Source organism: Bacillus thermozeamaize (assembly GCA_002159075.1).
Taxonomy (GTDB): domain Bacteria; phylum Bacillota; class Bacilli; order ZCTH02-B2; family ZCTH02-B2; genus Bacillus_BB; species Bacillus_BB thermozeamaize.
Window position 1 is genome coordinate 1 of sequence record LZRT01000107.1, and the last position, 55,343, is coordinate 55,343.

Below are 55,343 nucleotides of genomic sequence, written 5' to 3' on the forward strand. Positions count from 1 at the left end.
AGGATGCAAGCTTCCGCCCGAAGGCTTCCGCTTGCCTCCCCGCTCGACTTGCATGTATTAGGCGCGCCGCCAGCGTTCGTCCTGAGCCAGGATCAAACTCTCCATGAAAAAAGTTCAACTCTGACTCATCAGGTTCGCTTCATTGTGCAGTTTTCAAGGAACATCGCTTTGTTGCTGCTGTTCGTTTATCTTTCTGTCGTCCGCCGCTCACTGGTTTCCTTCGTGAGCGCGACTCTTTTAATATATCATGTCTGTTGTGTCTTTGTCAAGATGTTTTTCTCGTTTTTTTCTTGCTTGCGGTTGCTCTTTGGTTCACCTTTTTATGCCGGTGAACAAAGCAAGATATAATATAGCAGGTTTGATCCCATGATGCAAGTGGCATTTCCTTTCATCCAAACGGATGATGCAAAAAAGGGAGCTGTCCCGCTCCCGCCGTAACCAGCCATATTCCTCGGCTTGCAGTATCTCGCTCACGTGAAAGAGGATCTGCCGCAGCGCCGCATCCGGTCACTGTGCGCTCATCGGTTTGACAATTTTCTCATCAAAGTTCAGCGGCACATTCAACTGATTGACCGGCGTGCCATCCTTGGCGCTTTTCTCATATAGGATCAACATGCCATGCGGACTGGAAGGAGGCTGTTCCAGTTGAATCTGGAGCTCAAAAGGACTCCACTCCGGCGCTCCCTTTTCCGTCTTCCCTGTCCCTTCCGCCAGGATATTATGTCCATCCTCTATCGTGTAGTGAAAATTCCCTTCGTAGACACGCGCCTCACCTGCAACCTTGAAGGACATGCCGATGACGTCGCTTGCCTGTGGCTGAGTCACGCGAAATGCCTCGTTTTCCAGGGGATTGTTCTGATCGCCCTCTTTCACCTGACCGGTTTGATCCTCTCGTTTTGCCGCGTCATCTGAGGAAGTCGATTCCGTGTCGCCCGTATTGGGCACCTCAGCAGGCGCCTGTCCCTGTCCCGTGTCTTGCGGGGCGCCGGCCGTTCCGCAAGCACTGAGGACGAGGATCAACCACGCGACCACACCCACGGTGACCAGGCACTTTCTGTAGAACCACTTTTTTTGCACGGCTCCAACCTCCTTTTCGAAGCGAGCGCTCCCGTTCCCAATTCGCCAGCGATTTTTCCTTGTCCTTGCCATTCGCCCGCGTGAACCGATCAGGTTCGTTCTTTCATCAGCGGAAAGAGAAGCACATCGCGAATGGAAGGCGCGTCGGCCAAAAGCATCACCAGCCGATCAATGCCAATCCCTAGGCCACCTGTCGGCGGCATCCCGTATTCCAGCGCGCGGATAAAATCCTCATCCATCTCATGCGCCTCTTCATTTCCTCGGGCGCGTTCCTTGAGCTGATCCTCAAAACGCTTCCGCTGCTCGATGGGGTCGTTCAATTCGCTGAATGCATTGGCATGTTCGCGGCCGACAATATACAGTTCAAAGCGTTCGGTAAAGCGGGGATCTGCCGGATTTTTCTTGGCCAACGGGGAAATTTCGACCGGATGGCCATAGACAAATGTCGGTTGAATCAGCTTGTCCTCCACAAATTCTTCAAAAAACAGGTTGACCACATGGCCGAAGCCCATATGATCATCCACGCTCAGCCCATGCTGAACCGCCAGCCGCCGCGCCTCTTCATCACTCATCGGCTGCGTGAAGTCGATGGACAGCGTTTCGCGGATCAGTTCCACCATGGAAACGCGGCGCCACGGGGGAGCCAGCTCGACCTGTTGCCCTTGATAGGTGATTTGCGTCGTGCCCTTGACCTCCCTGGCCACCTTGGAAATCATCTCTTCCGTCAGCGTCATCATGTCGTGGTAATCGGTATAGGCGGCATACAACTCCAGCATCGTGAACTCCGGGTTGTGACGGGTAGAGATGCCTTCATTCCGGTATACCCTGCCGATTTCATACACTTTCTCCAGTCCGCCGACAATCAAACGCTTGAGATGCAGCTCAATGGCTATCCGCATATACAAGGTCATGTCCAGGGCGTTATGGTGCGTGATAAAGGGGCGCGCCGCCGCTCCTCCGGCAACGGTATGCATCGTCGGCGTCTCCACTTCCAAATAGCCTTGTTCATCCAGATACCTGCGAATGCCCTGAATCACCTTGCTGCGGATGAGAAACGTGTCCTTGACTTCAGGGTTGACAATCAGGTCGACGTATCGTTCCCGGTACCGCTGTTCAACATCTTTCAGCCCGTGATACTTGTCCGGAAGGGGCAGAAGCGATTTGGTCAAAAAAACCAAACGCCTGACCAGAACCGTCGTCTCACCGCGGTTGGTCTTGAAGAGCTCGCCTTCCACGCCGATCAGATCGCCGATATCCAACATCTGAAAAATGCGGTATTCCTGTTCCGACACCTCATCGGAGCGGACATAAATCTGCAGCCGGCCGGTCAGATCCTGGATATGGGCAAATCCAGCCTTGCCGTGCAGGCGCTTGGTCATCAGACGGCCGGCCATCCGCACCTGCACAGCCAGCTCCGCCAGCGCCTCCTTATCCAACTCGCCGTAAGCGTTGAGGATCTCCTGCGCATGATGCGTCGGCTGAAAGCGAACGCCGTAAGGGTCCACCCCCATCTCTCTGTATTGCTCCAGTTTCTGATGGCGCGATTGGATGATTTCGCTTTGCTCCAATATCTCTTGCGACATAATGATGCAGTCCCTTCTTCTTCAGTCCTTTACCGAATCTTGCCGATCACGTCCACGTCAACGTGTGATTCTATGTCAGCGTGTGATCTCTAAGATCTTGTACCGTATCACCCCGGCAGGCACCTGTACCTCGATGGTATCGCCAATCTTCTTCCCAAGCAAGGCCTGGCCAACCGGAGATTCATTGGAAATCCGGTTCTTCTCCGGATCCGACTCCGCCGAGCCGACGATGGTATACTCCACTTCCTCGTCAAACTCCAGATCCTGAAGGCGGACCTTGGAACCGATGCTCACCACATCCGTTGAAACATCCTCGTTTTGAATGACACGGGCATTACGCAGCATTTTTTCCAATGTGATGATCCGTCCCTCAATGAAGGCCTGTTCATTTTTGGCATCTTCGTATTCGGAATTTTCGCTGAGATCCCCATAGCCGATCGCCACCTTGATCCGTTCCGCCACCTCGGCCCGTTTGACGGATTTCAGATGTTCCAACTCTTCCTCTAACTTTTTCATGCCGTCAGGTGTCAACAGAATTTCTTTCTCAGCCACAGTACATTTCCCCTTTTATCGTATGTTTTTTCACTTCATTTTTCACGAAAAAAGATGCTTTATGTCAGGTGAGAGATTTGCCGAAAACCGCGTTGCATCGTGATTCGTGGTTGAATCGTTATTGTTGAATCGTTATTCATATACGTATTCATATACGCCTTATGAGAAAGTAATGCCTCTATTTGGTTGAATACCTGAAATCTTTCGTATCGTTAAAAGTCATATGTGTGGATATTATATTGAGGCAAACGGAGACTGTCAATAAACCGGGCTGCTTTGGCTCAGTTTTGCGCCATGGACGACCTGGCTGCCCAGCCGGCATCCTTGTACCTGACCACCCCTTCCCGGCCAAGAAAAGAAAGCGCCTCTCTAGCCGCCTGCCGGACCGGCTCGCACAGCCACGCCGCCAGATCCAACAGGGGAACGAGGACAAAGGGTCTTTCAAAAAGGCGCGGATGCGGGATGATCAGGCGGTGAGACCGCACCTTTTGCCCGCCGTACAACAGTATATCCAGGTCAAGCGTTCGCGGCCCCCACCGAATCGTCCGCTGCCGCCGGTGCAACTGTTCAACCTGTAACAGATAATCCAGCAAACGATCCGGGTCAAGGCCCGTTTCTACACAGACCACTGCATTGAGAAAAGGAGGTTGCGGGCGGTAGCCGACGGGTTCCGTTTCATACAGGGCGGAACATCCCAGAATGCGCAAAACGTTTTCTTTCGAGAGCATGCGTAACGCCGATCGCAGGTTCTCTTCCCGATCTCCCAGATTGGAACCCATCCCGATAAAAGCCTTTGTCAAAGACGTCCGCGGCTGTGTCAAAGAGCGGTTCAATCGGAGGCCTCCCTTGTAATTTCAACGCCAACATGCTGAAAATGACCGGGTATCGGCGGGGACGGCTTCATGATCCGCACCGTGACCTTGTGAATCCGGAATCGCTTGAGCAGCCGCGCCGCAGTCTCTTCCGCCAGCGATTCCAACAGTTGACGCGACGGCCCATGAAACACCCTGGCTACCTCATCATACACCTCAGCATAGTTCACTGTATCAGCCAGCCGGTCGCTTTGACCTGCCGGGTTGAGGTCAAGATACAGCCATACATCGACGACAAATCGCTGCCCGAGACGCCTTTCCTCTTCGTATACACCATGATACCCGTAAAAGGTCATGCCCTGAATCACGATTTTGTCCATCCCCGTCCCTCCGGCATCCCCACTTGACTGGCTCGGTCCTCACGACCGCAGCATGGCATCCATCATCCTGCATACGCGCACCATTTCCTTCACATCATGCACCCGGACAATCTGGCACCCCTTGGCAATGGCCAATGCCACGGTGGCCGCCGTGCCTTCCAACCGGTCATCCACAGGCAGCTGCAAGGTGTTGCCGATCATCGATTTGCGGGAAGTGCCAATGAGTACAGGATATCCCAATGCCACCAATTCATCCAGACGGCGCATCGTCTCCAGATTATGCTCCAAATGTTTGCCGAATCCGATCCCGGGATCCAATATGATCTGTTCTTCCTTGACTCCCGCTTGCTTGGCTATCTCAAGGGAGACGCGCAGATCCTGGATGATCTCGCCCATCACATCACGATAAGCGACCCGGTCGGCAGGCCGATTGTGCATCAGGATCACCGGCACGCCGGCCTCGGCAGCCACCCGAGCCATCGCCGGGTCGCGCCGAAAACCCCAGATGTCGTTGATCACATCGGCGCCGGCAGCAATGGCTCTGGTTGCGACTTCTGATTTATACGTGTCGATGGATATCGGAACGTCAAGACGCGCCTTCAGTTTTCGGATCACCGGTTCCACCCTTCTGATCTCTTCCTCAGCCGAGATCGGGGTATGTCCCGGACGGGTAGACTCTCCTCCGACATCAATCAGATCGGCGCCGTCATCCACCATGGCCTGGGCGTGTTCGACCGCTTTGTCGGGGTCGATCCATTTGCCTCCATCCGAAAAGGAATCAGGGGTCACGTTTAAAATGCCCATGACCAACGTTTTTTTTCCGCAGTCCAGCTCCCAGCCCTTCCCGCGAATCCGCTGCGCCCCGCGGCTGCGATCCAATCCCCGCAGCACCCATTCCAATTCTTCGGCCACTTTTTTCAGACCGAAGGGCTGCGCTTTCAGTTTCCTCGTCAGACGATCAAATTGCTTGCGGGTACCCATCAGAAGAAGATCAGACGTCTCCTTCGTCAACATGGAAACCTCTTTATGCAAAACCGCTTCGCCGCCCAGCGCAAGCATTTCCTGTTTGAGCACGTTGGCCGCTTTTAACGAAACCTGATGAACCTTAATATGTAAGAACTCTCCCTTTGGCATCATCAGACGGATTCCGGCATGATCCGCGCCCAACGCGAGCATTTCTTCTTCCAGCCTGGCGGGATGGTCAAACTGCATCAAATAGGGTTGGTGTGTCCACACCACGATGGGTTCACTCCTTCTGGAGAAAGGCGTTTCCAGGCTTGTCTTGTCCATGGCAACACCGAAGCCGTGGTCAGATGACCACGGCTGCCGTTCCGAAGCACATGTCCAAGCCTCTTCCCTGCAGTATGTTATACGCAAACTTAACCGGGTTGTCAATGTTCACGGATCAGCCGCTCCAAAACGTCTCTCCCGAGAACATAACGCTCGTTGCAAAAATGGCAGACCACTTCTGCCTCTCCCCGTTCCTCGAGGATGGATGCCAGTTCCTTTGGGCCAAGCCCCTGGAGCATCTCTTGCACTCGCTGCTCTGAACAAGTGCAGGCAAAATGGAGCGGAATTACTTCATGCACCCGGGGCTTTCCCTCTGAACCCGCCACTTTCTCGATCAGCTGCTCGACACGGATGCCGTCTGCCACGAGCGCGGACACGGCGGGCAGCCGGTTGAGGTGCTGAATCACCCGATCCATGAGTTGCTCATCGGCCCCCGGCATCCGCTGGAGAATCCACCCGCCGGCTGCCTGAACCGACAGATCCGGGTTCACCAGCACGCCCACGCCGACGGCAGAGGGCGTCTGTTCAGAGACGGTAAAATAATAAGTGAAGTCCTCCCCCAGTTCCCCCGAGACAAGCGGCACACTCCCGCGGTAGGGTTCTCCAATGCCAAGATCTTTCACCACATAGAGAAAGCCGGCACCGATGGCCTTGGCCACATCCAGTTTTCCCTGGGCATTGGCTGGCAGATCGACAAACGGGTTGTGCACATAACCCCGCGCATGCCCAGACGCGTCCGCATCCGCCACAATGTGCCGCAAGGGGCCATCTCCCTTGATCTGTACGGTCACTTTGCCCTCGCCTTTTAGCATCAGGCCCATCATCGCAGTGATCGTCACGGCCCGGCCGAGGGCAGCGGTGGCAACCGGCCATAACTGATGGCGTCTCTGCAGTTCGTTGACCAGCGAAGTGGAAACGGCCGCAAAGATCCGAATTTGGCCGTCATAGGCAGTGCCTCTGGCAAGTTGATCGCCATGCATACTGAAGTCTCCTTAAGAAAAGATTTCATTTTAGGAATGATGCCGGTTCCGCTGTAAAATCAGGTATAGCCCTTCCAAAGTCAACAGCGGATTGACAAGATCAATCGTCTCCGATTCTCCCGCCACCCATTCGGCCAATCCTCCCGTTGCCACCACCGTGATCCGGCGAGTGGACGGCTGTTTTCCCGGCATCTCATGCATCGCTTCCATTTCTTCCATTTCCTTCTTCATCCGCTGGACGATTCCATCCACTTGTCCGACAAAGCCATACAAAATCCCGGACTGCATGGATGTGATCGTGTTTTTTCCGATGACCCGGCCCGGGTTGACCATTTCCACGCGGGGAAGCTTGGCCGTATGCGAATACAGGGCTTCTGTTGAAATCTGGATCCCGGGGGCAATCGCGCCGCCGAGGTACTCCCCTTGCGAATTGACGGCACAGAAAGTGGTGGCGGTGCCGAAGTCCACGATAATCAAGGGGGGCCCATACAACGCAATCGCCGCCACCGCATTGACAATCCGGTCTGCGCCCACTTCTCGCGGATTCTCTGTCTTGACATTGAGACCGGTACGGACCCCCGGGCCGACAATCAGGGGGTGAAGCTTCAGGTATTTTTGGCACATCCTGGCCAGCGGCTGCACCAAAGGCGGAACCACTGAAGAAATGATGGCGCCGGTGATTTGTTCCAGCGAGAGCCCCACATCCTGCAAATACCATTTCAGCAGCATGCCGTATTCGTCTTCCGTCTTCCGGCGATCGGTTGCGGCCCGCCAGGCGTGCAACAGTTGGCCATCTTGGTAAATGCCCAGGACGATGTTGCTGTTTCCCACGTCAATGACAAGATCCATCCAAGTGCCCTCCTTTCCGGTTCCCGACAAACATGCAAATACGTCAAAACCCTGCCGTCAGGCAGGGGATTTCGTCGCACCCAATCCAGGATCAGGTTCGATCATGGCGCCATATTACGTGGATGAACCGCCTTTGTCGTCCGGACGTTCCAAGGAAGCGGACGGATGCTCCTTGTCGCCGTTTGAAGGCGTCCCATTGGCGGCAGGTGGGGAGTCCGTGGACTTGCCCTGAATTTGCAGTCTGACCTCTTTTTTGTCCGGAAGGCGTCCTGTCTTGATCAGGGCGTGAATCTCCGTCTCATCCAGCGTCTCCTTCTCAAGCAAGGTCTGCGCCAAAAGCTCCAGCTTGTCACGGTGTTCCGTCAACAGTTGTTTGCAACGTTCATAACAGGTCTGGATAATATGGCGAATTTCCTGGTCGATTTCATAAGCGACCTTGTCACTGTAGTTCCGTTCGCGGGCGAAATCCCGGCCGAGAAACACCTCTCCCTGTCCGCGGCCAAACTGCATTGGCCCCAATTTCTCACTCATCCCGAATTCGGTCACCATGCGCCGGGCGATCTCCGTCGCACGCTCAAAATCATTGTGCGCCCCCGTGCTGACATCACCAAAGACGAGCTCTTCCGCCACCCGTCCCCCCAGAAGGCCGGTGATCCGTTCCATTAATTCGGTCTTGCGCATAAAAAAGCGATCCTCTTTCGGCAGCATCACCGTGTAGCCGCCCGCGCTGCCACGCGGGATAATGGTCACTTTGTGGACGGTATCGGCGTTTTCCAGGTAGATGCCGACAATGGCATGCCCTGCCTCATGGTAGGCCACCAGCTTGCGTTCCGTTTCGCTGATCACCCGGCTCCGCTTCTCGGGTCCGGCAATCACCCGATCGATGGCCTCATCAATTTCTCCCATGTTGATCTGCTTCTTGTTCTTCCGCGCTGCCAGCAGCGCCGCCTCATTCAGTACATTTTCCAGATCTGCCCCGGTGAAACCGGTCGTCCTGCGGGCAAGAACGTGCAAATCCACATCTTCACCAAGCGGTTTGTTGCGTGCATGAACCTTCAGAATCGCTTCCCGGCCCTTGAGATCCGGACGATCGACCGTAATCTGCCGGTCGAAGCGTCCCGGGCGGAGCAAGGCCGGATCGAGAATGTCCGGACGGTTGGTGGCGGCGATGATGATGATTCCCTCATGGGCGCTGAACCCGTCCATCTCCACCAGCAGCTGGTTCAGCGTCTGCTCCCGCTCGTCATGGCCGCCTCCCAGCCCGGCGCCGCGCTGCCGCCCGACGGCGTCAATTTCATCAATAAAAATAATACATGGCGCGTTCTTCTTCGCGTTCTCAAACAAATCACGAACACGCGAAGCCCCCACGCCGACGAACATTTCCACAAAATCGGAACCGCTGATGGAAAAAAAGGGCACACCGGCCTCACCGGCCACTGCACGAGCCAACAGCGTTTTTCCGGTTCCTGGTGGTCCGACCAGCAGCACGCCTTTGGGAATCCGCGCACCGAGACTGGAAAATTTCCGCGGATCCTTCAGAAAGGCCACGATCTCTTCCAGTTCCGCCTTCTCTTCATCAGCGCCGGCCACATCGTTGAACGTGACCTTCTTCTTCTCATCATGATACATCCGGGCACGGCTTTTGCCGAAATTCATCACCCGGTTCCCGCCGCCCTGCGCCTGATTCATCAGGAAAAACAACAGGACAATCAGGATCAAAAACGGAACAAAAGAAGTCAGGAGTGACATCCAGATGGAGGGCCCTTCTTCCGGAGAGTAGACCTGCTTGGGAACTTCGGCCGCCTCAATCTGCTGGATCACCATGTCACTAAAGGGGGCCTGCGTGACAAAGGTGGTCGTGCTATTCCCTACAAACCGCCCTTCGATCCGGTAAGTCAGACCTTCCGGCCGAATATGAACCTCGGCAATTTTGCCGTCCGCGAGCGCTGTGCGAAATTCTGTATATGTAATCGTCTTCGTCGTTGTACCGGAGGTGTTGAACGCTTCAAAGATCCCGATGACGACGAGAAATAGCAGAAGATAAATAATAATGCTCTTGGCAAAGCGGTTCATGCACGCCCTCCTCTCAAAAAGCCAACATTTATTTTATCATAACTTGGAAAGCCGCTACAACTCATTCCCCGTTACGGTACACCTCCGGCCGCAAGACACCGATGTACGGGAGGTTCCGATACCGCTCTGCATAGTCCAGACCATAACCCACGAGAAATTCGTTCGGCATCGTAAATCCGCAATAATCCGGCTGCAGATCCACCGTGCGACCTTCCGGCTTATCGAGCAGGGCGACCACTTTGACAGACAAGGCATTTCTTCGGTGCAGCAAATCCAGTAGGTATCGCAAAGTCAAACCGGAATCCACCACATCCTCGACCACCAGGACATGACGGCCATCGACAGGGTGATCCAGATCCTTGACAATCTTGACGACACCGGATGACTTCGTCGAGGCTCCATAACTGGAAACCGCCATAAAATCGATTTCACAGGGGATGGTCAGGCGTTTAACGAGATCGGCCATGAACAAAACGGCCCCTTTCAACACGCCAATCACCAGCGGGTTATGATCCCGGTAATCGGCGTTAATCTGCGCAGCCAATTCCCTGACCTTGGCGGCAATCTCTTCCTCCGTCAGCACAACTTTTTGGATATCCTGCTCCATCTTCTCCTCCTTGTTACAGTTACAGCCTGCCCTTTGCTTGGAACGGCTTTTACATGGAACTGTTCGTTTGACCGACAACAGTGACGTAAAGAAACTCCGATGTCTCGGCAGTGACCGCGTAGCGGGCGCTTTGGCGAAGTCCCGGCACCCAAAGCACCTCGCTCCCCCGGGCCAGGAGCGGTGTCATCCTGCGTTGCTCCGGCGGCCACTTGGCTTCGTTCATCAACGCTTTGATCTTTTTCGTAAAAAAAACCGGCTCCTCGCGGCTGTTGTCCACCAGCCTCATCCAGTCCCCCGGTCGCCGATTTCGGATGACCACATCTTTGCCCGGAAACTTCTGCGCATCAAACACCGCCCACGGCGCGTTCAGCCGTTGCTTTTCCGGCGGCTCGACGGCGCGGAAGGCACGCAGCCGCACACCGGCTTCACGAATCAGCACCTCGCCGTTTTCGGCAAAAGCATATGTATAAGCGGGGGTCGTTCGCGGCGGCCGATCTTTTTCAAATCGGAGCCGGTTTCCTGTCCACCTGGCCACCCAGCCCTCCGGAAGATGAAGAGCGGCCTCGGGATGCGGATTTGCCATCAGTTTTTGAAGATCGGCCACATGGACCCGCCGCACTTCTTCCTCTTTCATAAGATATTCTAATATTAGTTTACCAATGCGCCATTGTAAAGCCGGATGCAGTGCCCGAAAAGGCTCCAGGTCAAGTTGCCAGGCGGAACTCCCCTGCGGGTCAGGCATGGCCCGCTGAACCATCTCGCGGAAGGCGGCTTGCGCCTGACGGTGCAGGAACTCCTCTTCCCGCGCCAGCTGTTCTGCCAACCCCGCAAGCCGCTCCTTGATCCGCGGATTATACGTGGCGAGATACGGCAGCAGTTCATGCCGGATCCGGTTGCGGGCAAATTGCAGGGAGCGGTTCGTTTCATCCGTTCGGTAGCGAATCTCCCTGCGGGCAGCATAGCGCTCAATGTCATCCCGAAAAAAGGGCAGCAGCGGCCGGATCAGCCAACGCTCCGCGAGCGGGCGGATGGGTGACATCGCGCCCAGCCCGCCTGTCCCGCTCCCGCGCAACAGGCGCATCAGCACCGTCTCCACCTGATCGTCCGCATGGTGTCCAACAGCCACTTTCTCACAATGATGTTCTCGCGCGGCGCGCAAAAAAAATTGATATCGGAGCTTGCGCCCCGACACTTCAATCCCGATCTGCCGCTCTTTCGCATACCGGGCCACATCCTGCGCCTCGCTGACAAACGGGAGCCCGTACCGCTCCGCCAGTTCCTGGACAAAGCGGGCATCCTCCTCAGCCGCCTGGCCCCGCAAGAGATGGTTCATGTGGGCGATCAAAAGATCGCAATGAAGTTCCGGTTGCAAACGGACCATACAATCCAGCAGGACGCAGGAGTCGATCCCGCCGGAGACCCCCAGCAACACGCGTTCTCCCGGTTCGATCAACCGGTGTTCCCGAATGTGCTTCAACACACGCTGCAGCATCGCGGCTCCCCATGATCTCGTCTTATGGTACCTCAAATTCATCCCTCATTATACCGAAGTGGTGAACCACAATGCAAAACCGCGCTTATCCATGCAAGACTTGCGGCCGGTGGAACCAGCCCTTCTGGCCGGCAGGCCAGGGGATAGTGGCCCACTCCGGCATATGCTGCTCAATTTTGGCCACAATCACCGTCATGTCATCCGGGATTTCCCCATCCTGCTGGCGAACCACATACTCCAGAAGCAGATCGGCAAACTCTTGCGGATCATCGCTTTGGATCTCCCGAATGACCCGTTGCATCCATCTTTCCGCATCCTGAACCGGCTCTGGAACGGTGAACAAGCCATCCGTCATCAAAATCAGCAGATCGCCTGGACGCAACTGCTTGCTGCTGCTTTCCACCTGCAAATCCTGTACGATGCCGAGGGGCAGATTCTCCGAGGAGACGGTCAACACCTGCTTTCCTCGCTTGATATATGTCGGCGTGGAACCCACCTTCAGAAATTTGGCTTGCGCGTCAAACAGATCCAGCATGACCAGATCAATGGTGGCATACATTTCCTCTGTACTGCGCAACCGCAAAACAGAGTTAATCGTCTGAATCGCAAGCTGCTCGTCAAACCCGGAACGCAGCAAATCTTGCAAAAGTTCAATGGCCGCCCTGCTCTCTTGCCGGGCCTTCTCGCCATTGCCCATGCCGTCACTGATGGCCACCACCACTTGACGGTGGCCAATCTCCATGACGCTGTAACTATCGCCGGAAATCAGTCCGCCCCCTTTGGCAGCGCTGGCCATGCCGGCCTTTACTTCATACCGTTTGGCGGAAACAAGCGGAATCGTGCAATATCCGTCTTCATCGACGACAATCTCCCGCTGCCTGACAGCAATCGGCTCCCCAAGCAGGTCGCTGAGCATCGGCGCTACCAGCCGTTCGCATTCTTCTTTGCCAAACGAGCTGTGCTGCGTCACCTCGATATACACATGGCCTTCTTCCAACGAATACACTTCCACATCGCGTATGGAAAGCCCCAACTCCTCCAGCGCGTCCTTGATTTGTTGTTCCTGAACCGACATCTCGGCCGCTTCCCGTTCGATATCCTGGGCAAACCGGACCATCACGTCGGCCAGTCCGCTGAGCTGATCGGCCACCAGCCGGCGGCTGTCCGCAAGCTGCCGCCGCCACGCCAAATCTTTTTGCAAGAGCGGATACTGGCCGCACATCTGGCGGAGCAGCAAATCCGGCTTGATGCAGTGTTGCCGCCAGTTGGGTTCAATCCTGACCATCTGGCCGCCGGATGACTCCACCTGCACCAACATGTCCGTCATCATTTGCACCGACTTGTATGACTGCTCACCCCAACAGCGCTTGCGCTGTGAACAGGCCCCGCAAACGCGGGAGACGATATCGTTCATGAATTCGTTCATCAGATGCTCTTCCTGCTTGGCGCGGGGAATCCGATCCTGCAGGAAGATAGACGAAAGCCGTTCAAAAACGTTTGCAAAACCCCGCACGCGCTCGGCAGTCACCTCCCGGATCCTTTGCACGTATTGTTGCTCTTCCCGGAGATGATCCAGCGTTCCCGGAATGCGGGTGGACAAATTCCGCATCCACGGCCTGGGCGTCAGGAGAAAGAGGCAGAGCGCCGCCACCGTCTCCGTCATATGGTGCAACAGCCGCTCCGGTTCCTCCAGTGACAAGGCGAGAATGGTGGCTCCCAAAAAGACACCCACCGCCGTCGACATCCGTCCCCCGTATTTGAGCATGCCGCCCAACAGCCCCGCAAAAGCCAACATACTGATTTCCAGCATGGTGCCGTTGGCCAGCCCAATCACAAGACCGGTCACCACACCGACAGCCGCCCCCAGACCGCCGCCGGCCGCAAAGGCAAATGCGGCGACCAGCCACTGGGCCAGGATCATCGTCACAGACAGGTCGCCAATCTGCCAGCCCATCGTCCCGGTCGCCACCGAGGCCAACAGGATGACCAGGCAAATCATCTCTTCCTGTTTCAAAGGTTGCCTCTTTCGCTTTGAGAGCAAGGGAATCGTCTGCAGCATCAAGATCGTCAAGACCACGGCCAAAAGCCCCTCAACGGGCGTAAACAGCCCTTCCAAAAGCGTCAGTTTGCCGTGCACAAAATGGCTCACCATTCCCCCGCAGGTCACCGAGACAAAAGCCATGAGCGAGAGGGGAAACCAACCAGCCTGCTTACTCCGCCACACCATTTGCAGAATCAAAAACACAGCCAAACCCGCAACCAGCTCAGTGACCCGTTCCAAGTCGAGCGTGCTGGCTCCAAGCAACATCGCCAGCGCCAGCAAAGGCCAAAGGCGGTGCCACAACGTAAACCCGACGATGAAAAAAGGGATGGCAAATGGCGAAAACTGTTCCAGCATGACGGCCCGAGCAAACAGAAAGGCCGCCACTAAAGCCGGAATTTGCAGACGGTCCCAGAAAAACCGCCGAACTTCCACCATCATCTCCCAGCCTCTCGCAAACCACCTCTGACCGATTGGATACGCCACTCTTCTTAGCATTACATTCACCCTTTCTTTTGAAAACCTTTTTTGGCCCATTCCGTTTCCGTGACACCTATTATAGCCAGATCAATCAGAAAGATTTGTCAAAAGGAGGGGGCAAGCGCAAACCCACCAACCGATCCGTTCAGACAAAAACAGAGCTTCTCCGAGTGAAAACATCGCTTGCTTCAAAAAAACATAAACACGTGTTCGGACGTCTTTTTGTCGAAGGCTCACGGTTTCTACCACATGAAGAAAAAAGAACGACAAAACTTCACAAAAAAAGTTGCGGTCAAGCCAAAAAAATAAGGCCAGATTCGGAAAGAATCTGACCTCTTTGCCTGCATAGGTTATGTATGGTAGCGGCGGAGGGATTCGAACCCACGACCTCACGGGTATGAACCGTACGCTCTAACCAGCTGAGCTACGCCGCCATCATTTGAATGAACAACAAACCGGTTGCCTGAACAGCCGACAACCGGATCTTAACACGTCCATCACGAGCGCGTCAAGGGTTCATCCATGTACGCTCCTCTATCCTTGCAACACAATGGCCTGCTGTTTTGGAAAGTGACTTTACGCGCGCCGACCACCTCGACCGCCCCGCTTGGAATCCTGCCGTTTGAGAGAAGAAAGGCGTTCCTCACTGTCCCTCATGAAACGGCTGATCATCTCCTCCAGCGATGGCGACGATTTCCGATCGCCAGACCTGCGCTCCCTCCGGGGAGGTCTTGAGCCGCCATCTTCCTGCGCACGGCGGATCGACAGGCCGATTTTTCCGTCGCTTGCCACGTTCAAGACCTTGACCGTTACGATGTCGTTCACATTCAGAAAATCACGAATATCCTTTACATAATTATTGGATATTTCTGAAATGTGAACCATCCCTGTCTCTCCTCCCGGCAGCTCGACAAAAGCCCCGAAATGGGTGATGCCAGTCACCCTCCCCTGATATTTGCTGCCAACTTCAACGGCCATGTAATAGTAGTTCCTCCTTGATTCGAAGTGAAAGTTTCCTTCATGCCATTTATATGGAAACTACAAATAACCTATTTTATTATACTCAAACGGAAATGCTCAAGTCAAGTGAAGGAGGCATGCGAAGATGAACGGATCAGTCCTTGGCCGCCGGAATGAACAAGATTTCCCCGGGATAAGTCATAAAGTAGTTTTTACGGGCCAACTTCGCAATATGCTCCGGATCGTTCATTTTTTGCAATTCCTCTTCCAGCCGGTTTTGTTCCTGCCGCAGCATCTTTTGTTCAGCCACCAGTTCCGCCTTCAACGCCTCCTGCCGGCCGATATCCTGCTTCAGCCCGAGCAGGGTCCAGGCGGCCCAGGCCAAAAATGCCATGGTCAACAAACAAGCGAGAAAAAGACGCCTGGTCCGTTTCTGAACCAAACCATTCACCCACCAGTGTACAAAATATGATGCCGTCAAGGCCTTCGCTTTCCCTTAAATACATTCGCGATGCCGGACAGAATTCCTGCCGCCAGGAAAAAGAATTGATGTCCGGCCCGGGCCAGCCCTTTCCCGATGATGAGAAACGGCCGGACGACCAACTGCCGGACGAGCCGGATCAGTCCCAAAACCAGCCATGCGATCAACCGGTATAACCGGCCCAGACAGTAGCGCACGGGACGGGTGAAAAGCGTAAAGTACATCCAGACACCGGCAATCAACCCCAAGAATACATGCCAGCGAAAAATGCCATTGTTGACCAGCTGCAAAAAAGAAACGACCAGCAGAAGGGAAACCACCCAAAACAAACCATCAAACAGAGGCAGCCACCGGGACGACATGCCCCATTGCCGCCTCATCTCGCGCAAACTGTCATAAAAAACCCCCATCAGGCACCCGCACAGACCCATCCCAAAAAACGTGAGCCATTGCTCGCTGAGCGTCATCGGAACAACCTGCTAAACAACCCTTTAGCCTTGCCCCCCATCTCCTGCTGCTCCATGTAAACCAAGTCCAGCACATGCCCTTCGATGAGCACCTCGCCGGAATCCACGTTCAAATTCTTCATATGCAGGTTCTGTCCTCGCACAGCCAAATAGCCCTGATGGGTGTTGAGCAGAAACTCCTCACTGTCAAAGCTTTCCACATCTTTCACGCCGGTAATCCGCATCGCTTTGCGATTGATCACATGCACTTCATGGTTTTCTTTCGGATCGCCGACCATGTCTTCGCCTCCTTCCACCAGATCTCCGTTTACCAGATCATATGGACAAAGAGGCGAAGTTAGAACAACAAGCGCTTGGCCGCGAATCAATTTTCAAGCTCATGCTCAAGGCGTACCTCTTCAAGGAGGGTATACAGCTTGTCGGCTTCCTCTTTTCTCACGTTCTCCTGCACATGTTCCACCCGCACCCGCAGCAACTTCTGGCCAAAGCGGATGACCAATTGATCCCCGCGCTTCACGACGCTGCCTGCCTTGGCCACCTTGCCGTTGATCTCCACCCTCCCCTGGTCGCAGAGCTCCTTGGCCAGGGTACGGCGTTTCACCAGCCGGGAAACCTTCAAATACTTGTCCAGCCGCATCTCACTTCCCATCTTCTTCACTCCCCTCCCGTTTGCCTCGGCCTTCCCTTTCCAGGCGCTTGGCTTCCTCCCACCAGGTGTCCATCTCCTCCAGCCCGGTGTCGGCAAAGGTTCGCCCCTGCTCCCGCAGCCGCCTTTCAATGTGCTGAAACCGGAAACGGAATTTCTTGTTGGCCCGGGACAGGGCGGCCTCCGGATCGACACGATAGAAGCGGCAAAGATTGACAACGGCAAACAGCAGATCGCCCAGCTCCTCTGCCCGGTTCTCGGCAGCCGCCCGTTCCACTTCCTGCAGCTCTTCCTTGACTTTGGCAAGGCAATCGGCCGGATCGGTCCAGTCAAACCCCACTTCGGCCGCGCGACGTTGCAGGATGTCTGCCGCAAGCAGCGCGCTGAGGGTCTTTGGCAAGGAGCCGAGAAGGGACTCCGGTTCCTTCAGCCCCTTTTCCTTCCGTTCCTGCTGCTTCAACCGTTGCCAGTTCACGGCCACCTCCTCGGCCGTCGAAGCCGAACTTTCGCCAAAAACGTGGGGGTGACGGCGGATCAACTTGTCACTCAGTCCCTCGATCACATCATCCATGTGAAAATATCCCGTCTCCGAGGCGATCTGGGCGTGCAACAAAATCTGCAACAACAGATCCCCCAATTCCTCTTCCATCTGTTCCGGATCCTCTGCGTCAATCGCATCTAAAAGTTCCGCCGCCTCCTCGATCAGGTACCGCCGCAGCGACTGGTGCGTCTGCGCCCGATCCCAGGGGCACCCTTGCGGGCCGCGCAAGGTGGCCACGATCTCCAGCAGCCGCTCGTACCGCCGGTTCAGCCACTCCCCCTCCACCGCCGGCAAAACCAACAGACTCAAGTGGCCAAACCGCTCCGCCTCCCGATCCAGTTCGTACAACGGCAGCTGCTCCAGCCTCTCCAACCCCGGCACACCCAGGGCATTGGCCACATAGACAGGGTAGTCATCCGGATAAACCTCCATCAGAGTGAGCTTCACGTCGGAAGCGACGGCGCGATCATACACCTGTGGAATGACGGTCACGAGCTCCGGATTCAACTGCGACCGGGTCAGGCTCGTCCCGTCCAGGATCAGCAGGCCTTCAATCGGATCCAGGTGAAGACGTGCCGACAAGGCATCCAAGAAACTGGGGGCCGGCAACACCTCCAACTGGAAGCCATCCTGCTGCGCTCTCTCCAAAAGCAGCTGCACCGTCTTTTCGGCAACCATGGGATGGCCCGGAACGGCATACACCACCTCCGCTTCCGCGCCCGTCCCGCTTTGGATCGCCGCTTGCAAAGCCGCCAAAAGCCGCTCGGTGATCTCCGGATACACCTCTTCATACCTGGGGGCTCGGTCATAGACCTCATCAAAACTGACGAATGCAATCCCCTCCCGCCGCAAGAAATCCACTACCGGATGATGCGCCGTGCGCAGGAAGAGATGCCGGGCCGTCCGCAGTCTCCGCCAGTTCCCCAGCGGCAGCCCATGCTCATCCCCATATCCCAGACCGACAACGGTCAGTTTGCCAGCAACCATCCTCTCACCCCTTTCAATCTTTCAGCAGGTGCCAGCGCACCAGGTGGGGCACCCACTTACGCAGGCGCGGAACATGCATCAGATCCTGGCTGCGAACGGCGCCGCTTTTTAACAGCAACAGACCGTAAACAGGCGTCCCGACCGCCACACAGAGGAGGGAAAGCCAGGCGGCCGCCCAACGGGGGGACAGGTGTTCGTTCAGCCAGCCATCCATCATCTGGGTCATTCCCCAAAGCAGGGCGCCCATCAAGAGGGCAGCCAGCAGCGGTTTTCCGAGCAGCACCGGCCGGTCCCAGGTAATATGTACGCGCCGCCGGACTTCGCGCTGGTTCAAACTGGCTGCCAGCGCATAGGCGATCACGGTGGCCAACGACGCACCGTTGATCTGCCAGAGGGGAACCAAGATGAGATTGGCCGCCACTTTGAGCACAACGGCCATCAACAGGATCCGGGCGGGAAGCAGCATATGCCCCACACCCTGCAATATTCCCGTACAGGTCATGCTCAGCGTCGAAAACATCACGGTGAAAGCGGCAATGCGCACCGCCAGCGTTCCTTCCTCGTTGCGGAAGAGCATCACATTCACCGGCTCCGCAATCACCGCCAGACCGATTGTGGCCGGAATTCCCAGCCACAACGTGAGTTTAATCGCCAGTTCGGCACGCGATGCGGTCTGCCGCAACAGGCGCCGTTCCTTGGACTCCGCCACTGCCGGCACGATCGACAAAGCGATGGCTGTGGCGAAAAAAGCGGCAAATTGCACCAATGTCGGCCCCCGGTCGTAAACGCCCTTCCAATATGCGGCTGCCTGGCAATTCACGGCGCCGTCACACCAGATCCAGTTCAGAATCGTCTTGATGGTAAAGGCATCCACCAGGTTGAACAAGGGCAAAACCAAAGAGGCCAGCGCAATGGGCAGCGCCGTCGACAAAATCTGGCGCGCCACACGGCCAAAAGATTCCCTGGAACCGCGGCGCCGGCCATCCGGGCGCGGGAAGGCCACAGGTTCCACCCGCCGTTTGTATCCAAGCAAATAGCCATAAGCCGCGATGGCCCCCACAAAGGCGCCCATCACCGCGCCGGAGGCTGCCAGCACCACCGCCCGCTCCGGCGGCATGATCAAGTGCATGGCGAGGAAGGTGACGAGCAAGATGAAACTCACCCGGACCAGCTGTTCGATCACCTGCGAAACAGCGGTCGGCATCATATTCTGGAATCCTTGGAAATAGCCGCGCAACGCCGCCATCCCGGGCACGAGCAATAAGGCAAAGGAGACGCTCCGGATCGGCAGCACCAGCTCCTCGCCGCCGCCCATCCAGGAAGCAATGAGGGGAGCGCCAAAAAACATCCATAAAAAGAAAAAACCGCCCGTCAGCGTCAGGATGACCGTGGACACCCGGTACACCCTGCGGGCACCAGCCAGATCGCCATGCACCAGCCTTTCGGAGACCAGCTTGGAAATCGCCGTCGGAAAGCCGGCGGTGGAGAGGACCAGGAGGATCGTATATAACGGATACACCTGGTTATAAATGTAAAACCCCACAGAACCGGTCATGTTTTCAAAAGGAATCTTGTACACCGTTCCCAACAGCCGGGACAAAAAGGAGGCGACGCCCAAAATGACCGCTCCCCGCAAAAAGGACTGCTGCCTTACTGGTTGCCTCCTGATTTCCAGGCCGCTCTCCCGCCTGCCACCTTCCATATCCTTCACCTTCCAAGCAAATGCAACCGTTCAAATCTTACCCATGTCATTATAAGCTTTTACTTGGCAAAAAACAAAAAGGTGAACGCCAAAAAAAACCCCCTGCAGAAGGGGTCCAAGATTTTCAAATGAGCTTGTATCCGTTCACTCGCAAGCTTGTATCCGTGCACCCGCGCAGCGCTACTGCTCCATTTGCCGGCCGAGAAATCCCGCCGCTGTTTCAGCCAACTTGATTTCCAATTCACCCATCCGCACATTCGTCTCCTGGCTGAGCAGGATGACGGCGCCGATCGGATCCCCACCTGCAATGATCGGAGCCACCACAAAGGCTTGAATCGGCTGCCGGAAATCCTTCACGATATCATATTCACCGGGGGTATTTTCCATCTGTGTGCGGCGGGATTCCATCGCCGTTTCGACCACTTCGCCAACCGGCTTATCCAAGAAGTCTTTCTTGGAACCGCCGGAGACGGCAATCACCGTATCGCGATCCGAGATCAGCGTAATGTGCTTGAGGCTATCATAAAGCGAATCGGCATATTCCCTCGCAAACTCACCCAGCTCACCGATTGGCGAATATTTCTTGAGGATGACTTCTCCATCCCGATCAACAAAAATTTCCAACGGATCCCCTTCACGGATCCGCAATGTTCTGCGGATCTCCTTGGGAATGACCACCCGACCCAAATCATCAATGCGTCGTACGATTCCTGTTGCTTTCATCTAGAGGTGCCTCACTTTCATTAGGGATTGTTGGCGGCATCTTTCTTTAATTCTAGGGATAGTATTCATCCACTGCCATTCATTTATGCACGACATATGGATTCGTTTCATCCGACGAATTTAGGTCCTTGAACACGCCGCCAAATCCCTTGACCAGCGATTCCAGCGTCTTCAGCGCTTCCTGTATGTCAACCCCCTTGACATTCATCTTGATTCCCACCTTGGTTCCTGCCATCAGCCGCACCTGCCTAGGATACTGCGAAACGAACTGGAACAGTTTCTGCCCGTCCAGCCGCTGAACCGCTTCCGGAGAAAACTCCAGCACCCAGTCCTCGCCTTCTTCGCGGATGGTTTGGACGCCATACATCCAGGCGTATACCTTGATGCGCGCAATCGCAAAGAGGCGCTCCACCGGCGGGGGCCAGGCACCGAAACGATCGAGGCACTCATCCATCAACTCCTCCACATCTTCAATCTTCCGGATGGCGGTAAATCGCTTGTACATCTCGATCTTCTGCGAACTGTCAGGGATGTATTCGCTCGGCAGATAGGCATCCACCTGCAGCTCCACCTGGGGCGGCGCCGGTTCCTGCTTCGTCTCCTCTCCCTCCCGCAATTGCTTGATCGCTTCGGAAAGCATCTGGCTGTAAAGATCAAATCCGACGGAGGCAATAAAGCCGTGCTGTTCCGGGCCCAGCAAATTGCCGGCGCCGCGGATGCTCAGATCGCGCATCGCAATCTTGAATCCCGATCCTAAGTCCGTGAACTCCCGGATCGCCTGCAGGCGTTTTTCCGCCTCTTCACTGAGCACCTTATCCGGCAAATAGGTAAAATAGGCGTAGGCGATGCGGCTGGAACGGCCCACCCGTCCGCGCAATTGATACAACTGCGAAAGGCCCATCTTGTCCGCTTCATAAATGATCAAGGTATTGACATTGGGAAAATCGACGCCCGTCTCGATGATCGTGGTGCTGACCAGGACATCGAATTCTCCCTCCATAAAGCGAAACATCGTCTCTTCCAGCTGCCGTTCGGGAAGTTGCCCATGGGCGATCGCCACCCGCGCATCCGGAACCAGGGAAGCGATCTCCTCGGCCATTTTTTCGATCCCTTGAATGCGGTTGTAGAGGAAAAACACCTGCCCGCCCCGCGCCAATTCCCGTTCAATCGCTTCCCGAACCAGGGACGAGCTGTATTCGACCACGTACGTCTGCACCGGAAAGCGGTTTTCCGGCGGGGTTTCAATGATGGAAAGATCACGCACCCCGAGCAGGGACATATGCAGCGTCCGGGGAATCGGCGTCGCCGTCAGGGTCAGCACATCCACATTGGCCTTTAGGCGTTTCAGCTTTTCCTTGTGGCTGACGCCAAACCGCTGCTCCTCGTCCACGATCAAAAGCCCCAGATCGCGAAATTGGATATCTTTTGACAACAGGCGATGCGTACCGATCACGATATCCACTGTGCCGTCCTTCAGTCCTCGTATCACCTTGGCCTGCTCTTGCCGGCTGCGAAAGCGGCTGAGGACCTCGATCCGGACCGGATAACCGGAAAACCTCCCGCGGAAGGTTTCAAAGTGCTGCTGGGCCAAAATGGTCGTGGGAACCAGCACGGCCACCTGCTTGTGATCCATCACCGCCTTGAAAGCGGCGCGAATGGCCACTTCGGTTTTCCCGTAGCCGACATCCCCGCACAACAGCCGATCCATTGGCCGCGGCTGTTCCATATCCCGTTTGATCTCCTCCACAGCCCGCAGCTGATCCGGGGTCTCCTCATAGGGAAACAAGGCTTCAAATTCCCGCTGGTACTCCGTGTCCGGACTGAAAGCATAACCCGGCATCGCCTGCCGCTGGGCATACAGCTTGACCAGATCTTCGGCAATGTCCTTGACCGCCGAACGGACGCGGCTTTTGACGCGGCTCCATTCATTGCCGCCGAGACTGTAGATTTTGGGTTCCTTTTCGTCGGCGCCGATATACTTTTGCACCAGATCAATCTGGTCAATGGGCACGTACAGTTTGTCATTCCCGGCATATTTGATATGCAAGTAATCTTTGTGCACCCCTCCGACGGAAAGGGTTTCGATGCCCATGTAGCGGCCAATCCCGTGATTGACGTGAACGACATAATCGCCCACCTTCAGTTCCTGGTAGCTCTTGATCCGCTCCGCATTGTTCATCACTTTGGGGCGCCGGACCGACCGCTGCAGCTTCGTAAACACTTCCTGTTCGGTGATCACGACCAGACGCATCGTCACCAGCTCAAAACCGCTGTGCAAATTGGCTTCCATGATCGCGGGCTTCGGCGACAGCGCGGGGGTATCCCTGCTCACCCGTGACGCTTCAATCCCTTCATCGGCCAGCACCCTGGCCAAATGACGGCTCCGTTCCTCATTGGAAGCCAGGAACACCACGTGAAAGCGCGCCTTTAGCCACCGCTCCACCTCACTCTTCAACAGCTTCATCTGGCCGTGGAAATTTTGCATCGTTTTGCTCATGAAATGGACCACATTTCCTGGCTGGGCATCGGCCAGCTGCCGCAAAAAGGTGGACAAATAAAGCACGGGCCCCTGAATGCGTTGCCGCAACTCGGCCAGGGAAAAGGAAAGCTTCAGCTGCGGCAAAAGCTTTCCTTCTTCCAGCAGCAGGCTGGCCGCTTCCGCCTCGTCCTTTTCCATTTGGCGGGCGATTTCGAAGATGCGCGAGGGTTCGTCAAAGACCACCAGGGTGTCTTCCGGCATGTAACGGAGCAGGTTTTCGTACCCCGGAAAAATGGCTGAGGTGTATTTCCGGCGGCTGTCAAAAGGTTCTCCCGCTTTGAGCTTTTCCACCTCCAGCTGGACCTGCTGGCTGACCCGTTCCCGTTGTCCCACATCCCCGATGCGCCGGAGATAGGACTGCAAAAACTGCTGGATCTGTTGCGCGCCCCGATGCCGTTCATCAAGGGTGGCCCCCCATTCATCCACCGGCAAGATCCGCAAATGATCCCGATTCTCCAACGAACGCTGGGTCTCCGGATCAAACGCCCGGAGGGAATCTATCTCGACATCAAACCACTCGATCCGTACCGGGTTCTCTTCGTGCAAGGGGAAGACATCGATGATCCCCCCACGCACGCCAAACTGCCCAGGTTCTTCCACCCGCTCCACCCGTTCATAACCCAAATCCACGAGGCGGCCAATCACGCTTTCCATCTTCACTTCCTGGCCCCGCGTGAGCACAAACTGCTTTTCTTTCCATTGTTCGGCGGGAGGCAACAGGCGCCGCCAGCCGCTGTATGGCAGCACCAGCACCTGGGCCTGACCCGTCACCAGCCGATCCATGACATGGATGCGGGCTTTCATCACGCCACGGTCAACCGACAACAATTCCGTCATGACCGTCTCGTTGGCCGGATAAAGCAACACTTCTTCCTCCGGCAGCAATTCAGAAAGATCCTCATGGACCTTCTGCGCCTGCAACATGTTGTACGTGATCACGCAAAGCGGCCGACCCGTTTTTCTTCGCAACGAAGCCAGCAGCAGGGAACGAGAGGAACCGGCCAGGCCTGTTGCCATTTGCTCTTCGATGCCTTTGGCAAATCCTTCCGCCAGCGAATCAATTTCCGGTTGGCTGGAAAAGATGTTTAATATACTTTCCATGGCAAATGTATCCCCTCTCAACAACCGCCCAATGGCAGGTCCGTAAACCACCAGGCGTTTCGTCGCATCAATAATCAAAAAACGACATAAATAATAAAATATTTTAAATAGTATAAACAATTAAAAGCCCTAGCAGGGTTTTCCCTAGGGCATGTTCATGCTTATGAAAATTTATTGGATCAGCGTGTCATACAGCGCCAGTTCCGGATTGGCTTCCAGCGCCTCCTGGCAAACCTCGCAAATCACCATCACCGTAATCTGATCCGATTCCCCTAGAATTATATCCCGCCGCTCCTCCGGGGTCAAGAAATGAAACCCCAATTGATACTCCGGAACATCCTGATCAATCTTCCCCAGCACCTGGTAACAGTGGCGGCAGATATAGGTTAACGGCACGGCCATCGCCTCCAAACAGGGTTGTGTTTATTTGTTATTCTGTTCCTGTCTGGCGGCGATTATACCGTGACATCACCTGATCAAACGGCAGCTTTGTCCAAGCTGTCAGGGCCTCTGTGGCCGTTTGGATCGCCTCTTGGACCACGCGAGACTCTTGTGCGGAAAAAGGCTCAAGGACATAACGGACGACATCCATCTCCCCGGGAGGCCGGCCAATGCCGATTCGCAACCGCTTGAAGGATTCCGTGCCAAGGTGCTGGATGATCGACTTCATGCCGTTATGTCCGCCGGCGCTGCCTTTGAGGCGAAACCGCAATGCCCCCAACGGAAGATCCAAGTCATCGTAAACCACCAGCAACTCTTCCAAAGGCGGTTTATACCAGCGAAAAACAGCGCCCACGGCCTCCCCTGAGAGGTTCATGTAGGTCAAGGGCTTGATCAAGAGAACCTTTTGCCCGTCGACGACGCCTTCACCCAACATGGATTGATGCTTCTCTTTGGTCAGGGGAATCCCCCATTCCTGGCTCAGCGCGTCAATCACCATAAACCCGACGTTGTGCCGGGTGGCCGCATACTTGGGACCGGGATTTCCCAGACCAACGATCCATTTCAAATGCCGTTTCCCCTTTTCCACAGTTTGTTCCAAACGTTCAAGCTGACGACTTCAGCTCAGATCAGCCGTCGCCTCCGTTGCGGCCGGCGACTCCTCCTCTTCACCCTTCCGCACTTCCAAGACGGTCAGGACCAGCTCGTCCGGATCGCTAAGGACCTCTATCCGTTCCGGTACCGGCAGGTCCCTGACGTAGATGACATCGCCGATATCCACCTGTTCAATGGATACCTCCAGCGCTTGCGGCAAATCCTGCGGCAATGCCCGGACCTCCAGCTCCCTGAGTTGTACCTGCAGGACGCCTCCTTGGCGAACCCCTTTCGGCTCCCCGGAAAATTCAAGCGGAAGCACGGTATCCACCGGCTGCCCAGCCTCCACGTGATACAAATCGACATGAAGGATCTCGTCCTGTTTCAGCGGATTTCGCTGGATCTCTTTGGCGATGACCATCTGCGGCTCGCCGCCGCCGATGCTGATCTGAAACAGCGCGTGGGCGCCGTTCTGACGGATGTGTTCCTTCAGCTGCCGCCCATCAATCCAGAGGGTGCGATGTGGAACCGAACGGCCATAATACACAGCGGGTATCCGCCCTTCCCGACGAAGGGCATGGTTGATTGACCTCTTCCCTGGCTCACGCAAATCGGTGGCAATGACTTGCATACTAACCTCACCCTTTCGGATAGATTGACCATCCAAACATGAAGGCAAGTTCTGACGTTAGTATAGCCATTGGAAAGCACAGCCAATCCTTTTGGATCCCCTTTTTTTCAGACCTTTCGTTCCAACGCTGCAGGCGATTCGCCTAAAGGCTCGCCGCCTTTGCTGTCACCCTGACCTTTCCGGTCACCCTGTCCATCCTGTGGTTCCCGCGATGCTCAATCCGCTTGTCCCCTCAAACGCCGGGCATAGCCCTCCTTGTTGAGCTGCCGCTGGCGGGCGATGGCCAGGCTGTCTGGCGGCACATCTTCCGTGATGGTGGAACCGGCGGCCACATAGGCACCGCGGCCAATCCGCACAGGCGCCACCAAATTGGCATTGCAGCCGATAAAGGCTTGATCCTCCACGATGGTGCGGTGTTTTTTCTCGCCATCGTAGTTGACGGTAATCGTGCCGCAGCCGATATTGACCTCCCGGCCGATATCGGCGTCTCCGAGGTAAGCCAGATGGGACGCCTTGGAACCGTGTCCGAGACGGGCATTTTTCAACTCGACGAAATCCCCCACCTTGGCTTTCGGTCCCACTTGCGAATTGGGCCGAATGTAGGCAAACGGTCCCACGGTGCTTTCTTCCAAAATAATGGAATTCATCAACACGGAATGGGAAATTTTCACCCCGTCAGCCACTTGCATATCCAGCAAATCGGCATGGGGACCCACCACACAATCCTGGCCGATGACCGTTTTCCCGCGGAGGAAGGTGCCTGGATAGATGACCGTATCTTGCCCAATCTCCACGCCGGCTTCGATATACGTGTTGCCGGGGTCCAGAATGGTGACGCCGCGGAGCTGATGCTGGCGGTGGATGCGTTGTTGCATGATCCGCTCGGCTTGTGCCAGGGCCACACGATCATTGATCCCCAGCACCTCGTCTGGATCCTCGGCCAGCGCGGTGTAGACCGGCTTTCCTTCCTGCAGGAGAAGCGCGATGGTATCAGGCAGATAATACTCCTGTTGCGCGTTGTGATTGTTCACCTTGGGCAACGTCTGAAACAGGAGCCGGTTGTCAAAACAATAGATTCCCGTATTCACTTCGCGAATGCCGAGTTGCTCTTCCGTGGCGTCTTTGTGCTCAACAATCCGTTCCAGGCGGCCGTCAGGGCGGCGCAGGATCCGCCCATATCCCGCCGGATCCGGCATGACGGCGGTCAACACGGTGGCCGCGGCGCCATGGCGCTCATGCGTATCCAGCAGGCGGCGGAGGGTGTCCGCCCGCAAAAGCGGCGTATCCCCGCAGACGACCAACGTCGTCCCTTCCTTTCCTGCCAGCAGCGGCTCAGCCTGCATCACCGCATGCGCCGTTCCCAGCTGGTTTTCCTGATGCACGTAGCGGCTGCGCAACCCGAGGCGCCGGGTTACCGCCTCGGCACCGTGGCCCACGACCGTGATCAGGTCATCCAGCTGCAGCTCGTGGAGCAGATCCACGACATATTCAATCATCGGTTTCCCGCAAATCTCATGAAGCACTTTGTACTTTTTGGAGCGCATGCGGGTTCCTTTCCCGGCTGCGAGTATAATGCCATATCGCTTCATCGCGTTCCCCCTATTACCCTCTATTTACAGAAATATAGCTGATAAGAAGCAGCTTTTCAAGAAAGGAACGCGCGCAAAAAAAAGGTAAGCGGACATCTGCAACATGCGTACATGCGCTTACCTTGGCTCTCATCGTGATTCGGTTATGCGCCTGCTTCTACCTCATCGTTCATCGCACGGCCACCCGCTGCCCGTTCATAGGCAGCCAGTACGGCATATTGGATCTTCTCCCGCGTGGATGCCGAAATCGGATGGGCGATATCCCTGAACTCACCATCCGGCATCCGTTTGCTGGGCATCGCCACAAACATGCCATTGTTTCCGTCGATGACGCGAATATCGTGGACGACAAATTCGTTATCAATGGTAATCGATGCGATCGCCTTCATCCGTCCTTCTCCATTGACCCTGCGCAGGCGAACATCCGTAATCTCCATGTTCAGCCACCACCTTTGCCATGAAATTCCCTCTTTTGAAAAAGTTAATATGGTTCAAGTACATTTATTCTACACAAGCATTCAAATTCCTGCTTCAAATGTACAAATTTTTACGATAGATAGGCGATGGCTTCCATTTCCACGAGCGCCCCTTTCGGCAATGCGGACACCTCAACGGTGAAACGGGCAGGCTTGACATGCCCCAGGTATTGTTCATAAATCGCGTTCACCGTCGCAAAATGAGAAAGATCGGTGAGAAACAATCCTACCTTGACCACCTGTTCCCATGAGGCGCCCGCAGCCTCCAGGATCGCCTGGACATTGCGGAACACCTGGTGAACCTGTTCTTCAATCCCCCCTTCCACCAGTTGACCGGCAGGCGTGAGGGGGATTTGGCCGGAGACAAACAGGAGATTCCCCGCCTGAACAGCCTGTGAATAGGGGCCGATGGCCTGCGGCGCCTTGTCGGTAGCGATCCGTTTCATGACGAATAATCCCTCCCGCATACTCATATTCTGATGCTTGATCGAATGGACACCATGACGTTCGAATCACGGCACGGTGGTGGCTTCAGCGAAAGAAATCCAGGATATTGCCGGGGACCACCCGCACTCTCCCCGCCTGCTCATCGACGTCCACCAGGCGGGCAATGGAAACATAATCTTTAACCAGGCGGGAGTCGGTGATGGCCGATTCGACAAAGACGCCAATGCCCGCCGGCTCGGCGCCGAATTCCTTGAGCAGCTCCAGCATGCCGTTCAGCGTCCCGCCTGCCTTCATGAAATCATCGACAATCAAAACCCGCGAACCCTCTGACAAGGATCGCCGGGCAAGGGACATGGTTTGCACGTGGCGCCGCGAACCGGACACATAATTGATGGAGACGAAGGATCCTTCCCCGATATGCTGATCCCTGCGCACCACAACCACCGGCAAATGAAGGCAATAAGCCAGTGAATAAGCCAGCGGGATCCCCTTCATCTCAATCGTCATCACCACTTCCGATTTCTGGCGGGCGAAAACCGTGGCGAACAGACGCCCCAAGGCAAAGATAAAAGCCGGATCCCCGAGCAGATCAGACATGTACAAATAGCCTCCAGGCAAGAGCCGATCCGGATCGGAAAGCTCCCGGCAAACCATGTCAATCAGTTGCCTGGCCTCTGTTTCGCCCATGGCCGGCTCAAACCGGACGCCACCGGCTGCGCCGGTAATGGTTTGCAACCGTCCGTGCCCTTGTCCCTCCAAGACCTCTTTCATGATCGCCAGATCCTCGCTAATCGAGGATTTGGCCGTCCGGTAACGTTCGGAAAAATAACCCAGAGGAACCAGCTGATTCGGCCGCAACGCCAATTGATACGTCATATCCACCAGTCGGGAACTTCTCTTCACAACAACGTTTCCTTTCTCATTCATTTTATCAGGCGCTCACCTTTCAGGTGCTCATTGGACGTTTTCCCAGCAGACGAACCATATACACCTCTTTGCAAAACCCTTTCAGGCCATGCAGCAGCCTGCGGGCGCGAGATTCCTGCTGGAACAGGGCGTATACCGTGGGGCCGCTGCCCGACATCAAAACCCCTTCGCTGCTGAAACGGAGCATCTGCTCTTTGAGGCGTGCCACTTCCGGATATTTACGGAAAACAAACGGTTCCAAAACATTCCTCATCTGGCGTGCCACGCCGTGAAAATCGTTGCGGGCGAGGGAAGCGATGAGCGATTCGGTCTTGGGCCTCGCGGTGATCTGCGCCAGATCCAGATCGCTGTAAACATCAGCGGTCGAAATGCTAATCGGAGGCTTGGCCAGGACGACCCAGCAGGGCGGCATGGCGGGCAGCTCCTCGATGCATTCACCGCGCCCCGTCGCGCGCGCCGTCCCCTGGACCAGACAAAAAGGCACATCGGATCCCAGTTGCGTGCCCAACTCCATGAGCTCATCAAGCGAAGCGCCAAGCTTCCAAAGCTGGTTCAAGCCCTTCAACACCGCGGCGGCGTCGCTGCTGCCGCCCGCCAGTCCGGCGGCAACCGGTATTTCCTTGGCAATGGCAATGGTCACGCCCCGGTCAATGCGGAATCGCTCCCGCACCAACTCCGCCGCTCTCCATGCCAGGTTCCGGGCGTCCTGGGGGATGACGCCGGAATTGGTGACCAAATGAATCCGGCCATCGGCGCGGTCTTCCAGAGTAATCCGATCGGCCAGGTCGATCGTCGTCATGACCATATCCACTTCATGATAACCGTCCGGACGCTTATGCAATACGTCCAGGGACAGGTTGATCTTGGCCGGCGCCTTGACGAACACGTTCAACGGTCTGCCTCCATCATGGAAAAATGGAACTCTCCACATCTGCTATACGCTGAACATTGTACCACAGGTGTTTCAGCTGTTCCAAAAAAAAGGAACCGGAAATCTCCGGTTCCTTTCGACGCAACAGTTTACTTGGACTGGCCCTTGCGCAGGCTTTCCTCAGCGATCTGGATGGCTCGTTTGACCATGTTCCCAGCATCCCGGGTGGTAATCCCACCCCAACCTTCTTTCTGCAAGGTGTCGTAAAAGCCCAATTCCTTGGCCAATTCCAGCTTGAATTCTTCAGACATCACGCCGCGGTTGCGCCGGGACATCCGAAACCTCCTTCCTGTTGCGCGCCCCGTTGCAGGGGCAAGGATAGTTTGCCCCGTTCCCGCCAAAAAAAGCAGCAGCAGTAGAACCAAGTTCTACTGCTGCTGGTTATTGTTTCACCTGTTTATATTGAATCCGCACGTATTCGTCGTTGTCTCTGCAGATCGTAAGCTCCACCGTTTCCGTCAATACATCCGCATAACTGTAAGAGACGCGCTTCGGTGAGTTGCTTTCCTGATCCAGCCGGATGGTGAACACGGAAGGATAGGTTTCTTCCAGCACGCCGCTCCGTTCAATCGTCCGCTTCCGGCCGCCATTGGCACGGATCATCACTTTTTCGCCAAGATGAGCATCCAATACCCGTTTAATCTCCATCAAGGCAGGATTGGCCACGAATTACCCACTCCCTTGGAACCCAGAAATTTAGAATTCCCGCACGAATTCCTAAAACAGTATAACATAAATTGATTCAGATGTCAAAAATGATGAATTATAACAAAACCCGTTTTCTCTTGTCAATCACTTTTTTCCATTATCTGAGGTGATTCGTTCTCCAAGGAATGGGGCATCCCCCGCCGATAGCCTCCCCGCGTCTCCAGCCCGCCTATCCCTTCAATGCCGGTGATGGTTCGTTTCGCCACCTCCATCACATCCACTGTTTCTCCGATGGGGGTATAGGCGATCATCTGGGCGACAAAAACGGGGTCATAAGTGTGAATCATGATGCGGCCTGGCGAACTGGCAAAATTGGCTCCCGCCTCGAGGAGCGCCTCAAAATGGGATTGGCAGCCACCGGCGAAAATCACCAGCCCGTCCAGGTGTTTTTCGTACCGGCGCGCCGCTTTGACAGCCTCGGCATAATGGGCTGAATGGCGGTAGTTTGCCAGCGAGTGAACGCTTCCCTGCCGCTTAATCAGCCCGTCGTGACCCGTGAGGATGAGAATGTCAGGGGTCACTTTGGCCAGGAGCGAACCGACCGAGGCCGCCATCTCCGCTTCCCGGAGGTGCACCCCTACGACGGGGACAGACAATCGTTTATACAAGTTGAGGCATTTCTTCAAATAATCGGAATCCCCATCCAGATGCAACACCTTGGCCGGGTGCTCAAAGTAATTTTTTTTTTACCTCTTCCGGCAATACTCCTTCACGCTCATACCAGTCACTTTTTTCCGCAAGCCAATGGCGATCCTGATGAATCAGCCGGAGCGATTCCTCCTCCAGGATCTTCAGCTGCTGATGGCGTTCGGCAAGCGCTTCTTCACTGATGTGCTGCAAATCATCCAGCGGGGCATCTGCAATCAGGCGCACATCAAACCCTTTCAGCACCGCTTCGCGCCGTCCCGGGTGAACCTCCTTAATCACAAACACGACGTCATGCTGGTATGACTTGCGCGTCACCTTGTCTCCAGGTTGAAACAGCAACCCCTTCTCCCCCCTCGCTTTCTATAACCTATGCAGCAAGCGTTGAGAGGGGCATGGTCCGCGCAGGATTTTTTAGCTGCCGACGTGCGTTTTGCTGAAGCGATCCGCCACAGCGCTCGCCCCAAAGGCAAACGGCTTGATCTTGGCGGTATACCCTACGGAGGTGACCCAGCCGACCACCTCCTGGATCAACTTGCGGGTCGCGCCATCCTGACCCACGTCAATGTGAATCTCTACCGGCAAGCCTTTGTAACTTTGCGACAGGCCCAACGCCTGCATCGCCTCGACCACTTCCAGGCTGAACTGCGTTTCCATGTAGATGCGCTGCCGCAAAGCGTAAACGCTGTGGCCAATCCGCTTCGTATAATAAAAACGGGCACCGCGGCCGACACGGTGAATCACAATGGCCGTCACAAATTGCGTGAGGCCGCCGTGCCGTTGGGAATCGGTGCCAATGACAATCTTGTATTCCGAATGCGGATCCTGCTGGACATAGCTTTGCATATCGGCAAGAACGTCCGCCAAAGACATTTTTCCTTTGCTCGGGCTGACAAAATTCAACCGAGGTTCCTCCCTAGACCAGTTTTCCATCCCATCCGGAAAAGTACTCACTCAGCTTGGCAAACTCCTGGAGGCTCAGCGTTTCTGCACGCCGCTCCGGCTGCACTCCGAGACTTCGCAACGCTTCCGCCAACCCGTCTTTTGAACCCCCGGGAAAAAGCGCCATCAAATTGTTCAACAAGGTTTTGCGCCGCCTGGAAAAAGCAGCCCGTACGACCTGGAAAAACCAATCCGGATCGGAAACCGCCACCGGCGGCTGATTGCGGACAGCAAGGCGGATGACCTGGGACATGACGTTGGGCGGCGGCATAAAGGCGTTTTTCGGGACATCGCACACCCATCGGATCTCAGCGTGATACTGCGCAAATACGCTCAAGGATCCATACGCTTTGCTGCCGGGCGCCGCTGTCAGACGCTCCGCCACCTCTTTTTGCATCATCAAGATCATTTCGCTCATCGCAAGCGAACCGTTCTCTTTCATCGTAACAGATGATGATGCAAATTCCAAGAACTTTACAAGAATTGGGGTGGTAATATAATATGGCAAATTGGCTACCACTTTCCAGGCGGAACAGCCTGCAAAATGAGCGGCCAGTTGCCGGAGATCGCACCGGAGGATGTCATCCTGGATCAGCATGACATTGGAATAGGATGCCAGTTGTTCCTCCAGGATCGGGATCAAGCGCTCGTCCACCTCCACCGCCACCACTTTGCCCGCCTTCTCCGCCAGCGCCTCGGTTAACGCCCCGAAACCGGGTCCGACCTCCAGGAAGCCTGTGGAAGGATCCGGCGCCGCCGCTGCCACGATCTTCCGAAGGATATTGGGATCGACCAGAAAATGCTGGCCGAGGCTTTTTTTAAAGGTAAAATTCCGTTCAGCCTGAACCGCTTTCGTCCGGCTGGGCGTCACGATCGGACGCTTCATCCAGGGCACCTCCAACCTCCCCGAGCAGCTCCAACATGGCCTGCTGAAACTCCTCGCTCGTAATTTGAAACCGTTGCAGCTTTTTATACATTTGTTGCGCGTTTCCGTAGCCGATGCCCAGTTTCTCTCCCAATTGGACGCGAAGCCTCTTGGCGGAAGCGCTGCCGGCCAGCCCCCATGCGGCATACTCCTCCCAAGAAAGGTGCCGGACGGGTTCCCACTGGACACTGCGGGCTCGCTCCAAAGCCCGGCGAATCGCTTCAGGGGAGGCATGTTCCACGCCGATGTCGCCATCTTTCGCCGCTTCCTTGCGGGTGAGAAAGGCCTGTTTGCAACCGGGCACGGCCGCTGAAATCTCCCGGCGCAGCCGTTCACCCACCACATCCGGGTCAGTCAGAATGATCACGCCCCGCCGCTGTTGCGCCAGGGCGATCTGCCGGAGCACCGCCGCTGAAAGGGCCGAACCGCCGGTTTCGATCGTCTCCGCCTCCACCGCCCGCTGAACGGCAATCGTGTCATTTCTTCCTTCGACGACAATGATTTCTTTCAACATCTTCCCAGGCTCCTAAAAAGGGATAAAAGCACCACCTGAACTCGGCGGTGCTCCTTAAAGCCCCAGCAGACGCTCGGCATTGACCGTGGTCGCCTCTGCCAGCGCTTCCACAGTCATGCCACGCAGCTGGGCGATGGTCTCTGCCACGTGCAAGACAAAGCCGCTTTCGTTTCGCTTGCCCCGGTGGGGAACCGGCGCCAGATAGGGAGCATCTGTTTCAAGGAGGAGGCGATCCAGGGGGACCCGCCGGGCCACCTCTTTCGCGTTTGGCGCATTCTTAAACGTCACCAATCCTCCAAGACCGATGTAGAAATTCATGTTCAGGCAGCGTTTGGCCATCTCCCAATCGCCGGCAAAACAATGCATGACGCCGCCGACTTCGGCCGCTCCCTCTTCTTCCAGAATCCGTACCGTATCCTCATCCGCTTCCCGGTTATGTATCACCAGCGGCACCCCAAGCCGCCGGGCCAGCGCAATCTGACGGCGGAACACCTGATGCTGGACTTCTCTGGGCACCGTATCCCAGTGGTAGTCCAGCCCCACTTCACCGATGGCCACCACCTTCTCTTCCTGTCGAACCAGGTGAGCCAGCCAGGCCTCCAGTTCATCATCATATTCCGCCGCATCGGTCGGATGGCAGCCAATCGCCGCGTAGACAAACGGATAAGTATGCGCAAGTTCCAGCGTCGTCCGGATACTCTCGCGGTTGTAGCCGATGTTGACAATCTTCCGCACCCCGGCCGCCTGCGCCCGTGCGATGACCTCCGGCAAATCGGCCGCAAACTTCCGATCATCCAGATGCGCATGCGTGTCAATCAGGTTCATCACGTCACCCGCGTTCCGTTTGGAATCTCTCCGGAGACGGTGGTCAGGACCAGGCGCCCGCCTTCGGAGGCGGCCAGGATCATCCCGTAGGACATCTCGCCCCGCAGCTTGACCGGCTTCAGGTTGGTCACACAGAGCACCTTCTTGCCGATGAGGGCTTCCGGTTCATAGTGCTCCGCGATGCCCGACACCACCTGCCGCTGTTCCGTGCCCAGATCCAGTTGCAATTTGAGCAGCTTGTCCGCCTTGGGGATCCGCTCTGCCGCCACCACTTCGGCCACCCGCAGATCGACCCGGCGGAAGTCGTCAATGGTGATCATCTCAGGCAAGTGCTGCTCCGGCACGTTTTGCGCCTGTTTCGTCTGCTCAGCCGCTTTCTCTTCCGGGGACGCCGCTTCTGTCTCTTGCTGCGCCGCCTCTTTGATCCGCAGGTTTTCCGCGACGCGCTTGCGGGCAGCCGCGGTGGATTCGTCAATCACCTGAATCTCCCGCTGCATGTCGAGACGAGGGAAGATCGGCTCTCCCTTGTGCACGTAGGCGCCCGCCGGCATCAGCCCCCATGTTTTGCAGGTTTCCCAGGCGAGCAATTCCGGCTGATCGGCGATCCCCAGCTGCCGCCAGATCTTGGCGGGCGTGCGGGTCATGAACGGCTGTATCAGAATCGAGACGATGCGAATGCCTTCCAGCAAATTGTACATGACCGTCCCAAGGCGTCCCCGCTTCTCCGGCGCCTTGGCGAGATTCCACGGTTCGGTTTCATCAATGTATTTGTTCAGCCGGCCAACCAGCTGCCAGATGTGGGCCAGGGCGTTGCTGAACTGCATTTCTTCCATCGCGTTTTCCATGTTCGTCACCACATCTTGCGCCAATTGCGCAAGCTGCGCATCCAGCTCCTCCGGCGCCGTAGGGCTGGGAACCACACCGGCAAAGTACTTTTCCACCATCGCCGTCGTGCGGCTGACCAGGTTGCCCAGATCATTGGCCAGATCGAAATTCAGCCGCTGAATGAACGACTCCGGCGTAAAGACGCCATCCTGGCCAAACGGGATCTCGCGCAACAGGAAATACCGGATCGCGTCTGAACCATACCGGTCAATGAGAAATTTCGGATCGATCACATTGCCCTTGGACTTTGACATCTTCCCGTCCGGCATCATGAAAAAGCCGTGTCCATACACCTTCTTGGGCAGCGGAAGGCCCAGCGCCATGAGAAAAATGGGCCAGTAAATGGCATGGAAACGGACAATGTCCTTCCCGATCAGGTGGGCATCCGCCGGCCAGAACCTCTCAAAACGAGCCCGTTTCTCAGGATCATCGGAGAGATATCCGAGCGCCGTGATATAATTGGTCAACGCGTCCAGCCAGACGTAGATCACGTGCTTCGGATCGCCCGGCACCGGAATCCCCCAGTCGAACGAGGTCCTGGAAACGCTCAGGTCCTCAAGTCCCGGTTTGAGAAAATTGTTGATCATCTCATTGCGCCGCGACTCCGGCTGGATGAACTCCGGGTGTTCCTCGATGTATCGCAACAGCTGGTCCTGGTATTTGGAAAGGCGGAAGAAGTAGCTCTCCTCGCGCACCAGGCTGACTTCCCGTTCACAGTCGGGGCAGCGGTACGTATCCCCTTGCCTGGCTTGGAATTCCGTCCAGAAAGATTCGCAAGGCACGCAATAATACCCCTCGTAATGGCCCAGATAGATGTCCCCTTGATCCAAAAGCTTCTGGAAGATCTTTTGCACCACTTTCGTGTGACGCGGTTCCGTCGTCCGAATGTAATCGTCGTAAGAAATATCCAGCTTGGCCCAAAGATCCTTGATCCAGTCGACAATCGGATCGATCAGCTCCAGAGGCGACTTGCCCTCCTCCTGGGCGCGCCGCTGCAGCTTTTGACCGTGTTCATCCGTTCCGGTCAGGTAAAACACGTCATACCCGCGCAGGCGCTTGTAACGCGCCATCGCATCCGCCGCAACGGTCGTGTAGGAATGACCTATATGGAGGTTGTCATTCGGATAATAGATCGGTGTCGTGATATAAAAGGTGGGCCGTTCCATCCAAACCCTTGACTCCTTTCATCGGCATTCAAGTGCTTGCTTCGCACCTTGCTGCGCTTTCCTCCAAATTATGACAAATCCCTTAAAAGCATGTCAAGCAAAGGGGGCGCGCTGAATTGACACGAATGGCAAACTATGGTATTATTTACAACTACAACTAACCATATGGAGAAGACGATTCTGATTTGTTGGACACTTTAGATAAGATACAGGGAGATGGAGAAATATGCTTAAATCAACCGGAATCGTGCGCAAGGTGGATGAACTGGGCCGTGTTGTGATCCCCATCGAACTGCGCCGGACATTGCGCATCTCAGAAAGGGATTCGCTGGAAATTTATGTCGACGGGGAACGGATCATCCTGAAAAAATACGAACCCGCCTGCATCTTCTGCGGCAATGCGGAAAACGTGATCCATTTCAAGGAAAAAATCGTCTGCAAAAACTGCCTTGAGGAATTAACCAGCCAAAACGACTGACACCGCCAACACCACATGAGCAAAACCTCTTGGTTCAGACATTCTGCCGGCATGCAGAGTGTCTTTTTAATTATTTCGTCTGCCGGTGTACGAGCCGGTAAATTTCCCGTTTCGGCACCCCGCGCTCCCGGGCCACCCGCTTGATGGCCTCCATGCGCGCCATCCCCTGCCGCTGGTAAGCCTCCACATGCTCCGGGATGTCCCATTCTTCCCAACAAGGGGTCTCCTCACCGCCATGCGTCCCTTCAGGCTCCACCCCCTGGCCAGATCCTGCGATCAACACGGTAAACTCCCCGCGGACTTCTGCCTCCTCCAGCCATCTGCGGCATTCCGACAGCGAACCGCGGACGATTTCCTCGTACCTTTTGGTCAGCTCACGCGCCAGCACCGCCGGCCGGTCGCCCAGCTCCTCAATGGCCATCTCCAACAACCTGGCCAACCGGTGCGGCGCCTCATAGAGGATCAGCGTTTCGGGCGCCTGACGCAAGCGCCTCAGCTCCTCCCGCAGCGCCTTCTCCTGACGCGGCAGAAAACCGAGAAAAGTAAACCGTTTTGCCGGCAGTCCCGAGACGACCAGGGCGCTCAATGCCGCATTGGCTCCCGGAATGCTCACCACGGGAAACCCCTCTTCGATCGCCTCCCGCACCAACGCCTCACCCGGATCGGACAAAAGCGGCGTGCCGGCATCGCTGACCAGCGCCACCTGCTTGCCTTCCCGCAACCAGGCCAGGATCCGCTCCCCCTGTTTCTTTTGGTTGTGTTCATGATAGCTCGTAAAAGGGGTGCGGATCCCGAAATGACTGAGCAATTTTCGCGTCCGGCGCGTATCTTCGCAGGCGATCACATCCACGGTCTTCAGCGTTTCCAGCCCGCGCAAGGTCATATCCTGCAGGTTGCCGATGGGCGTGGCCACCAAATAAAGGCGTCCCCGTCCTCCTTCTTCAAAACTCCGCTGCGTCTTCATCTTCCGAACCCTTCCTGATGGCATGACCGGCTTGCGAAGCCTTGTTCAAAAACGTCAGGCAAAAGAGACAGTCCTCTTCCGCCCCGTTGCGCACGCTGCCATAATGGACATTGCAAATATGAAACCCCTGATAGTACAGGCGGGCCAAATTGTCATAGCCTTCGCTGACCGGCATCCGGCGCCGGGACGTTTTGCGTTTTTCCGCAACCGCGGGCTGTTCCTCAGCCAGCCGGTAGCGTTCGACATATTCCCGGAGGTGGCGATTTTCCATTTGCAGCTGCTGATTTTCTTCCAGCAGTGCCTTCATCTCGCTGACGAACATCCGCCATTGTCCGTACATGTCGTCCAACTTTTCCTCGAACCGAGACAGCTTGGAGAGAAGTTCCCACTTGTCCACACTTCCCACCTCCGTTGCTCCGAAAACTAGGCCTCCACGATCTGCCGCACCTCATCCAGATGGAACGTCAGCACCTTGGCGGAATCGAAAAGATGCACCTTGACCAGTTCCTCCAGAATGTGCACGGTCACTACCTTTCCTTCACCGACAGGCGTCTCGACAATGCTGCCCAGATCGGGGAGCCGTTCTTTGACCTGTTCGTAATAGTCGTTTTCGAATTTCAGACAGCACATCAGGCGCCCACAGAGACCGGAGATTTTGGCAGGGTTTAAGGACAAATTTTGATCCTTGGCCATTTTGATGGAAACAGGTTCAAAATCCCCCAAAAAGGTGGAGCAACACAAGGGCCGGCCGCACGGGCCGATGCCGCCCAGCATCTTGGCCTCATCCCGGACGCCAATCTGCCGGAGTTCAATACGCGTTCGAAACACGCTGGCCAAATCCTTGACCAGCTCACGAAAATCGACCCGGCCATCAGCCGTAAAATAAAAAATGATCTTGTTCCGATCAAAGGTGTATTCCACATCCACCAGTTTCATCGGCAGCCCGTGCTTCTGGATTTTTTCGAGACAAATGTCAAAGGCTTCTCTGGCCGCCGCCCGGTTGGCCGCCACCTGTTTCGCATCCTCCTCCGTGGCAATCCGGAGGACCTTCTTGAGCGGCTGAACCACTTCCTCCTCCGTGACCTGCTTGATCCCGATGATCACCTGTCCATATTCAATGCCCCGCGCCGTTTCCACGATCACGAAATCCTGTTTTTGCACCGGCCACCCGTCCGGATCAAAGTAGTAGATCTTGCCCGCCTTCTTAAACCGGACACCGACCACTTCAACCATCGGCTCACCTCCTCCGCGATTGGTTTGGCGCTGCCGCATTCCCCTTCTATCTTGATCCCTTCTGCCATGAAGAAAAGAATCACTTCTGCCATGAAGAGAAGATGATCTCCTCCACAGCCAGCTGGAGATTGAGATTCATCTTTTTCTGCCGCTGAAGTCCAAAGAAACGTTCGAGAAAAAAGAGCAGCTTCTCCTGTGGCCACTGCCCCGCCTGCTGAACCAGCTGGGAGCGGCGCTCCACAAACGCCAGCCCTTCTTCCTGCTGCAGTTGCACAAGCAACAAATCACGCATCCAAAGGATCAGAAGGCCGAGTACCCATTTGTCCCGGCCTGACTGAAAAAGTGCTTGCAATGTTCTCGTTGCCTTCACGGGATGGCGAATCACTTCTTCTCCCCATTGTATCACCAGGTTTAAAGCCTCTGCAAACCCTTCTCCTTCCACCAATGTCTTGGCCTGCTCCGGCTCCACCTCCAGGCGGGAAAGGATCCGGGCGTAAGCGGGCTGTATTCCGGACTGCTGCAGTTGTTCCGCAAGCTCCTGCGGCGACAGGGGAGGAAAAGCCACCTCCTGGCAGCGGGAGGCCACCGTCGTCAAAAGCTGTCCCCGGTGCCCGGCAAGCAGGATGGCGACAGACGGCGAAGGCGGCTCCTCGATCATTTTGAGGAGGCTGTTGGCTGCCTGGACAGTCAGGCTTTCCGCCCCGCACAACACGTATACCTTCCATTCCGCCTCGTGCGATCGCACGGCGAGAAACTGCTGCAGCGACCGGATCTGATCGATTTTCATGCTCTCCCCTTCCGGTTCCACCACTTGAAAATCGAGAAAGTTCCCGTGATCAATCCGCCTGCAATGGGCACAACGGTCGCAACTGTCGCCATGCTCATCGGGGCTGGCACAATTGAGCGCTTTGGCCAAACCACGCGCCAGCTCCAGCTTCTCCCGATGCCTGGGTCCTGTAAAAAGGTAGGCATGCGACAACTGGCGGCGGGCCACTTGCCGCAACAGCCGGCTCGCAATGCCTTCCAGTCCCGGAATGGCCATCATCCCCATCTTCATCCCCTCCTCACAAGGCGCGCTCAGGTGCTGAGATTGACCAGAAGTCCGCGTATCTGATCCAGACGGGAGAGAATGGCCAGACGCGGAATCTCTTTTTCCAACACTTCGGAAGCCAGTTTGAGCAGCAACTCATCCACCTGCTGAACAAGACGGTATTGCCGGATCCGGCGCCGCTCTTGCACCTGTACCGTCTCCACCGCCAGGGCTCTTTGAAGCACCGTCTGCAAAAAGGCCTTGACCCGTTCCCGGTAACGGACCAGCTCCTCCATCGTCCTCAGCGTCGCCAGGCGGTTGGCCTGCTCATCAATCGCCAACAGCTGCTCCTCCAGGGATTGTCCGGCCTGCAGCTTGTGCTGGAGCAGGGAAGCAAACCGCTCACCCCCGGCAACCTGTGACAGGGGGGCCCCCCCTCTTCCGGGAAGTTTTTCCCGGGCTTTTTCCGGACGAAAAGAGATTTCCATCCACCTCTCCCCTTCATCACCGGCTAAAAATGGTAATACGCATTCACATCAAGCACGAATACCGTCGCACCGCCGACCTGCACCTCGACCGGAAAAGGCAGATCGGTGCCCAGGTGAGCCGTGGCGGAAGACATGGAAGTCATCACCTGCTGCCGGGCATGACAGTGTTCCCGGATCAACCGCAATACCTCATCCACCTGGCGATCGTCTACCCCGATCAAAAACGTGGTATTGCCCGTCCGCAGAAATCCCCCCGTGCTGGCCAGCCGGGTGGCCCGGATCCCCTGTTTGACCAGGGCCTGCGACAATTTGGCGCTGTCCTTGTTTTGAACGACCGCAAGTACCAGCTTCATGCGCTCCCCTCCAAACAGAACTGGGTTACCTCGAGCCCGTCAGCCGGTCACGCAAAATCTCCCTCAGATCATCCAGAATCCGCCTTGCCACCTCTTCCTCCGAAGCGGACGCATCGATGACCAGGATACGTTCAGGCTCATGCCGGGCAATGGTCAAAAATCCTTCCCTGACGCGCTGATGGTAAGCCTCGCCGCGGCGTTCGATCCGGTCCATCCCTTCACCCTCGCGCCGCTTGAGACGCCGGCGGGCCAGCTCGACGGGAAGATCCAGAAGGTAGGTCCGCGTCGGCATCACCTCTTGGACAGCCAGCCGGTTCACTTCTTCCACCCATTGGAGGGGAAGCTGGTTCCCGTACGCCTGATAAGCGTAACTGGCATCCACATAGCGATCACATAACACCACCTTGCCTGCGCGAAGGGCCGGCAAAAGCCGTTCTCTCACGTGTTGCGCCCGCGAAGCGGCGTACAGGAGCACCTCCGTCTCAAAAGCCATCTCCTGTCCCGCATCCCCCGGCGGCGAAAGAAGCCACTGGCGAATCGCCTCGCCCAGCGGCGTGCCGCCCGGTTCCCGGGTGACTTCCACGTCTACGCCGCGTTCGCGCAAAAACCGGCTCACTCTCTGCAACTGGGTCGTCTTTCCGGCGCCGTCCGGACCTTCAAAGGTGATCAAGACGCCTTGCAACTTCGCACCTTGCCGCTCTCCCACCACGCAAACCTCCTGCACCGCTTTTTGTTTTACGCTCCTTTGTTTTACAGGATGCCTCACTCGCGGATCACGCTCAGCTCTCCGGACAGCAGGCCCTGTACATGAGCACCCAGTTTTTGATAAATGTCCAGCAATGCCAGATGGCAATCCCGGATCTCCTCTCCGGGAAGCAAAAGCGGAATGCCGGGCGGATAGGGCACCACCATCCCGGCCGACCGCCGGCCGCCTGCCGCTGTCCACCGAACCTGTTCCCGTTCCCGGTGCATCCAGCCGCTCAGATCCAGCTCGTTTTCTCCATACACCTCTTGCCATCGCGCGGCCAGCTCCGCCGCAGCCGTTCCCGCCTTCCCGTGGGCAGGCCGGCGGTCAATGGAGGCAAGCACATCCGCCAGCCTCTCCAGATCCTCCTCCCGGTTGGCGGCCGTCACCACACAAACCACCTGGAGCGGATCCGCCAGTTCCGGGAACACCGCTTCCGCTTCCAGCCGTTCGGCCACCTGATAACCCGAAATATCCGGATGGTGCAAGAGCAGCCGCAGCGGATCCGTCCAATCATAAAAGGGGCTGTTTGCCTCCGGAACCCGCCATCCCCGCCGCCGCAGCCGCTCCTGCAGGCGCGATGCGGCATCCAACAGCCGGCCCAGCCGGTCGGACCCCTGAGAGACCATCCAGCGCCGGGCCAAGTCCAGGGAAGCCAGCACCGGATACGAAGGACTGGACGTTTGCACCATCGCCAACGCCTGCCGCACTTTCCATCTGCTCAGCCGCGCACCTTGCAGGTGAAGGAAAGCCCCCATCGTCAGGGCTGGAAGCGTCTTGTGCGCCGACTGTACCACCCCGTCCGCACCTGCCGACAGCGCCGTCGGCGGCAAGGACGGATGAAAGGAAAAATGCGCCCCATGCGCTTCATCCACCAACAGCGGAATGCCGTGCGCATGCACCGCCTCGGCGATCGCCGCCAAATTCCGCCCCATGCCGTAATAGTTGGGGTTGGTCAAAAGGACCGCTCTGGCGTCGGGGTGCCTGGCCAGCCCCTGCCGGACCGTCGCCAAATCCACGCCGCACGGGACAGCGAACGCCGGGTGGACCTTGGGCATGAGCGGAACCACCTTGGCACCGGCAAGCATGCACGCGTGAAAGACGGAACGATGCGCATCGCGGCCGACCAGCAGCTTGTCCCCTGGCCGGCAGGCAGCCAGGACCATCGCCAGATTGCCGGCCGTGCTGCCGCCGACGAGAAAAAAGGTTTCCTCCGCGCCAAAGACTTCCGCGGCCAATTGCTGCGCTTCGGCGATGGCACCTTGCGGCTGATGGAGATCATCCAGGCCGCTCAGTTCGGTCAGATCAATGGGCAGCAAGGAGGCGAAAAACTTGCTTCCCTCCTCGTCAAACCGATCTCCGCCGCGGTGTCCCGGAACATGAAAGGACAACGGCTTGCGGGCAATATGACGCTGCAACGCCTCAAACAACGGCGCCCTTCCTTGCTTGGGCCGCCGGTCAGCCCGATCATCGGGATTTTTCACGCCATCCGTTTTCATCGCGCATAACCCACCCGCTTGATCTCGTTGCTTCTATCATAGCGCAAACGCTGACTCATCCTCCAGATGCGCAAAAAAATCCCCTTCCTCACGGAAGGGGAAATTACACAGAAGCGCGCACCGCTTTCTTTTTCAACCAGCCTGCTTTCAGGCGTTCGACAAAAAAGTGATACCCCGGATCATCTGCCTCCGTGGCCAACATCGCTTGTTCACAATGGGGACAGATATACATGTCCAGCAGGAACATGCCGTGTGGATGAGGTTGTTGGCAAATGACGCAAAGCACCTTTTGGCCCATGTTTCCAGTCACACCTTTTCCGAGAGACTTGACAATTGAAAATCCCAATCCCTATTCCTGATTTTTTACAACAGTTCCATGTTTTATACACAATCGATCCACATCCTGACGTTCTTAAACAGCAGCATATGACAGTCTGCCGGAAAAGGTGTCGATATTTCCTTCGATTTCCCAGGAAATGTTTGATACAATGACGCATAGAAACGATCCAAGAAAAGGTGAACGCGATGAATCTCAAGCGCATCCGAGCCTTTACCCTGGTGGTCGAGAAGGGGAGTTTCTCCGAAGCGGCCGACAGCATGGGACTCACGCAACCGGCCGTCAGCCAGCAAATCAAAACCCTGGAAGAGGAACTGGGAAGCCCCTTGCTGGATCGATCCGCACCCGGCGTCGGGCTCACACCGGCCGGACGGCTGGCCTACGAAAAAGGAAAACAGTTGCTCGCGATCTGGGAAGAGTTGGCTGAGACAACCCGGGCGATGCAAGGCAAATTGGCTGGCACCCTGCACATCGGGGCAAGCACCATTCCCGGAACCTATCTCATCCCCCGGTGGATGAGCCTGTTTGTCAAACAACATCCTCTCGTCGAGATCAAATTGCAAATCGGGGACTCCCGGGAAATGCTGCACAAGATGATCAACAGGCAGGTCGATCTCTGCTTCATCGGCTGCTCGCTGAATCAGGAGGACACAAGGCTGGTCGTGGACGCCATTGCTGACGATACGCTGGTCCTGATCGCCTCAAAACAGTGGGAGGTTCCTTCCGTCATCACCATCGAATGGCTCAAAAGGCAGCCCTTCCTGTTGCGCGAGGAGGGATCGGGAACCCGTGAAGTCATGGAGAGGAGCTTACGGGGACAGGGTGTACCGCTTCACCAACTGCGCGTGATCGCCGAATTGGGAAATACCGAGGCGGTGATTGCCGCTGTCGAATCGGGAATGGGCCTGTCCTTCGTTTCCGGACTGGCCGCCCAACCTGCCGCCGCGGCAGGCCGGATTCAGATTCTGAACTTTGAGCCGGTGTTTCAGCGCTGCTTTTGTATCGCCTACCTCCAGTCCCGGCGCAAACACCCGCTGATCTCTGCCTTTCATCAGGCCGTTCGTACGTTCCAGGAAGCTACTTGTTCAGCTCCGGAATCTGACCCGTGACCATGTAAATCACCCATTCGTTGAGGTTGGTCGCGTGATCGCCAATCCGCTCGAGAAACTGGGCAACCATCAGCAGTTGTGTTCCCTCGGTTGTCTTTGACCGATCATTGGTCATCACGTCGACAAGTTCATTGAAGATCAGTTTAAAAAGGGCGTCCACCTCGTCATCCTTCTTGGCTGTTTGGTAGGCCAACTCCTCATCCTGGCGGATATAAGCCTCAATGGATGCATGGACCATTTCCTGGACGATGCTCGCCATCTTCGGAATGTCAATGAGCGGCTTGGGATACGGCTCATGCTGCAACTTGATGGTCGCCTTGGCGATGTCCACCGCGTGATCGGCCATCCGCTCCAGGTCGGTGACAATTTTCAGCATCGTTCCCAGGCGGCGCAAATCCTTCGCCATCGGCTGCTGCAACGCCATCAGCTGCAGACACTTCTCCTCAATTTTCAGCTCCATCTGATCCAGCAGATCGTCCTGCATAATCACCTTCTCCGCCAGCTTGACATCCCGTTCCACCAGCGATTTGACCGACAGGTAGATCGCCTCTTCCACCAGCGAACCCATTTTCAACAGTTCCTGGTGCAACATCTCCAGCTCATCGTGAAAACCTCTCCGGCTCACGGTTTGACACCCTCCTTTCGAAACTCATCGCCCTATCCGAACCGCCCCGTCACATAATCTTCCGTACGCTGATCCCGCGGATTGGTAAAAATTTTTTCCGTCATGTCATACTCGATCAATTCCCCGTTGAGAAAAAAGGCTGTCCGATCCGAGACGCGGGCCGCCTGTTGCATATTGTGCGTCACGATGACAATGGTATAAGCATGCCTCAATTCCCGCACCAGGTCCTCGATCTTCGCCGTCGAGATCGGGTCCAGCGCCGAAGTGGGCTCATCCATCAGCAGAATTTCCGGGTTGACAGCCAGCGCCCGCGCGATACAAAGCCGCTGTTGTTGTCCTCCCGACAGACCATAGGCCGGACGCTTGAGATTGTCTTTCACCTCATCCCACAGGGCAGCCTGACGCAAGCTCTTTTCGACAATTTCGTCCAGCTTCTTTTTGTTGCGGATGCCGTGAATGTGCGGGCCATAGGCGACATTGTCGTAAATGCTCTTGGGAAAAGGATTGGGTTGCTGAAAGACCATGCCGATTTTTGTCCGCAACTCCTCCACCTCGGTCGTCTCCTTGTAAATGTCCACATCCCGGAGACGGACTTCACCCTCGATACGAACCCCTTTAATCATGTCGTTCATCCGGTTGAGCGTGCGCAAAAAGGTGGATTTCCCGCATCCTGAGGGGCCGATCAAAGCGGTCACCGAATGTTCCTCAATGTCCAGGGAAATGTTTTTCAACGCATGGTACTCTCCGTAATACAGATTCAGCTGCCTGACCCGGATGATCACCTTCTCAGGATCGACGATCGGATGCGCCTCATTCATTGTATTCACGCCATTCACTCCTCATGCCTAAGCTTGGTCTGGATGAATCAGTAGCGATTCTGGTACCGGTTGCGAATGAAGATGGCGATGGCATTCATCAGGAGCAGGACGGCCAGCAGGACGAGAATGGCCGCGGCCGCCAATTCGCGAAACGCCAGATTCGGCAGGGTCACCCAGTTGTAGATTTGAATCGGCAGCACGGTATACTCATCCATCAGCCCCTGCGGCACGCTGCGGATGTACGTCACCGCCCCCACCATGATCAGGGGCGCCGTCTCGCCAATCGCCCGTGACAACGCGAGAATGAACCCGGTCAGAATGCCTGGAAGGGCGGCCGGCAGCACGACGCGGGATATCGTCTGCCATTTGGTCGCTCCAAGAGCCAGCGAAGCCTGGCGCAAGGAAGGCGGCACGCTCCGGATCGCCTCCTGGGCGGCGACGATCACAATCGGCAAGATCAACAGCGTCATCGTCAGCGTGGCGGCCAAAACGACAAAACCCAATTGAAAAAACCGGACAAAGATGGCCAGGCCGAGAATCCCGTAAATAATGGAAGGCACTCCCGCCAGGTTGTTGATATTCAATTGGATAAAACGGGCCCAGCGGTTTTGTCCCTGGTATTCTTCCAGGAATAAGGCGGTTGCCACTCCGATCACCAACACCAACGGAATGGTCAGGCCGATCACCCATAACGTCCCTGCCAGCGCAGCCAGAATCCCCGCTTTTTCGGCGCGCCGGGAAGCAAAACTGCTCAGGAATTGCCAATCCAAGTGGCGCCACCCGTCCCGGATCGTATCGGCGATAAGAACGGCCAGAACGAGGACACCGACCAGCGTGGCCAGAAAAAACAAGCCATGCGCCAGCCTGTTCCACATCTTGCGACGGCGGAAACGCGCCTTGGAGAGCTCCATTCACCCATCTCCTCCCGTTTAATCGTACTCTTCCCGGAACTTTCGCGTAATGTACTGGGCAAGGACATTCATCACCAGCGTAAAGAGAAACAGCGTCATGCCGACGGCAAAGACGGAACTGTACTCGATCCCGCCGTGCGAAATGTCTCCCGTTGCCACCTGGACGATGTAGGCGGTCATGGTCTGAATGCTTTCCAGCGGATTGAGCGTCAGCTTGGGCGTCGAGCCGGCCGCCACGGTGACAATCATCGTCTCGCCGATCGCCCGCGAAAAGGCCAGGACAAAAGATGAAATGATGCCGGAAAGGGCGGCCGGCAGCACGACGCGAAAGACGACCTCCAGGCGGGTCGACCCCAGGGCGTAGGCGCCGTCGCGAAGCCTGCGGGGGACAGCCGACATCGCATCCTCGCTCAGCGAGGAGATCATCGGCGTGATCATGATTCCGACCGTGATCCCGGCGCTCAGGGCATTAAAGGTGCCTATGTCCGGAAAAATCTTCTTAAGCACATCCTGCGTGAGAAAATTCAACGCAAAATACCCGTATACAATGGTCGGGATGCCCGCCAGGATTTCCAGAATCGGCTTCAAGGTGCGGCGCACCCCGTCCGGGGCGTATTCGCTCAGGTAAATGGCGCTTCCCAGCCCAATCGGCACCGCGATCAACACCGCAATCCCGGTGACCAGCAGAGTGCCGCAGATGAGCGGCCAAATCCCGAAATGCTGCGGCTGAATCAATGGCGTCCATTTCGTGTCGGTTAGAAATTCCAGCAGCGAAACTTCCTGGAAAAACTTGGTTACCTCCAGCACCAGCGTCAAGATAATGCCGACGGTGGTCAGAATCGTCACCATGCTTAGGATCAGAAAAATTTTGGGAATCAGCTTGTCCCAAAAGCGGTCCTGTCTCCTCTGCGTGGCAAGAGGTCGGGCCATCACTTCCACTCCTTGTCTAGGCTTGTCCATGTCAGTCCATGAAGGATAGCATCCATACAGGAAAAGTGGCGTTCCAGCGAGCGGAACGCCACACTTGCTATCCACATCTTTGTCTATTATAAAAGATCCACGGACCGTTGGCTACTGGAGTTTGGCCTTCTCCTGCGCCAAATCGCTATCCGGGAGCGGAATATAGCCCACCTCTGGCGCGATGTCGCTGACATGATCCATGTAATATTTGACAAACGCCTTCACTTCCGGACGCGTCTGATAAAATTCCTTGTTCACGTAGATGTACAGGGGGCGGGAAAGCGGCGTATACTTGCCTGTGTTGATATTCTCTTCCGTCGGTTGCACCGGCCCGCTTCCTGCGTCAATCGGCACCACCTTGAGATTGTCCTGGTTGGCCTGATAATAGGCATACCCAAAGTAGCCGAGCGAATACTTGTCGCCTGTCACTCCCGTCACGAGCACGTTGTCGTCCTCACTGGCCGTGTAATCGGAGCGGCTGGCCCCTGCTTCACCGACAATCGCCTCGGTAAAGTAATCAAACGTTCCTGAATCGTGACCCGGTCCGTACAGTTTGATTTCCTCTTTCGGCCATTCTTTGCGGACGTCGCTCCAGTACTTCACCTTGCTGTTTGGCTCCCAGATTTTTTTCAGTTCCTCTACGGTCAAATGATCGACAAAGTCATTCTCCTTGTTGACCACGACCGCCAGCCCGTCGATGGCCACTTTCAGCTCGATAAATTCAATACCGTTCTTCTCCGCTGTGGCCTTCTCTTCTTCCTTGATCGTCCTGGAGGCGTTGCTGATTTCGATCTCACCGGCCGTCGACTTCTTAAAACCGCCGCCTGTGCCGGAAAATCCGACGGTGACGTTGACATCGGGATGCTCATCCATGAAATCCTCGGCCACCGCCTGCGAGATCGGATAAACGGTGCTGGAACCATCCAAACGAATGGTGCCGCTCAGCTTCTCCTCCTCTGCCCCGGCGCCTGCTCCCTGTTCATTCCCTCCTGTATCGCCTCCGCCTCCCGCACCACATCCCGTCACCAGCAAGGCAAACGCGAGCGCAAACACCATGATCAGCCAGCCTGTTCTCTTGACCACCTTGTCTCCCCCTCATCTTTTTTGTGCCATCATGTACACGTTCACTATAACAACGTTTTGTTAAGGGGATATAAACGAATTGTAAAGGTTTTGTAAAGGCCGGCAGCCTCTACCCCGCAACCATCCACTGGATGACAAAAAGAGCGCCCAGGCCGGGCAGACCCAACAGTCCGACCACTGCGGAAGTGAACAGATTGATGGGTAGGTGAAATTGAAACAGGCCGCCAACCGTGTTCAACAGAAACAGGAACAAGGCCCCGAGCGCAATCTGAATCCCCCCTCTTGCCGCCCAACGCAGTCCCGTCCTTGCGCCAGGCACGACCAGCAAAATCCCCGTCACCACGAGGATCGACAGTGCCAACCAGCTGCCTGCCGCCATCTAGCTTTCCTCCCACTGGACAGGATGAGACAGTTTCAGCCCAATGGCCTTGCCCAATTTGTGCAAATAGATGTACTTGGCTTCCGCCGCCTTAAAGAAATAAATGGAGTAATCGATTAAATCAGGCGTGTCCACCTGATTGAGCATCTCCTGTGCAATGAGCCATTCGCGGTGGGCTTTCTCAATTTCCCGGATCAGGCGCTCTTTGTCCTGCTCCGTCCAGTCATCCAAACCAACCGAGGCCGGAAATCCTTCCATGCCATCCCTCTCCCTTTTGCGTTTATTTATTATGTATGTAAGCAAAGGGAGAACGGATTATGACTGGCTCGGCCAATTTTTTGAGCAGTCTTATTTTTGTCAGATTTCCCGCCGCCCTTCGAGGGCTTTGGTCAACGTGACCTCATCGGCATATTCCAGATCGGCTCCCACCGGCAGCCCGTGCGCAATCCGCGTGATTTTAATCCCGAAGGGCTTGACGAGGCGGGCGATGTACATGGCCGTGGCCTCCCCTTCCACCGTGGGGTTGGTGGCCAGGATCAACTCCTGCACCTCCGAAGAACCCAGCCGCTTGAGCAGTTCCGCCAGCCGGATGTCTTGCGGGCCTACCCCTTCCAGCGGCGAGATCGCGCCGTGCAAAACGTGATACAGGCCGCGATACTCCCGCGTTCTCTCCATCGCGATGACATCTTTCGGGTCCTGGACCACACAGATGACGGACCGGTCCCGGTGCTTGTCCTGGCAGATGGGACAAGGATCGACATCCGTAATGTGACAACAAATGGAACAGGCGTGCAGGCTCTCCTTAACCTCCAGCAAGGCCGCAGCCAGCTCCCGGACATCCTTCTCCTCCATCCCCAGCACAAAAAAAGCCAAGCGTTGGGCAGTTTTTGGTCCAATGCCTGGCAAACGCATAAACCCCTCAATCAGTTTGGCGATCGCTTGCGGATAAGTAACCATCGGCGTCTCCTCTGTCATGTTCCTTTTTCAAGGCTGCCTAAAACAGGCCCGGCAGGTTGAATCCTCCCGTGATCTTGCCCAAATCGCTGGCGATGACCTCATCCACCTTCTTCAATGCATCATTGGTCGCAGCCACAATCAGGTCCTGCAGCATCTCCAGATCTTCGGGATCCACCACCTCGGGCTTGAGGAGAACCTGCTGCACCTCTTTTTTGCCGTTGACGATGACGGTGACCACACCGCCGCCGGCCGTTCCTTCAAACGTCTTTTGCGCCAGTTCTTCCTGCGCCTTTTCCATCTGGGCCTGGATTTTCTTGACCTGTTTCATCATCTGATTCAGGTTTTTCATCGGCTCACCTCCCCGCCCTGTTGATGGCTTCGTTTCTTTTCGTCATGGCGATGTTCCAAGTGCCATGGGAACCAGGATGTCATGCGGTCACTTTTGCCTCTTAACCTCCACCAAGTCTCCGAACCATTCCAGCGCCTTGCGAATCACCTCATCCTCCTCCGCTTCCTCTGCCGTCTCCGCAGTGGCTGCGGATGATTCCTCCTGGGCCAGATTTTCCTGAAATTCCGCCTGCAGCTTTTCCCATTCCTCTTGCATCAGGGTGAGAAAGGTGGAGGGCTGGCCCAATACGTCGCGCAACACGCTTTCGATCACCTGGCGGTTGGCCGGTTTTTCGGTCGTCTCCCGGTGAATCGGCGTCCTGAAAACCAGCAGAATGGCCTCCGAAGAAGCCGCCGCCACCTCCCCGTCGACCAGCCAAGCGTGCACGAAGATCCGTTTTTGCCGGACCTGTTTGAGCACCGTATCCCAGGCCGCCTGCACACGCTGGGTGGCCTCCGCGGTGGCGTTGCGGAGCAACTGAAAAACGGCCCGCTGGGGTGTTCCCGGCTTCGGCGTCTTTTCCGGCATGGCTCTCTGGCGTTCCTGTTCCTTGGCCGGAACATGTTCCCTGGCCGGAACGTCCGCCGAACGGGAACCTTGCGGGGGAGGATCAGTGGCAGGCGTAAACCCTTCCCGCTTCCGCTCCGCCTCCAGCGCCTGCACACGCTCCCGCAGCCTCTGCACCTCTTGCATCAGCTCATGCAGCAGGCGGTCGGGAGCGGAAACGGACTGAGACGCAGCGGAGGGTTGTGCAGCCGGTTTCTCCATGGCGGCGCTGGCACGCCACAGCTTGAGCATGGTCAACTCAAGAAAGATCCGCGGCTGTTCCACCCATTTCAACTCTTGTACCGCCGAACGGAGGATCTCCAACTGGGCGATCAGCACATCCACCGGAAGCTCTTCCGCCAGCCTGCGCAAATGCGGATCGCTGCCCAGCCGCTCCCGGATCTCATCCAGTCCCGGGGCCACCTTGGCCAACATCAGCAACCGGCCGTGTTCAAAAAGCCACTCCAGCACCTTGCCCGGTTCCTTTCCCTGTTCAATCCACTTCCTGGACAATTCAAACAGGGTGCTCGGGTCCTCGGCCATCAGGGCCTGCCAGAACCGGTGGATTTCATGGCGCGGGATCCCGCCGGTGATGAAAAGAACCTCTTCCTCCGTCACCCTCCCGTCCGCAAAAGAAATGACCTGATCCAACAGGCTTAATGCGTCACGCATGCCCCCGTCGGCCAGATAGGCAATGGCAGCCAGCGCTTCCGGATCGGCCTGCACCTGATGGGCCTGGACAATCTGGCGCAAGCGTTCCGCGATCTGATGGGCGGGAAGGCGGGCAAAATCAAACCGCTGGCAGCGGGAGAGAATGGTCACCGGGATTTTGTGCGGCTCCGTGGTGGCAAGGATAAACAACACATGGGCCGGCGGCTCTTCCAGCGTCTTCAACAAGGCGTTGAACGCCTCTGTCGTCAGCATATGTACTTCGTCAATAATATACACCTTGAACCGGACAGCAGTGGGCGCATATTTCACCTTCTCCCGCAGTTCCCGTATCTCTTCCACACCGCGGTGAGAAGCGGCGTCAATCTCCATCACATCCAGCAGGCGTCCTTCCGTGATCTGGCGGCATATCTCGCATTCATTGCACGGTTCCGGGGCCGGCCCGTGCTGACAATTGACCGCCTTGGCCAAGATTTTGGCCAGGCTGGTCTTCCCCGTCCCACGCGGTCCGCTAAACAGATAAGCATGAGCCAGGCGACCCTCGCTCAACGCATTCTGCAGCGTACGCCGGACATGTTCCTGGCCCACCACATCTGCAAACGTTTGCGGACGCCAAGCCCGGTATAACGCCAAATAAGCCATCCGCACCACCCGCCTCTCGCTTCTCACCTCATTATATCGAAATCGCGCAGCCTAAGCGAGAGGCAGGTGGATGTAAAACGTCGTCCCATACCCCTTGGTCGAAAAGGTGAGATTGCCGCCCATATCGTGCAGGATTTTTTGGCAGACGGACAGCCCCAACCCGGTACCATGTTCCTTTGTGGTGAAAAAAGGGTCAAAAATGCGGTCCATCACGTAAGCGGGGATTCCCGGGCCAGTGTCCCGAACCACCACCAACAACGTCTGCTCTTCCTCATTCAGCCGCTGGCTGATGGTCAGCTTGCCGCCTTCTTCCATCGCTTCAATGCCGTTCTTGGCAATATTCAGGAACACCTGCTTCAGCAGCTCAGAGTCAGCCCGCACCAGCGGCAGATTGGGCTTGATTTGAAACAACACTTCCACATTATTCAGATGCGCCTGGGTTTCGATGATCGGCAAGATCTCCCGCAACACATCCACCACTTGCAAAGGCCGGTACTGAACCTCTTTATGCTTGCTGAGCAGCAGAAATTCACTCACCAGGTGGTTGACCCGCTCCAATTCCGCCAGCATCACATCGGTATACCCTTTTTCCCGAAACATCCCCTTTTCTTCCAGAGTACGATTGAGCATTTGCAAAAACCCTTTGATCGAGGTCAAGGGATTGCGAATCTCATGGGCTGTGCCGGCGGCGATTTGCCCGATCATGGCCAGGCGGTCATTGCGTTGCACCTGGTACTCCAATGACCGGAGGTTGGTGACATCCTTCAACGTCATATACGCCCCTTCCACTTCACCCCAAGCGTTGGTTAACAGATAGGAATCCACCAGCAAATCATACGTTCTTCCGTGAATCGTCCAGGAAGTGGCGTAGTTGCGGAAGGTAAGCCCCTCCTGCACCGTCTTGTGGAGAAAACGAAATTCATCGGGCAAATTTGGAAAGGCTTCATCCATCAACCTCCAGTTGACCTCGTCCCGTTCGACGCCGAACAGGCGGCAGGCCATCTCACTGATGCCGAGAATGCGCAACTCCTTGTCCACCAAAACGAGGCCCATGTTCATATCGGTGTAAAGCGATTGCAAAAAAAGCGGCCACACACGATGCCATCCGGCTTGCCCCATTTCGTTGACAATGAGGACATACCCCTGCAGGGAGGCCTGATAAAACACTTTGATCAGACTGATATGGGAACGCACAACCTTATTCGACGACCTATTCGGAAAAGTCAAAGAATATTGGATATGTTTTTTCTCCAATTCCTGGATAAAATCCGGAAACGAAAGGACGCCTTGAAAAAAATCATTGTAATATTTTCCCCTTATGTCCTCATGGCTGAGCAATCCCATCTCCAGAAACAGCTGATTGGCCGCCAGCACACGGCCAACCTGATCGAGCAAGAGAGCTGGATGGGGAATGATGTGAAGGTAATCGATCATGCCGGATTCCTGGTCAGGATACGGCAGTATGTAGGTCACGATGTCACCCCCTCAGATGCGGAAAAGAAAAATGTAGCAATTTCATTGTTTACCATTCAACAAAAAAAGGCAATACCCTCTTTTTCGATATTTTTGAAATATGAAATGAACTTCTCCAACGTGCGCTTCCAATGCGTCAAATACAAAAAAACACCCTAACAGGGTGTCCCTTTCAAAGCTAAACCAATACGGTTTTTGACAGCAATTTGCCGTGCACCTGTTATTGATACCTCCCATCCGGGCGTTACCTCTGTCGCCAGCTCGAATCAGGCGCCCTTGCGGCACACGAACCAAACCGCTTACCGCTGCTTCCTCCCGGACCTGACGGGGTTCACGGCCGTTCGTTGCGCAAGACCCGATTGTCAACACTGCGTGCAGAGGTCAGACCCCAAATGAGAAGGCACCGCTAACAGGAATTCAACCCCGCTATAGCGGATTGCGGGTCACAGGGCACCGCTACCTCCCCGTCTAGCACGGCACCATATATTATAACAAAAAGCCTTCCCCGCTCACAACCGCTCGCGATCACTCAGGTAAAATCTTACCGAAAGGATTGTGGATCGCTCACGTCAAAATCTTACTGAGGGGATGTGACGTGAGAATGTCTCTACAAAGCCGTCGCGAGTACTTACGCAAAATGCAGGAAC

General features: G+C 56.0%; 58 protein-coding genes, 1 tRNA gene, 1 other RNA gene, 2 pseudogenes and 1 other annotated feature. Of the genes and pseudogenes, 3 read left to right on the forward strand and 59 right to left on the reverse strand.

Going from position 1 to position 55,343, the window contains the following annotated elements:
• Positions 1-348 (forward strand): annotated as a pseudogene (locus BAA01_14650) (hypothetical protein).
• Positions 7-111: a sequence feature (possible 16S ribosomal RNA but 16S or 23S rRNA prediction is too short), on the reverse strand. Its footprint overlaps the pseudogene before it by 105 nt.
• 159 nt (positions 349-507) lie before the next feature.
• Here the strand turns inward: BAA01_14650 and BAA01_14655 are convergent.
• The 38 genes and pseudogenes from BAA01_14655 to BAA01_14840 form a co-directional block, all read right to left on the reverse strand.
• Complete coding sequence (locus tag BAA01_14655; protein OUM85285.1) at positions 508-1,077, reverse strand: hypothetical protein; 570 nt, start codon at positions 1,075-1,077, stop codon at positions 508-510.
• Positions 1,078-1,166: 89 nt separating this feature from the next.
• On the reverse strand, positions 1,167-2,660 hold the full coding sequence (locus BAA01_14660; GenBank protein ID OUM85286.1) for a lysine--tRNA ligase: 1,494 nt from the start codon (positions 2,658-2,660) through the stop codon (positions 1,167-1,169).
• Between the two features lie 75 nt (positions 2,661-2,735).
• Positions 2,736-3,212, reverse strand: coding sequence for a transcription elongation factor GreA (locus tag BAA01_14665; protein OUM85287.1), 477 nt, complete (start codon positions 3,210-3,212; stop codon positions 2,736-2,738).
• A gap of 281 nt (positions 3,213-3,493) precedes the next feature.
• The gene (locus tag BAA01_14670) at positions 3,494-3,991 is read right to left on the reverse strand and encodes a 2-amino-4-hydroxy-6-hydroxymethyldihydropteridine diphosphokinase (GenBank protein OUM85333.1); all 498 of its coding nucleotides are present in this window, start codon (positions 3,989-3,991) and stop codon (positions 3,494-3,496) included.
• Between the two features lie 50 nt (positions 3,992-4,041).
• Positions 4,042-4,404, reverse strand: coding sequence for a dihydroneopterin aldolase (locus tag BAA01_14675; GenBank protein ID OUM85288.1), 363 nt, complete (start codon positions 4,402-4,404; stop codon positions 4,042-4,044).
• Between the two features lie 39 nt (positions 4,405-4,443).
• The gene (locus BAA01_14680; GenBank protein ID OUM85334.1) at positions 4,444-5,616 is read right to left on the reverse strand and encodes a dihydropteroate synthase; all 1,173 of its coding nucleotides are present in this window, start codon (positions 5,614-5,616) and stop codon (positions 4,444-4,446) included.
• A gap of 179 nt (positions 5,617-5,795) precedes the next feature.
• Positions 5,796-6,674, reverse strand: a complete 879-nt coding sequence (locus BAA01_14685; GenBank protein ID OUM85289.1) for an Hsp33 family molecular chaperone — start codon at positions 6,672-6,674, stop codon at positions 5,796-5,798.
• 30 nt (positions 6,675-6,704) lie between these two features.
• The gene (locus BAA01_14690; GenBank protein OUM85290.1) at positions 6,705-7,523 is read right to left on the reverse strand and encodes a pantothenate kinase; all 819 of its coding nucleotides are present in this window, start codon (positions 7,521-7,523) and stop codon (positions 6,705-6,707) included.
• 114 nt (positions 7,524-7,637) lie between these two features.
• Positions 7,638-9,596, reverse strand: coding sequence for a cell division protein FtsH (locus tag BAA01_14695; GenBank protein OUM85291.1), 1,959 nt, complete (start codon positions 9,594-9,596; stop codon positions 7,638-7,640).
• A 61-nt stretch (positions 9,597-9,657) separates the two neighbouring features.
• A complete protein-coding gene (locus tag BAA01_14700) occupies positions 9,658-10,203 on the reverse strand; it encodes a hypoxanthine phosphoribosyltransferase (protein OUM85292.1) in 546 nt (181 codons plus the stop codon).
• 49 nt (positions 10,204-10,252) lie between these two features.
• Positions 10,253-11,695, reverse strand: a complete 1,443-nt coding sequence (locus tag BAA01_14705) for a tRNA lysidine(34) synthetase TilS (GenBank protein ID OUM85293.1) — start codon at positions 11,693-11,695, stop codon at positions 10,253-10,255.
• A gap of 85 nt (positions 11,696-11,780) precedes the next feature.
• Positions 11,781-14,177, reverse strand: coding sequence for a stage II sporulation protein E (locus BAA01_14710; GenBank protein ID OUM85294.1), 2,397 nt, complete (start codon positions 14,175-14,177; stop codon positions 11,781-11,783).
• A gap of 396 nt (positions 14,178-14,573) precedes the next feature.
• A tRNA-Met gene (locus BAA01_14715) sits at positions 14,574-14,650 on the reverse strand.
• A 142-nt stretch (positions 14,651-14,792) separates the two neighbouring features.
• A complete protein-coding gene (locus BAA01_14720; GenBank protein ID OUM85295.1) occupies positions 14,793-15,194 on the reverse strand; it encodes an RNA-binding protein S1 in 402 nt (133 codons plus the stop codon).
• A 136-nt stretch (positions 15,195-15,330) separates the two neighbouring features.
• Positions 15,331-15,657, reverse strand: a complete 327-nt coding sequence (locus BAA01_14725; GenBank protein ID OUM85296.1) for a hypothetical protein — start codon at positions 15,655-15,657, stop codon at positions 15,331-15,333.
• Positions 15,654-16,124, reverse strand: coding sequence for a hypothetical protein (locus BAA01_14730; protein OUM85297.1), 471 nt, complete (start codon positions 16,122-16,124; stop codon positions 15,654-15,656). Before BAA01_14730 ends, BAA01_14725 begins: the two co-directional genes overlap by 4 nt.
• The gene (locus BAA01_14735) at positions 16,121-16,402 is read right to left on the reverse strand and encodes a sporulation protein YabP (protein ID OUM85298.1); all 282 of its coding nucleotides are present in this window, start codon (positions 16,400-16,402) and stop codon (positions 16,121-16,123) included. Before BAA01_14735 ends, BAA01_14730 begins: the two co-directional genes overlap by 4 nt.
• An 86-nt stretch (positions 16,403-16,488) precedes the next feature.
• Positions 16,489-16,761, reverse strand: coding sequence for a hypothetical protein (locus BAA01_14740; GenBank protein OUM85335.1), 273 nt, complete (start codon positions 16,759-16,761; stop codon positions 16,489-16,491).
• A gap of 1 nt (position 16,762) precedes the next feature.
• Positions 16,763-18,298 carry a nucleoside triphosphate pyrophosphohydrolase gene (locus BAA01_14745; GenBank protein OUM85299.1) on the reverse strand — a complete coding sequence of 512 codons (1,536 nt, stop codon included), beginning with the start codon at positions 18,296-18,298 and terminating at the stop codon, positions 16,763-16,765.
• Between the two features lie 13 nt (positions 18,299-18,311).
• Complete coding sequence (locus tag BAA01_14750) at positions 18,312-19,967, reverse strand: hypothetical protein (GenBank protein OUM85336.1); 1,656 nt, start codon at positions 19,965-19,967, stop codon at positions 18,312-18,314.
• A 213-nt stretch (positions 19,968-20,180) separates the two neighbouring features.
• On the reverse strand, positions 20,181-20,723 hold the full coding sequence (locus tag BAA01_14755; GenBank protein ID OUM85300.1) for a stage V sporulation protein T: 543 nt from the start codon (positions 20,721-20,723) through the stop codon (positions 20,181-20,183).
• Between the two features lie 79 nt (positions 20,724-20,802).
• Positions 20,803-24,363 (reverse strand): transcription-repair coupling factor, encoded by a 3,561-nt coding sequence (locus BAA01_14760; protein OUM85301.1) that lies wholly within the window; start codon positions 24,361-24,363, stop codon positions 20,803-20,805.
• A 171-nt stretch (positions 24,364-24,534) separates the two neighbouring features.
• On the reverse strand, positions 24,535-24,759 hold the full coding sequence (locus BAA01_14765; protein OUM85337.1) for a hypothetical protein: 225 nt from the start codon (positions 24,757-24,759) through the stop codon (positions 24,535-24,537).
• Positions 24,760-24,793: 34 nt separating this feature from the next.
• Positions 24,794-25,372 (reverse strand): aminoacyl-tRNA hydrolase, encoded by a 579-nt coding sequence (locus BAA01_14770; GenBank protein ID OUM85302.1) that lies wholly within the window; start codon positions 25,370-25,372, stop codon positions 24,794-24,796.
• A gap of 51 nt (positions 25,373-25,423) precedes the next feature.
• Complete coding sequence (locus BAA01_14775) at positions 25,424-26,029, reverse strand: hypothetical protein (protein ID OUM85303.1); 606 nt, start codon at positions 26,027-26,029, stop codon at positions 25,424-25,426.
• 215 nt (positions 26,030-26,244) lie between these two features.
• Complete coding sequence (locus BAA01_14780; GenBank protein OUM85304.1) at positions 26,245-27,618, reverse strand: UDP-N-acetylglucosamine diphosphorylase/glucosamine-1-phosphate N-acetyltransferase; 1,374 nt, start codon at positions 27,616-27,618, stop codon at positions 26,245-26,247.
• A 143-nt stretch (positions 27,619-27,761) separates the two neighbouring features.
• Positions 27,762-28,055, reverse strand: a complete 294-nt coding sequence (locus tag BAA01_14785; protein OUM85305.1) for a septation protein SpoVG — start codon at positions 28,053-28,055, stop codon at positions 27,762-27,764.
• A 110-nt stretch (positions 28,056-28,165) separates the two neighbouring features.
• On the reverse strand, positions 28,166-28,561 hold the full coding sequence (locus BAA01_14790) for a deaminase (GenBank protein OUM85306.1): 396 nt from the start codon (positions 28,559-28,561) through the stop codon (positions 28,166-28,168).
• A gap of 64 nt (positions 28,562-28,625) precedes the next feature.
• Positions 28,626-29,468: a pur operon repressor gene (locus BAA01_14795; GenBank protein OUM85307.1), complete on the reverse strand. Its 843-nt coding sequence runs from the start codon at positions 29,466-29,468 to the stop codon at positions 28,626-28,628.
• 19 nt (positions 29,469-29,487) lie between these two features.
• Positions 29,488-30,360, reverse strand: a complete 873-nt coding sequence (locus BAA01_14800; GenBank protein OUM85308.1) for a 4-(cytidine 5'-diphospho)-2-C-methyl-D-erythritol kinase — start codon at positions 30,358-30,360, stop codon at positions 29,488-29,490.
• A gap of 128 nt (positions 30,361-30,488) precedes the next feature.
• Entirely contained in the window at positions 30,489-30,674 is a 186-nt protein-coding gene (locus tag BAA01_14805; GenBank protein OUM85309.1) for a protein sspF, read from the reverse strand.
• Between the two features lie 106 nt (positions 30,675-30,780).
• Positions 30,781-31,065 carry a Veg protein gene (locus tag BAA01_14810; protein OUM85310.1) on the reverse strand — a complete coding sequence of 95 codons (285 nt, stop codon included), beginning with the start codon at positions 31,063-31,065 and terminating at the stop codon, positions 30,781-30,783.
• A 122-nt stretch (positions 31,066-31,187) separates the two neighbouring features.
• A pseudogene (locus tag BAA01_14815) lies at positions 31,188-32,094 on the reverse strand (sporulation peptidase YabG).
• Between the two features lie 72 nt (positions 32,095-32,166).
• Complete coding sequence (locus BAA01_14820) at positions 32,167-32,655, reverse strand: hypothetical protein (protein ID OUM85311.1); 489 nt, start codon at positions 32,653-32,655, stop codon at positions 32,167-32,169.
• 13 nt (positions 32,656-32,668) lie between these two features.
• A complete protein-coding gene (locus BAA01_14825) occupies positions 32,669-33,580 on the reverse strand; it encodes a hypothetical protein (protein ID OUM85312.1) in 912 nt (303 codons plus the stop codon).
• Positions 33,531-34,133: a ribonuclease M5 gene (locus BAA01_14830; protein ID OUM85313.1), complete on the reverse strand. Its 603-nt coding sequence runs from the start codon at positions 34,131-34,133 to the stop codon at positions 33,531-33,533. The genes BAA01_14825 and BAA01_14830 overlap by 50 nt, the downstream gene beginning before the upstream one ends.
• 54 nt (positions 34,134-34,187) lie before the next feature.
• Positions 34,188-34,958 (reverse strand): hydrolase TatD, encoded by a 771-nt coding sequence (locus BAA01_14835; protein OUM85314.1) that lies wholly within the window; start codon positions 34,956-34,958, stop codon positions 34,188-34,190.
• Complete coding sequence (locus BAA01_14840) at positions 34,958-37,009, reverse strand: methionine--tRNA ligase (GenBank protein ID OUM85315.1); 2,052 nt, start codon at positions 37,007-37,009, stop codon at positions 34,958-34,960. The genes BAA01_14835 and BAA01_14840 overlap by 1 nt, the downstream gene beginning before the upstream one ends.
• A 226-nt stretch (positions 37,010-37,235) precedes the next feature.
• Between BAA01_14840 and BAA01_14845 the strand changes: the two genes are divergently transcribed.
• Complete coding sequence (locus tag BAA01_14845) at positions 37,236-37,487, forward strand: AbrB family transcriptional regulator (GenBank protein OUM85316.1); 252 nt, start codon at positions 37,236-37,238, stop codon at positions 37,485-37,487.
• A 70-nt stretch (positions 37,488-37,557) separates the two neighbouring features.
• On the opposite strand, the gene BAA01_14850 is transcribed toward BAA01_14845, so the two are convergent.
• From BAA01_14850 to BAA01_14890, 9 genes are all read right to left on the reverse strand, one after another.
• Positions 37,558-38,451 (reverse strand): 16S rRNA (cytidine(1402)-2'-O)-methyltransferase, encoded by an 894-nt coding sequence (locus tag BAA01_14850; protein OUM85317.1) that lies wholly within the window; start codon positions 38,449-38,451, stop codon positions 37,558-37,560.
• On the reverse strand, positions 38,429-38,848 hold the full coding sequence (locus tag BAA01_14855; protein OUM85318.1) for a hypothetical protein: 420 nt from the start codon (positions 38,846-38,848) through the stop codon (positions 38,429-38,431). Before BAA01_14855 ends, BAA01_14850 begins: the two co-directional genes overlap by 23 nt.
• 26 nt (positions 38,849-38,874) lie before the next feature.
• Entirely contained in the window at positions 38,875-39,684 is an 810-nt protein-coding gene (locus tag BAA01_14860; GenBank protein OUM85319.1) for a stage 0 sporulation protein, read from the reverse strand.
• Between the two features lie 79 nt (positions 39,685-39,763).
• Positions 39,764-40,735, reverse strand: coding sequence for a DNA polymerase III subunit delta' (locus tag BAA01_14865; protein ID OUM85320.1), 972 nt, complete (start codon positions 40,733-40,735; stop codon positions 39,764-39,766).
• Between the two features lie 26 nt (positions 40,736-40,761).
• Positions 40,762-41,202: a hypothetical protein gene (locus BAA01_14870; protein OUM85321.1), complete on the reverse strand. Its 441-nt coding sequence runs from the start codon at positions 41,200-41,202 to the stop codon at positions 40,762-40,764.
• A 23-nt stretch (positions 41,203-41,225) separates the two neighbouring features.
• On the reverse strand, positions 41,226-41,555 hold the full coding sequence (locus tag BAA01_14875; GenBank protein OUM85322.1) for a hypothetical protein: 330 nt from the start codon (positions 41,553-41,555) through the stop codon (positions 41,226-41,228).
• A gap of 25 nt (positions 41,556-41,580) precedes the next feature.
• The gene (locus tag BAA01_14880; protein ID OUM85338.1) at positions 41,581-42,237 is read right to left on the reverse strand and encodes a dTMP kinase; all 657 of its coding nucleotides are present in this window, start codon (positions 42,235-42,237) and stop codon (positions 41,581-41,583) included.
• An 80-nt stretch (positions 42,238-42,317) separates the two neighbouring features.
• Positions 42,318-43,799, reverse strand: coding sequence for a hypothetical protein (locus BAA01_14885; GenBank protein ID OUM85323.1), 1,482 nt, complete (start codon positions 43,797-43,799; stop codon positions 42,318-42,320).
• Positions 43,800-43,902: 103 nt separating this feature from the next.
• The gene (locus BAA01_14890) at positions 43,903-44,097 is read right to left on the reverse strand and encodes a hypothetical protein (protein ID OUM85324.1); all 195 of its coding nucleotides are present in this window, start codon (positions 44,095-44,097) and stop codon (positions 43,903-43,905) included.
• A 227-nt stretch (positions 44,098-44,324) separates the two neighbouring features.
• Here BAA01_14890 and BAA01_14895 point away from each other — a divergent pair, with 227 nt between their 5' ends.
• Positions 44,325-45,245 (forward strand): hypothetical protein, encoded by a 921-nt coding sequence (locus BAA01_14895; GenBank protein ID OUM85325.1) that lies wholly within the window; start codon positions 44,325-44,327, stop codon positions 45,243-45,245.
• On the opposite strand, the gene BAA01_14900 is transcribed toward BAA01_14895, so the two are convergent.
• The 12 genes from BAA01_14900 to ffs form a co-directional block, all read right to left on the reverse strand.
• A complete protein-coding gene (locus tag BAA01_14900) occupies positions 45,214-45,870 on the reverse strand; it encodes a phosphate transport system regulatory protein PhoU (protein OUM85326.1) in 657 nt (218 codons plus the stop codon). The genes BAA01_14895 and BAA01_14900 overlap by 32 nt on opposite strands.
• A 32-nt stretch (positions 45,871-45,902) precedes the next feature.
• Complete coding sequence (locus BAA01_14905; GenBank protein OUM85339.1) at positions 45,903-46,688, reverse strand: phosphate ABC transporter ATP-binding protein; 786 nt, start codon at positions 46,686-46,688, stop codon at positions 45,903-45,905.
• A 47-nt stretch (positions 46,689-46,735) separates the two neighbouring features.
• Positions 46,736-47,599, reverse strand: a complete 864-nt coding sequence (locus BAA01_14910) for a phosphate ABC transporter, permease protein PstA (protein ID OUM85327.1) — start codon at positions 47,597-47,599, stop codon at positions 46,736-46,738.
• A gap of 18 nt (positions 47,600-47,617) precedes the next feature.
• Complete coding sequence (locus tag BAA01_14915; protein ID OUM85328.1) at positions 47,618-48,559, reverse strand: phosphate ABC transporter permease subunit PstC; 942 nt, start codon at positions 48,557-48,559, stop codon at positions 47,618-47,620.
• A gap of 111 nt (positions 48,560-48,670) precedes the next feature.
• Positions 48,671-49,615 (reverse strand): phosphate ABC transporter substrate-binding protein, encoded by a 945-nt coding sequence (locus tag BAA01_14920; GenBank protein ID OUM85340.1) that lies wholly within the window; start codon positions 49,613-49,615, stop codon positions 48,671-48,673.
• Positions 49,616-49,751: 136 nt separating this feature from the next.
• A complete protein-coding gene (locus BAA01_14925) occupies positions 49,752-50,021 on the reverse strand; it encodes a hypothetical protein (protein ID OUM85329.1) in 270 nt (89 codons plus the stop codon).
• Positions 50,022-50,279 (reverse strand): hypothetical protein, encoded by a 258-nt coding sequence (locus BAA01_14930; GenBank protein OUM85330.1) that lies wholly within the window; start codon positions 50,277-50,279, stop codon positions 50,022-50,024. It lies immediately after the preceding gene.
• Positions 50,280-50,378: 99 nt separating this feature from the next.
• Complete coding sequence (locus BAA01_14935; GenBank protein OUM85331.1) at positions 50,379-50,978, reverse strand: recombination protein RecR; 600 nt, start codon at positions 50,976-50,978, stop codon at positions 50,379-50,381.
• A gap of 37 nt (positions 50,979-51,015) precedes the next feature.
• Positions 51,016-51,327 carry a nucleoid-associated protein gene (locus tag BAA01_14940; protein ID OUM85332.1) on the reverse strand — a complete coding sequence of 104 codons (312 nt, stop codon included), beginning with the start codon at positions 51,325-51,327 and terminating at the stop codon, positions 51,016-51,018.
• Positions 51,328-51,414: 87 nt separating this feature from the next.
• Positions 51,415-53,223: a hypothetical protein gene (locus tag BAA01_14945; protein ID OUM85341.1), complete on the reverse strand. Its 1,809-nt coding sequence runs from the start codon at positions 53,221-53,223 to the stop codon at positions 51,415-51,417.
• A 51-nt stretch (positions 53,224-53,274) separates the two neighbouring features.
• Positions 53,275-54,342, reverse strand: a complete 1,068-nt coding sequence (locus BAA01_14950; GenBank protein OUM85342.1) for a PAS domain-containing sensor histidine kinase — start codon at positions 54,340-54,342, stop codon at positions 53,275-53,277.
• 563 nt (positions 54,343-54,905) lie between these two features.
• Positions 54,906-55,173, reverse strand: an RNA gene (ffs, locus tag BAA01_14955) — signal recognition particle sRNA large type.
• Positions 55,174-55,343 lie beyond the last annotated feature (170 nt).

Coding starts and splice junctions, on each gene's coding strand:
- BAA01_14660 (OUM85286.1), bottom strand. CDS start 2,660: ATGTCGCAAGAGATATTGGAGCAAAGCGAAATCATCCAATCGCGCCAT.
- BAA01_14670 (OUM85333.1), bottom strand. CDS start 3,991: ATGGGTTCCAATCTGGGAGATCGGGAAGAGAACCTGCGATCGGCGTTA.
- BAA01_14675 (OUM85288.1), bottom strand. CDS start 4,404: ATGGACAAAATCGTGATTCAGGGCATGACCTTTTACGGGTATCATGGT.
- BAA01_14680 (OUM85334.1), bottom strand. CDS start 5,616: ATGCAGTTTGACCATCCCGCCAGGCTGGAAGAAGAAATGCTCGCGTTG.
- BAA01_14685 (OUM85289.1), bottom strand. CDS start 6,674: ATGCATGGCGATCAACTTGCCAGAGGCACTGCCTATGACGGCCAAATT.
- BAA01_14690 (OUM85290.1), bottom strand. CDS start 7,523: ATGGATCTTGTCATTGACGTGGGAAACAGCAACATCGTCCTGGGCATT.
- BAA01_14695 (OUM85291.1), bottom strand. CDS start 9,596: ATGAACCGCTTTGCCAAGAGCATTATTATTTATCTTCTGCTATTTCTC.
- BAA01_14700 (OUM85292.1), bottom strand. CDS start 10,203: ATGGAGCAGGATATCCAAAAAGTTGTGCTGACGGAGGAAGAGATTGCC.
- BAA01_14705 (OUM85293.1), bottom strand. CDS start 11,695: ATGCTGCAGCGTGTGTTGAAGCACATTCGGGAACACCGGTTGATCGAA.
- BAA01_14710 (OUM85294.1), bottom strand. CDS start 14,177: ATGATGGTGGAAGTTCGGCGGTTTTTCTGGGACCGTCTGCAAATTCCG.
- BAA01_14720 (OUM85295.1), bottom strand. CDS start 15,194: ATGGCCGTTGAAGTTGGCAGCAAATATCAGGGGAGGGTGACTGGCATC.
- BAA01_14730 (OUM85297.1), bottom strand. CDS start 16,124: ATGACGCTCAGCGAGCAATGGCTCACGTTTTTTGGGATGGGTCTGTGC.
- BAA01_14735 (OUM85298.1), bottom strand. CDS start 16,402: ATGGTCGGCGATCCGAAAGAAAACCATGAAGTGCATGTGATCAATCGC.
- BAA01_14740 (OUM85335.1), bottom strand. CDS start 16,761: ATGCGGCTGGACAAGTATTTGAAGGTTTCCCGGCTGGTGAAACGCCGT.
- BAA01_14745 (OUM85299.1), bottom strand. CDS start 18,298: ATGGTTGCTGGCAAACTGACCGTTGTCGGTCTGGGATATGGGGATGAG.
- BAA01_14755 (OUM85300.1), bottom strand. CDS start 20,723: ATGAAAGCAACAGGAATCGTACGACGCATTGATGATTTGGGTCGGGTG.
- BAA01_14760 (OUM85301.1), bottom strand. CDS start 24,363: ATGGAAAGTATATTAAACATCTTTTCCAGCCAACCGGAAATTGATTCG.
- BAA01_14775 (OUM85303.1), bottom strand. CDS start 26,029: ATGCAAGTCATTGCCACCGATTTGCGTGAGCCAGGGAAGAGGTCAATC.
- BAA01_14780 (OUM85304.1), bottom strand. CDS start 27,618: ATGAAGCGATATGGCATTATACTCGCAGCCGGGAAAGGAACCCGCATG.
- BAA01_14785 (OUM85305.1), bottom strand. CDS start 28,055: ATGGAGATTACGGATGTTCGCCTGCGCAGGGTCAATGGAGAAGGACGG.
- BAA01_14790 (OUM85306.1), bottom strand. CDS start 28,561: ATGCGGGAGGGATTATTCGTCATGAAACGGATCGCTACCGACAAGGCG.
- BAA01_14795 (OUM85307.1), bottom strand. CDS start 29,468: ATGAATGAGAAAGGAAACGTTGTTGTGAAGAGAAGTTCCCGACTGGTG.
- BAA01_14805 (OUM85309.1), bottom strand. CDS start 30,674: ATGTCCCGGCGCAACCGCGGCGTGATGTCTGAAGAATTCAAGCTGGAA.
- BAA01_14825 (OUM85312.1), bottom strand. CDS start 33,580: ATGAAGCGTCCGATCGTGACGCCCAGCCGGACGAAAGCGGTTCAGGCT.
- BAA01_14830 (OUM85313.1), bottom strand. CDS start 34,133: ATGTTGAAAGAAATCATTGTCGTCGAAGGAAGAAATGACACGATTGCC.
- BAA01_14835 (OUM85314.1), bottom strand. CDS start 34,958: ATGAACCTGATTGACACGCATGCGCATCTGGATGATCGGAAGTTTGCG.
- BAA01_14840 (OUM85315.1), bottom strand. CDS start 37,009: ATGGAACGGCCCACCTTTTATATCACGACACCGATCTATTATCCGAAT.
- BAA01_14845 (OUM85316.1), top strand. CDS start 37,236: ATGCTTAAATCAACCGGAATCGTGCGCAAGGTGGATGAACTGGGCCGT.
- BAA01_14850 (OUM85317.1), bottom strand. CDS start 38,451: ATGAAGACGCAGCGGAGTTTTGAAGAAGGAGGACGGGGACGCCTTTAT.
- BAA01_14860 (OUM85319.1), bottom strand. CDS start 39,684: ATGGTTGAAGTGGTCGGTGTCCGGTTTAAGAAGGCGGGCAAGATCTAC.
- BAA01_14865 (OUM85320.1), bottom strand. CDS start 40,735: ATGGGGATGATGGCCATTCCGGGACTGGAAGGCATTGCGAGCCGGCTG.
- BAA01_14870 (OUM85321.1), bottom strand. CDS start 41,202: ATGGAAATCTCTTTTCGTCCGGAAAAAGCCCGGGAAAAACTTCCCGGA.
- BAA01_14875 (OUM85322.1), bottom strand. CDS start 41,555: ATGAAGCTGGTACTTGCGGTCGTTCAAAACAAGGACAGCGCCAAATTG.
- BAA01_14885 (OUM85323.1), bottom strand. CDS start 43,799: ATGAAAACGGATGGCGTGAAAAATCCCGATGATCGGGCTGACCGGCGG.
- BAA01_14890 (OUM85324.1), bottom strand. CDS start 44,097: ATGGGCCAAAAGGTGCTTTGCGTCATTTGCCAACAACCTCATCCACAC.
- BAA01_14895 (OUM85325.1), top strand. CDS start 44,325: ATGAATCTCAAGCGCATCCGAGCCTTTACCCTGGTGGTCGAGAAGGGG.
- BAA01_14905 (OUM85339.1), bottom strand. CDS start 46,688: ATGAATGAGGCGCATCCGATCGTCGATCCTGAGAAGGTGATCATCCGG.
- BAA01_14910 (OUM85327.1), bottom strand. CDS start 47,599: ATGGAGCTCTCCAAGGCGCGTTTCCGCCGTCGCAAGATGTGGAACAGG.
- BAA01_14915 (OUM85328.1), bottom strand. CDS start 48,559: ATGGACAAGCCTAGACAAGGAGTGGAAGTGATGGCCCGACCTCTTGCC.
- BAA01_14920 (OUM85340.1), bottom strand. CDS start 49,615: ATGGTGTTTGCGCTCGCGTTTGCCTTGCTGGTGACGGGATGTGGTGCG.
- BAA01_14925 (OUM85329.1), bottom strand. CDS start 50,021: ATGGCGGCAGGCAGCTGGTTGGCACTGTCGATCCTCGTGGTGACGGGG.
- BAA01_14930 (OUM85330.1), bottom strand. CDS start 50,279: ATGGAAGGATTTCCGGCCTCGGTTGGTTTGGATGACTGGACGGAGCAG.
- BAA01_14935 (OUM85331.1), bottom strand. CDS start 50,978: ATGGTTACTTATCCGCAAGCGATCGCCAAACTGATTGAGGGGTTTATG.
- BAA01_14940 (OUM85332.1), bottom strand. CDS start 51,327: ATGAAAAACCTGAATCAGATGATGAAACAGGTCAAGAAAATCCAGGCC.
- BAA01_14945 (OUM85341.1), bottom strand. CDS start 53,223: ATGGCTTATTTGGCGTTATACCGGGCTTGGCGTCCGCAAACGTTTGCA.
- BAA01_14950 (OUM85342.1), bottom strand. CDS start 54,342: ATGGGGCAAGCCGGATGGCATCGTGTGTGGCCGCTTTTTTTGCAATCG.